The 57,671-nt window shown below is 68.9% G+C and carries 46 protein-coding genes and 2 pseudogenes (1 of these 48 running past the window's edge); 25 read left to right on the forward strand and 23 right to left on the reverse strand.

What is annotated here, in order from left to right:
* Positions 1-100 (forward strand): annotated as a pseudogene (locus tag ACFV6H_RS10535) (IS481 family transposase); the annotation flags it as partial.
* 244 nt (positions 101-344) lie between these two features.
* Positions 345-1,670, forward strand: a complete 1,326-nt coding sequence (locus tag ACFV6H_RS10540) for an NAD(P)/FAD-dependent oxidoreductase (protein ID WP_385540441.1) — start codon at positions 345-347, stop codon at positions 1,668-1,670.
* Positions 1,671-1,809: 139 nt separating this feature from the next.
* Here the strand turns inward: ACFV6H_RS10540 and ACFV6H_RS10545 are convergent, their stop codons facing one another.
* Positions 1,810-3,378 carry a regulator gene (locus ACFV6H_RS10545; protein WP_385540443.1) on the reverse strand — a complete coding sequence of 523 codons (1,569 nt, stop codon included), beginning with the start codon at positions 3,376-3,378 and terminating at the stop codon, positions 1,810-1,812.
* A gap of 319 nt (positions 3,379-3,697) precedes the next feature.
* Between ACFV6H_RS10545 and lipB the strand changes: the two genes are divergently transcribed.
* The 4 genes from lipB to ACFV6H_RS10565 all read left to right on the forward strand — a co-directional run bounded on the left by lipB (position 3,698) and on the right by ACFV6H_RS10565 (position 7,053).
* Entirely contained in the window at positions 3,698-4,495 is a 798-nt protein-coding gene (gene lipB, locus ACFV6H_RS10550; protein ID WP_385540445.1) for a lipoyl(octanoyl) transferase LipB, read from the forward strand.
* 155 nt (positions 4,496-4,650) lie between these two features.
* Entirely contained in the window at positions 4,651-5,646 is a 996-nt protein-coding gene (lipA, locus tag ACFV6H_RS10555; RefSeq protein ID WP_384980072.1) for a lipoyl synthase, read from the forward strand.
* A 489-nt stretch (positions 5,647-6,135) separates the two neighbouring features.
* Complete coding sequence (locus tag ACFV6H_RS10560; protein WP_385541015.1) at positions 6,136-6,345, forward strand: hypothetical protein; 210 nt, start codon at positions 6,136-6,138, stop codon at positions 6,343-6,345.
* A 9-nt stretch (positions 6,346-6,354) separates the two neighbouring features.
* Entirely contained in the window at positions 6,355-7,053 is a 699-nt protein-coding gene (locus ACFV6H_RS10565) for a DUF4191 domain-containing protein (protein WP_093604190.1), read from the forward strand.
* A 123-nt stretch (positions 7,054-7,176) separates the two neighbouring features.
* Here ACFV6H_RS10565 and ACFV6H_RS10570 read toward each other — a convergent pair whose 3' ends face one another.
* Positions 7,177-7,644 carry an RDD family protein gene (locus tag ACFV6H_RS10570; protein WP_384793855.1) on the reverse strand — a complete coding sequence of 156 codons (468 nt, stop codon included), beginning with the start codon at positions 7,642-7,644 and terminating at the stop codon, positions 7,177-7,179.
* A gap of 221 nt (positions 7,645-7,865) precedes the next feature.
* On the opposite strand from ACFV6H_RS10570, the gene glnA reads away from it, so the two are divergent.
* The gene (gene glnA / locus ACFV6H_RS10575; RefSeq protein ID WP_363081088.1) at positions 7,866-9,275 is read left to right on the forward strand and encodes a type I glutamate--ammonia ligase; all 1,410 of its coding nucleotides are present in this window, start codon (positions 7,866-7,868) and stop codon (positions 9,273-9,275) included.
* A gap of 401 nt (positions 9,276-9,676) precedes the next feature.
* On the opposite strand, the gene ACFV6H_RS10580 is transcribed toward glnA, so the two are convergent.
* Together ACFV6H_RS10580 and ACFV6H_RS10585 are read right to left on the reverse strand one after the other, a co-directional pair.
* Positions 9,677-10,024, reverse strand: coding sequence for a hypothetical protein (locus ACFV6H_RS10580; protein ID WP_385540448.1), 348 nt, complete (start codon positions 10,022-10,024; stop codon positions 9,677-9,679).
* A gap of 112 nt (positions 10,025-10,136) precedes the next feature.
* Complete coding sequence (locus tag ACFV6H_RS10585; protein ID WP_385540450.1) at positions 10,137-10,493, reverse strand: hypothetical protein; 357 nt, start codon at positions 10,491-10,493, stop codon at positions 10,137-10,139.
* Positions 10,494-10,974: 481 nt separating this feature from the next.
* Between ACFV6H_RS10585 and ACFV6H_RS10590 the strand changes: the two are divergent.
* A pseudogene (locus ACFV6H_RS10590) lies at positions 10,975-11,974 on the forward strand (tyrosine-type recombinase/integrase); the annotation flags it as partial.
* A gap of 167 nt (positions 11,975-12,141) precedes the next feature.
* On the opposite strand, the gene ACFV6H_RS10595 reads toward ACFV6H_RS10590, so the two are convergent.
* From ACFV6H_RS10595 to ACFV6H_RS10605, 3 genes are all read right to left on the reverse strand, one after another.
* On the reverse strand, positions 12,142-12,393 hold the full coding sequence (locus ACFV6H_RS10595; protein ID WP_384980091.1) for a hypothetical protein: 252 nt from the start codon (positions 12,391-12,393) through the stop codon (positions 12,142-12,144).
* A 934-nt stretch (positions 12,394-13,327) separates the two neighbouring features.
* Positions 13,328-14,083, reverse strand: a complete 756-nt coding sequence (locus ACFV6H_RS10600; protein ID WP_385540452.1) for a hypothetical protein — start codon at positions 14,081-14,083, stop codon at positions 13,328-13,330.
* Between the two features lie 69 nt (positions 14,084-14,152).
* Positions 14,153-18,100, reverse strand: a complete 3,948-nt coding sequence (locus tag ACFV6H_RS10605) for an RHS repeat-associated core domain-containing protein (protein ID WP_385540454.1) — start codon at positions 18,098-18,100, stop codon at positions 14,153-14,155.
* 44 nt (positions 18,101-18,144) lie between these two features.
* Between ACFV6H_RS10605 and ACFV6H_RS10610 the strand changes: the two genes are divergently transcribed.
* Positions 18,145-18,426, forward strand: a complete 282-nt coding sequence (locus tag ACFV6H_RS10610) for a hypothetical protein (RefSeq protein ID WP_385540456.1) — start codon at positions 18,145-18,147, stop codon at positions 18,424-18,426.
* Positions 18,427-18,779: 353 nt separating this feature from the next.
* On the forward strand, positions 18,780-20,420 hold the full coding sequence (locus ACFV6H_RS10615) for a hypothetical protein (RefSeq protein WP_385540458.1): 1,641 nt from the start codon (positions 18,780-18,782) through the stop codon (positions 20,418-20,420).
* A 73-nt stretch (positions 20,421-20,493) separates the two neighbouring features.
* On the opposite strand, the gene ACFV6H_RS10620 is transcribed toward ACFV6H_RS10615, so the two are convergent.
* Together ACFV6H_RS10620 and ACFV6H_RS10625 are read right to left on the reverse strand one after the other, a co-directional pair.
* On the reverse strand, positions 20,494-23,835 hold the full coding sequence (locus ACFV6H_RS10620; RefSeq protein WP_385540460.1) for an NACHT domain-containing protein: 3,342 nt from the start codon (positions 23,833-23,835) through the stop codon (positions 20,494-20,496).
* The gene (locus ACFV6H_RS10625) at positions 23,832-24,143 is read right to left on the reverse strand and encodes a trypco2 family protein (protein ID WP_384980108.1); all 312 of its coding nucleotides are present in this window, start codon (positions 24,141-24,143) and stop codon (positions 23,832-23,834) included. The genes ACFV6H_RS10620 and ACFV6H_RS10625 overlap by 4 nt, the downstream gene beginning before the upstream one ends.
* Positions 24,144-24,320: 177 nt before the next feature.
* On the opposite strand from ACFV6H_RS10625, the gene ACFV6H_RS10630 reads away from it, so the two are divergent.
* The 3 genes from ACFV6H_RS10630 (at position 24,321) to ACFV6H_RS10640 (ending at position 27,710) form a co-directional block, all read left to right on the forward strand.
* Positions 24,321-25,217 carry a prohibitin family protein gene (locus ACFV6H_RS10630; protein WP_385540462.1) on the forward strand — a complete coding sequence of 299 codons (897 nt, stop codon included), beginning with the start codon at positions 24,321-24,323 and terminating at the stop codon, positions 25,215-25,217.
* Positions 25,218-25,425: 208 nt separating this feature from the next.
* Positions 25,426-27,159 carry an SMI1/KNR4 family protein gene (locus ACFV6H_RS10635; RefSeq protein ID WP_385540464.1) on the forward strand — a complete coding sequence of 578 codons (1,734 nt, stop codon included), beginning with the start codon at positions 25,426-25,428 and terminating at the stop codon, positions 27,157-27,159.
* 20 nt (positions 27,160-27,179) lie between these two features.
* Entirely contained in the window at positions 27,180-27,710 is a 531-nt protein-coding gene (locus tag ACFV6H_RS10640) for a GNAT family N-acetyltransferase (protein ID WP_385540466.1), read from the forward strand.
* Positions 27,711-27,831: 121 nt separating this feature from the next.
* Here ACFV6H_RS10640 and ACFV6H_RS10645 read toward each other — a convergent pair whose 3' ends face one another.
* Complete coding sequence (locus ACFV6H_RS10645; protein ID WP_093604886.1) at positions 27,832-28,116, reverse strand: hypothetical protein; 285 nt, start codon at positions 28,114-28,116, stop codon at positions 27,832-27,834.
* A gap of 277 nt (positions 28,117-28,393) precedes the next feature.
* Between ACFV6H_RS10645 and ACFV6H_RS10650 the strand changes: the two genes are divergently transcribed.
* Complete coding sequence (locus tag ACFV6H_RS10650) at positions 28,394-29,077, forward strand: hypothetical protein (protein WP_385540468.1); 684 nt, start codon at positions 28,394-28,396, stop codon at positions 29,075-29,077.
* Here ACFV6H_RS10650 and ACFV6H_RS10655 read toward each other — a convergent pair.
* Entirely contained in the window at positions 29,074-30,003 is a 930-nt protein-coding gene (locus ACFV6H_RS10655) for a Gfo/Idh/MocA family protein (RefSeq protein WP_385540470.1), read from the reverse strand. The genes ACFV6H_RS10650 and ACFV6H_RS10655 overlap by 4 nt on opposite strands.
* Positions 30,004-30,331: 328 nt before the next feature.
* Here ACFV6H_RS10655 and ACFV6H_RS10660 point away from each other — a divergent pair, with 328 nt between their 5' ends.
* From ACFV6H_RS10660 to ACFV6H_RS10675, 4 genes are all read left to right on the forward strand, one after another.
* Positions 30,332-31,969, forward strand: a complete 1,638-nt coding sequence (locus ACFV6H_RS10660) for a hypothetical protein (RefSeq protein WP_385540472.1) — start codon at positions 30,332-30,334, stop codon at positions 31,967-31,969.
* Positions 31,966-33,261 (forward strand): hypothetical protein, encoded by a 1,296-nt coding sequence (locus tag ACFV6H_RS10665; RefSeq protein ID WP_385540474.1) that lies wholly within the window; start codon positions 31,966-31,968, stop codon positions 33,259-33,261. The genes ACFV6H_RS10660 and ACFV6H_RS10665 overlap by 4 nt, the downstream gene beginning before the upstream one ends.
* Before the next feature lie 92 nt (positions 33,262-33,353).
* Positions 33,354-34,373, forward strand: coding sequence for a glutamine synthetase (gene glnII / locus ACFV6H_RS10670; protein WP_384980133.1), 1,020 nt, complete (start codon positions 33,354-33,356; stop codon positions 34,371-34,373).
* Positions 34,374-34,824: 451 nt separating this feature from the next.
* Positions 34,825-35,475 carry a winged helix-turn-helix domain-containing protein gene (locus ACFV6H_RS10675; RefSeq protein WP_384980136.1) on the forward strand — a complete coding sequence of 217 codons (651 nt, stop codon included), beginning with the start codon at positions 34,825-34,827 and terminating at the stop codon, positions 35,473-35,475.
* 74 nt (positions 35,476-35,549) lie between these two features.
* Here ACFV6H_RS10675 and ACFV6H_RS10680 read toward each other — a convergent pair whose 3' ends face one another.
* Together ACFV6H_RS10680 and ACFV6H_RS10685 are read right to left on the reverse strand one after the other, a co-directional pair.
* Positions 35,550-37,052 (reverse strand): PepSY-associated TM helix domain-containing protein, encoded by a 1,503-nt coding sequence (locus tag ACFV6H_RS10680; RefSeq protein WP_385540477.1) that lies wholly within the window; start codon positions 37,050-37,052, stop codon positions 35,550-35,552.
* Between the two features lie 66 nt (positions 37,053-37,118).
* Complete coding sequence (locus ACFV6H_RS10685; RefSeq protein WP_384980142.1) at positions 37,119-37,943, reverse strand: hypothetical protein; 825 nt, start codon at positions 37,941-37,943, stop codon at positions 37,119-37,121.
* Between the two features lie 127 nt (positions 37,944-38,070).
* Between ACFV6H_RS10685 and ACFV6H_RS10690 the strand changes: the two genes are divergently transcribed.
* Positions 38,071-39,060: an NAD-dependent epimerase/dehydratase family protein gene (locus tag ACFV6H_RS10690; RefSeq protein ID WP_384980144.1), complete on the forward strand. Its 990-nt coding sequence runs from the start codon at positions 38,071-38,073 to the stop codon at positions 39,058-39,060.
* 80 nt (positions 39,061-39,140) lie between these two features.
* Here ACFV6H_RS10690 and ACFV6H_RS10695 read toward each other — a convergent pair whose 3' ends face one another.
* The gene (locus ACFV6H_RS10695; protein WP_385540479.1) at positions 39,141-39,563 is read right to left on the reverse strand and encodes a DUF4259 domain-containing protein; all 423 of its coding nucleotides are present in this window, start codon (positions 39,561-39,563) and stop codon (positions 39,141-39,143) included.
* A 176-nt stretch (positions 39,564-39,739) separates the two neighbouring features.
* On the reverse strand, positions 39,740-41,977 hold the full coding sequence (locus tag ACFV6H_RS10700) for an MMPL family transporter (protein ID WP_385540481.1): 2,238 nt from the start codon (positions 41,975-41,977) through the stop codon (positions 39,740-39,742).
* A 291-nt stretch (positions 41,978-42,268) separates the two neighbouring features.
* Between ACFV6H_RS10700 and ACFV6H_RS10705 the strand changes: the two genes are divergently transcribed.
* From ACFV6H_RS10705 to ACFV6H_RS10715, 3 genes are all read left to right on the forward strand, one after another.
* On the forward strand, positions 42,269-43,555 hold the full coding sequence (locus tag ACFV6H_RS10705) for a sensor domain-containing protein (RefSeq protein ID WP_385540482.1): 1,287 nt from the start codon (positions 42,269-42,271) through the stop codon (positions 43,553-43,555).
* Positions 43,540-44,190 (forward strand): response regulator transcription factor, encoded by a 651-nt coding sequence (locus ACFV6H_RS10710; protein ID WP_093590460.1) that lies wholly within the window; start codon positions 43,540-43,542, stop codon positions 44,188-44,190. The genes ACFV6H_RS10705 and ACFV6H_RS10710 overlap by 16 nt, the downstream gene beginning before the upstream one ends.
* A 261-nt stretch (positions 44,191-44,451) precedes the next feature.
* Complete coding sequence (locus tag ACFV6H_RS10715) at positions 44,452-45,993, forward strand: DUF1996 domain-containing protein (protein ID WP_385540484.1); 1,542 nt, start codon at positions 44,452-44,454, stop codon at positions 45,991-45,993.
* Positions 45,994-46,098: 105 nt separating this feature from the next.
* Here the strand turns inward: ACFV6H_RS10715 and ACFV6H_RS10720 are convergent, their stop codons facing one another.
* Positions 46,099-46,605, reverse strand: a complete 507-nt coding sequence (locus ACFV6H_RS10720; protein WP_385540486.1) for a hypothetical protein — start codon at positions 46,603-46,605, stop codon at positions 46,099-46,101.
* 214 nt (positions 46,606-46,819) lie between these two features.
* On the opposite strand from ACFV6H_RS10720, the gene ACFV6H_RS10725 reads away from it, so the two are divergent.
* A complete protein-coding gene (locus ACFV6H_RS10725; RefSeq protein ID WP_385540488.1) occupies positions 46,820-48,802 on the forward strand; it encodes a hypothetical protein in 1,983 nt (660 codons plus the stop codon).
* Positions 48,803-49,131: 329 nt separating this feature from the next.
* On the opposite strand, the gene ACFV6H_RS10730 is transcribed toward ACFV6H_RS10725, so the two are convergent.
* The gene (locus ACFV6H_RS10730; protein WP_385540490.1) at positions 49,132-49,368 is read right to left on the reverse strand and encodes a DUF397 domain-containing protein; all 237 of its coding nucleotides are present in this window, start codon (positions 49,366-49,368) and stop codon (positions 49,132-49,134) included.
* Between the two features lie 13 nt (positions 49,369-49,381).
* Positions 49,382-50,236, reverse strand: a complete 855-nt coding sequence (locus ACFV6H_RS10735) for a helix-turn-helix domain-containing protein (protein ID WP_385540492.1) — start codon at positions 50,234-50,236, stop codon at positions 49,382-49,384.
* 216 nt (positions 50,237-50,452) lie between these two features.
* On the opposite strand from ACFV6H_RS10735, the gene ACFV6H_RS10740 reads away from it, so the two are divergent.
* Positions 50,453-50,785, forward strand: a complete 333-nt coding sequence (locus ACFV6H_RS10740) for a hypothetical protein (RefSeq protein ID WP_385540494.1) — start codon at positions 50,453-50,455, stop codon at positions 50,783-50,785.
* Between the two features lie 79 nt (positions 50,786-50,864).
* On the opposite strand, the gene ACFV6H_RS10745 is transcribed toward ACFV6H_RS10740, so the two are convergent.
* The 4 genes from ACFV6H_RS10745 to ACFV6H_RS10760 form a co-directional block, all read right to left on the reverse strand.
* Entirely contained in the window at positions 50,865-52,811 is a 1,947-nt protein-coding gene (locus ACFV6H_RS10745) for an ABC transporter ATP-binding protein (RefSeq protein WP_385540496.1), read from the reverse strand.
* Between the two features lie 123 nt (positions 52,812-52,934).
* Entirely contained in the window at positions 52,935-53,645 is a 711-nt protein-coding gene (locus tag ACFV6H_RS10750; protein ID WP_385540498.1) for a lasso peptide biosynthesis B2 protein, read from the reverse strand.
* Complete coding sequence (locus ACFV6H_RS10755; RefSeq protein ID WP_385540500.1) at positions 53,642-55,501, reverse strand: asparagine synthase-related protein; 1,860 nt, start codon at positions 55,499-55,501, stop codon at positions 53,642-53,644. Before ACFV6H_RS10755 ends, ACFV6H_RS10750 begins: the two co-directional genes overlap by 4 nt.
* 108 nt (positions 55,502-55,609) lie before the next feature.
* Positions 55,610-55,747, reverse strand: a complete 138-nt coding sequence (locus tag ACFV6H_RS10760) for a hypothetical protein (protein WP_384987153.1) — start codon at positions 55,745-55,747, stop codon at positions 55,610-55,612.
* A 252-nt stretch (positions 55,748-55,999) separates the two neighbouring features.
* Between ACFV6H_RS10760 and ACFV6H_RS10765 the strand changes: the two genes are divergently transcribed.
* Positions 56,000-57,334, forward strand: coding sequence for an XRE family transcriptional regulator (locus ACFV6H_RS10765; protein ID WP_385540502.1), 1,335 nt, complete (start codon positions 56,000-56,002; stop codon positions 57,332-57,334).
* 161 nt (positions 57,335-57,495) lie between these two features.
* Here ACFV6H_RS10765 and ACFV6H_RS10770 read toward each other — a convergent pair whose 3' ends face one another.
* Positions 57,496-57,671, reverse strand: partial view of a hypothetical protein gene (locus tag ACFV6H_RS10770; protein ID WP_384987149.1) — the 3' portion only. It continues 136 nt past the right edge of the window; the window shows 176 of its 312 coding nt (coding positions 137-312); the start codon falls outside the window, past its right edge; it ends in the stop codon at positions 57,496-57,498.

A 57,671-nucleotide genomic window follows, 5' to 3' on the forward strand; every position in this document is an offset into this window, starting at 1 on the left:
AGACTTCCTCCACACCTACAACCACCACCGCACCCACACCGCACTCGGAGGCCACCCCCCGATCAGCCGCGTCAACAACCCTGCGGGTCAATACACCTAGCCGCCCGGAACGGGCGCGCACCCCCCATGCACCGGTGACCCCGGCCACGCGCGTCCGTCACACGGCCCTTCCCTTTCTAGGCTCGTCCGGACCCGACCGGACCGACCGGGAACCGACCGAGCCAATCGGACCCGACCGGGATCCGGCCGGGACTCAGGCACCACCTGGACACCGCTCGGGCATTCCGGGGCCTGATGACCGCATCAGCAGCCCCACCAGCCGCGCCGACCTCGGGGAGGGGCACGTGCTCAGCACCGCACACCGCTCGACCGCACAGCAGGCGGACGTCGTCATCATCGGAGCCGGAATCGCAGGTCTGTCGGCGGCCCGACATCTGACCAGCTCAGGTGTGGAGGTCAGGGTCCTGGAGGCCGCTCCGCGCATGGGCGGCCGGATGGCCACCGACGAGGTCGACGGCTTCCGGCTCGACCTCGGCGGACAGCTGCTCACCACCTCGTATCCGGAGCTGCTGCGCACTCCGGGCCTGGACGGTGTGGGGCTGCGGAAGTTCTCGCCGGGCGTGCTCGTGCACAGCGACGGACGGAATTACCGGACCGGAGCCATCGGGAGCGCGCGGAGCGCACTGACGGTGGCGCGCGCCCTTGCGAGCGCCCCCCGGCCACCGCTGGGCGGCACGGTCGACCAGGCCCGTCTCGGCGCCGCTCTGGGCCGTCTCGCGGCGACTCCGACGCGCCGGCTGCTGGCCCGTCCCGAACGTACCGCCCTGGAGGCCCTGTCGGGCCGCGGGCTGCCCGCCCGTACCGTCAACGGCTTTGTGCGCCCGCTGCTGTCCGCGCTGCTCTGCGATCCCGATCTCGGTACGTCCAGCCGCTGCGCCGATCTCGCGCTGCGCGCGTTCGCCCGTGGCCGGATGTTCGTCACGGCGGGCGGCGCCGCCGCGCTGCCCGAACTGCTGGCGCGGACGCTGCCGGAGGGCACCGTCCAGACGGACGTCTGTGTCACGGACGCGTCCATCAGCGGTGTCACCACCAAGGAGCACGGCGAGATCGGCTGCCGCGCGCTCGTCCTGGCGACGGGCGCGCGGGCCGCTGCCGAGCTGCTGCCCGGGCTGCGGGTGCCGGACTTCCATCCGGTGACGGTCCTGCACCACACCGCGCCCGTACCGCCGATGACCGATCCGGCGCTGCTGCTGGACGCGGACGGCGGCGGCCCGGTCGCGTACACCGCCGTGATGAGCACGGTCGATCCCTCGCGGGCTCCGGCCGGCCGCGCGCTGATCTCCTCGACGGTGCTCGGCACGCCTCCGCCGGCCGCCGAACTCGACCGCTCGGTCCGCGCGCATCTCACGAGGCTGTACAGGACGCCCACCGACGACTGGGAGTTGCTGGCTGTCCACCACGATCCGGAAGCAGTGCCCGCGATGCCGCCGCCGCACGATCTGCGCCGTCCGGTGCGGCTGTTGTCGGGGCTCTATGTGTGCGGCGACCACCGCGACACGAGCACGGTCCAGGGCGCGCTCTTCTCGGGCCGACGCGCCGCCCACGCGATCCTGCGCGATCTGGGCGTACGCCCGGAGTACGAGACGGCGCCACTGCCCGCGGTGGCGTAACGGCCGCTGCGGCGGCTCCAGCTCCGGTCCCGTCCGGCGCCGACCAACCCCGGACGGGACCGGCTTCATACTGTGTCGGGTTCAGGGCGTGCGTGGGCGCGGGCCGGGGCGTACGGGTACGGCGGCGCAGGGCCCGGCGTCAGCCGAGTGCCGCGATCCGGTCGCGGTAGTTCCGTACGGCCGCCGCGTCCCGGTAGGGCTCCAGGCGCCGTTCGAAGTCCCGTACGTACTCCACCGCCCGCGCCGACCGCATCTCGGTCGACTGCTTGGCCGCCTCCGCGCCCAGCAGACACGCCTGGTCCAGCTCACCGAGACCGAGCCGGGCGCAGGCCAGCACCACCCGACAGAAGAGCCGGCTGCGGGCGTACGCCGGAGCGCGCAGCTGGAGGGAGCGCTCGGCGTGCTGTACGGCGGCGCGGTACTGCTGGAGATCCCGGTAGCAGTGCCCGAACTCGTCCGCGAGCTGTGCCTCGTCGAAGAAACGGGCCCAGTGCGGTACCTCGTCGCCGGGCCGCGCCGACTCCAGCGCGCGCTCGGACCGTACGAGCGAGGCGGTGCACGCCCGTGCCTCGCCCAGCACACCGTGCCCGCGCGCCTCGGCGGCGTGCAGCAGCGCCTGGACGACCGGTGGCGCGGAGCCGCCGACGCCCTGCTGGGCCACGCGCGCGAGCTGGACCGCCTCCCGGCCGTGGCCGAGATAGACGGCCTGGCGGCTCATGGTGATCAGGACGTACGAGCCGTAGGCACGGTCCCCGGCCGCCTGGGAGAGCCGTAACGCCTGGACGAAGTAGCGCTGGGCGAGGCCATGGGCGGCAATGTCGTACGAGGTCCAGCCCGCCAGCCTGGTCAGATGAGCCGCCGCGGCGAACAGCCGGCGGCCGGTGGTCTCGCCGTACAGACCGCGCAGCATCGGCTCCGCCTCGTGCTCCAGATAGCGGACGAGCGCCTGCCGGGCATGGCCTCCGCCGTAGGTCTGGTCGAGGGCGCAGAAGAGATCGCCGACGGAGCGCAGGGCGGCCACATCGCCCAGGGAGACCCGCTGGCCCGCCGCGCGTTCGGTACGCGGTTTGGGAACGGTGGCGGGCCAGCCTTGCGCGGGCACGCGGGCGGCGGCTTCCTGGCCGCCGCTGTCGTGACCGCGGAACTCCTGGCTGCGGGCCTCATGGCTGCGGAGCTCTTGGCCGCGGGCCTCATGGCCGCCGCCGTTCTCGTGAGCACGGCCGACAGTATGCGTAGTGTGCGTTTCGAGGCCGGGATGGCCGACCCGTTCGTCCGCGCGTCCGATCAGCCAGTCGCGGCTGGGAACGACCAGTCCGGCCGGAGTGAACGCGATCTTGCGCAGCTCGGAGTGGCTGCCGGAGTCCTTGCGCCACAGCCCGCCGACGATGTCGACGGCCTCCTCGGGCGAGGACGCGAATTCGAGGCCCGCGTAGACCGGCGCACAGGCGTCCAGCCCCAGATCCTGCGCGGAGAGCCGACGGCCGAGACGGCGGGTGAACACCTCGGCGATCAGCGCGGGAGTGGTGCCACGGGGCTGCTGTCCGCGCAGCCAGCGCGTCACCGACGTCTTGTCGTACCGCAGATCCAGGCCGTGTTCGAGACCGAGCTGATCCACCCGGCGGGCGAGACCTGCATTGGAGAATCCGGCTTCCGCGATGAGCGCGGCGAGCTGGCGGTTGGGGATGCGCTGCGGAGGTCGTTCCGACATCAGCTCTACGGTCTCCTGCCTTCCGGGCCCGGGGAGCAGCCCACATGGAACGGCGCGAATTTAGCGGTAGTGAACGTCTCCACCACGACCTTCGCGCCACATTCATCCGATCGTGTGAGGATCAAGGGCCTCGCTGACGGGAGTACCTGTGGAGGGCGCCGGGGTGAGGGTCGGGGCGGAGATCGGGGTGGGGGCCGGGGCCGGGGTCGAGACGTCGCGTACGAGGGCCCGGAACCACCTGCCCGGCCGCACCGCCGGGAGCCGCCGTACAGTGGCGAGGGCGCGACACGTGCACCATGAAGGTTCTGAGGAGGCTGCCGTGAGTGAGCTGCGGTACGTCCGACTGGGATTCGGCGGGCAGGCCGTCGAGTACCGGGAGGCATGGCAGGAGCAGCGCCGGGTCCACGCGGCCCGGTTCGCGGACGAGATTCCCGACACCTGTCTGCTGCTGGAGCATCCGCCGGTCTATACGGCCGGACGGCGCACGGCCGACAGCGAGCGCCCGCTCGACGGCACTCCCGTCGTCGATGTGGACCGCGGCGGGAAGATCACCTGGCACGGTCCCGGCCAGCTCGTCGGCTATCCGATCCTCAAACTGCCGCGTCCCGTCGATGTGGTGGCGCATGTCCGCCGTCTCGAAGAGGCGCTGATCCGTACGGTCGCGGAGTTCGGCCTGGAGACCTCCCGCGTCGAGGGCCGCAGCGGCGTATGGGTGCTCGGCGATCCGGTGCACGAGCGTCCCGCGCTCGGCGGTCTGTCGCTGGACTTCGATCCGCGGCTGGCGGACGAGGAGTTCGATCCGCGGCTGAACGGTCCCGAGTACGCGCCGTCCAACGCCGGCCAGCGCCGGGAGGACCGGAAGCTGGCGGCGATCGGTATCCGGGTCGCCAAGGGCGTGACCATGCACGGCTTCGCGCTGAATGTGAATCCGGACAACACCTGGTTCGACCGGATCGTGCCGTGCGGGATCCGGGACGCGGGCGTCACCTCGCTCTCGAACGAGCTGGGCCGGGACATCACGATCGCGGAGGTCCTCCCGGTGGTGGAGAAACATCTGCGGGACGTGCTGGAGGGCGCGGAGCTCAAACCGCGCGAGATCGAGCGCGCGAGCGCGTAAGTGCTGTCTTGTGTAGGTGCCGCATGTGTAGGCGCCGCATGGGAATGCGCCCTTCTGGCCATGGGTTGGCCCTACGTAATGCCACGCAAATATCGGGCGTAACCTGGTGTTCGCCGAAGAATCGAATGCCGCGCCAGCAGAGAGAGGTGCCGGACGTGTCCGCTGTCGCACCCGACGGACGCAAGATGCTGCGTCTGGAGGTCCGGAACAGCCAGACTCCCATCGAGCGCAAGCCCGAGTGGATCAAGACCCGGGCGAAAATGGGACCCGAGTACCAGCAGCTCCAGAAGCTCGTGAAGAGCGAAGGGCTGCACACGGTCTGCCAGGAGGCGGGCTGTCCCAACATCTTCGAATGCTGGGAGGACCGCGAGGCGACCTTCCTCATCGGCGGCGACCAGTGCACACGGCGCTGTGACTTCTGCCAGATCGACACGGGCAAGCCGGCCGCCCTGGACCGCGACGAACCGCGCCGGGTGGGCGAGTCCGTCGTCACCATGGATCTGAACTACGCCACGATCACCGGTGTCGCCCGTGACGACCTGGCCGACGGCGGCGCCTGGCTGTACGCGGAGACCGTGCGCCAGATCCACGCCCGGACGGCGGAGCGCGAGGCGGGCCGTACGAAGGTCGAGCTGCTGATCCCGGACTTCAACGCGGTGCCCGAGCAGCTCGCCGAGGTCTTCTCGTCCCGTCCCGAGGTGCTGGCGCACAACGTCGAGACCGTGCCGCGCATCTTCAAGCGCATCAGGCCCGGCTTCCGTTACGAGCGTTCGCTGGAGGTGATCACGCGCGCCCGTGAGGCGGGTCTGGTCACCAAGTCGAATCTGATCCTGGGCATGGGCGAGGAGCGCGCGGAGGTCAGCGAGGCGCTGCGGCATCTGCACGAGGCGGGCTGCGAGCTGATCACGATCACGCAGTATCTGCGGCCGTCCGTACGGCACCACCCGGTCGAGCGCTGGGTGAAGCCGCACGAGTTCGTGGAGCTGAAGGAGGAGGCCGAGGAGATCGGCTTCTCCGGTGTGATGTCGGGGCCGCTGGTGCGCTCCTCGTACCGCGCGGGCCGGCTGTACCAGCAGGCGATCGAGCGGCGCGGCGAAGCGCCCGTGGGCGCGGCGGCGGCCGGTGCCGCGGCGGCCGGCCGGGCGGTGTGAGCCACAGCCGGACGGTGTGTCCGGCTGTCCTGTCGGCGTTGGGGACGGCGTCGTGGGCGGCGTCGGCCAACTGGCGTACGCGCGACCTCGATCGGCTCTTCGCGCGGGCTGTGTGAATCCGAGCACAAGTGGCTCTCGAGCGATCTGGCACACGACTACCGAGCAGTAGAGCCCGACCGTGCCGCGGCCCGTGCGCTCCCCGCAGGTCGGGGCCGCGCACGGGCCGCGTCGGCGTTTTCGGGCCGTGCGCGGACCTCGTATCCGGGCCGTATCCGGGCCTTGTCCGGCTCGTACCTGGCTCGTACCTGGGTTTCATTCGCGTTTGACCGGTCGGTCACGCCCTGGTAACACCAGTGAGTGACTCTGGTTCTACGCACCGCGCACGCTCGTGCACACCGCACCAGACCCGTTCGTGAGGGGATCGCCATCATGCAGGACGCGCCGGTTCGACCCGTCACCGAAGTGCCGGTACGACCCGTCACCAAGGCGATGGCCAGCACGCGCCGGACCGCTCCGGTGCGGCCCTCCGTGACCGGCGCGCTGCGCGCCGTCGAGTCCCTGCTCCTGAGCGGCGGCCAGCGCACGGCCCGTCGCAACGCCTGGACGGCCGTCCTGGAGGACCGCCGCAGGGCCAAGGACCGGGTCGAGGCGCAGCACGTAATGGAGGCCGTGTCGAAGGCCACTTCCCGCGCCACGTAAACTCTGGGCATGGCGAGGAAGGAAAACGCAGACACTGCTGCGAACCAGGGGCGACTGAAGCAGATCGCTCTTACCTACAAGATGACCCGACGGGCCGACTCCAAGGTCGGTCTTGTCGTCGCTGGTGTGGGAATCGTCACCTTCGGTGTCTTCCTCGCGATCGGCTTCTTGATCGGCCATCCCGTCTATCTGGGGATCCTGGGCTTCATCCTGGCGTTCCTCGCGATGGCGATCGTCTTCGGCCGCCGCGCCGAGAAGGCGGCCTTCGGACAGATGGAGGGCCAGCCGGGCGCGGCGGCGGCCGTCCTGGAGAACGTGGGCCGGGGCTGGACGACCACACCGGCGGTGGCGATGAACCGCAACCAGGACGTCGTCCACCGGGCCGTCGGCAAGGCGGGCATCGTGCTGGTGGGCGAGGGCAACCCGAACCGGGTGAAGACGCTGCTGGCGGCCGAGAAGAAGCGGATGGCGCGCATCGTGGTGGATGTACCGGTGCACGACATCATCGTCGGCGACGGCGAGGGCCAGGTGCCGCTGAAGAAGGTGCGTACGACCATGCTGAAGCTGCCGCGGGTGCTGGCGGGCCCGCAGGTGACGGCGGCCAACGACCGGCTGCGGGCGTTGGGCGACCTGATGAGCAACATGCCGCTGCCGAAGGGCCCGATGCCGAAGGGCATGAGGATGCCAAGAGGCGGAAAGATGCGCTGAGGCGGTACGGCGACGCAGCGAACGAGCGGACGGACAAACAGACGAGAGGGCGGCCCGGGAAAACGGGGCCGCCCTCTCACACGTATCGCGCCCTTGCCTGCGGAACGGCGCTTACGGAACGGCTCAGATCCGGACCTGCACGGAGCGGGAGAGCCGGTCGTGGAGCCCGCGCCCGTCGCGGTCCCAGATGAGGGCCGGGATGGCGAGGCAGAGCAGAATGCTGCGGATGAGTACGCGGCCGAGGCCGAGCCGGTCGCCGTTCTCGGCGACGACGCGCAGGCCGAAGAGCCGCTTGCCGGGAGTGAAGCCGACCGTACCGACGGTGAGAACGCTCAGGACGAGCAGGACGCCGAGGGCCCAGTTGCCGGCTGCCTGCCAGTCACGGCCGGCGAGCAACCCGTATGCGATCAGCATGCAGAGCGCCCAGTCGACGAAGATGGCTCCGAAGCGCCGTCCGAGCGGAGCCACCGAGCCCGGCCCGTGCTCCGGAAGACCGAGTCGCTCGCCTCGGTAACCGAAGTCGACGCCCATGTCCTCGGCGGCCGTACGGGGGCCGGAGAGCCACGATCCGATTGCTTGCCTGTTGTCCACCCGACCACGGTACTGCGAGGGCGTCCGGGCCCCGGGAGAGGGGGTGCGGGACCGTTCTACGCGCCGGCACGCACCCGGGCTGGTTAACTTGAGCGAAACAAATGGGTCATGCTTGAGAAATCCCGGAAACCTATGGTCGGGTCCAGCGTGTGCCACCGCACTGGCCGCACCACCGAGCGACAACCCCCGCCCCTCCCCGGGACGGGAGGAGGAGGAGCTGGATGTTCCAGAACGCCGACGAGGCCAAGAAGTTCATCGCGGACGAGGACGTCAAGTTCGTCGACGTCCGCTTCTGCGACCTGCCTGGCGTGATGCAGCACTTCACGATCCCGGCGAAGTCGTTCGACCCGACGGAAGAGCTGGCCTTCGACGGCTCGTCCATCCGTGGCTTCCAGGCCATCCACGAGTCGGACATGGCGCTGCGTGCCGACCTGTCGACCGCCCGTGTCGACTCGTTCCGCCGCGACAAGACGCTGAACATCAACTTCTTCATCCACGACCCGATCACGGGCGAGCAGTACAGCCGCGACCCGCGCAACATCGCCAAAAAGGCGGAGGCCTATCTCGCCTCCACCGGCGTCGCGGACACCGCGTACTTCGGCCCGGAGGCCGAGTTCTACGTCTTCGACAGCGTGCGTTTCAACACCACCGCGAACGAGGGCTTCTACCACATCGACTCCGAGGCCGGCGCCTGGAACACCGGAGCGATCGAGGACAACCGCGGCTACAAGGTCCGCTACAAGGGCGGCTATTTCCCGGCTCCGCCGGTCGACCACTTCGCCGACCTGCGCGCCGAGATCTCCCTGGAGCTGGAGGCGTCCGGCATCCAGGTCGAGCGCCAGCACCACGAGGTGGGCACCGCCGGCCAGGCGGAGATCAACTACAAGTTCAACACGCTGCTCGCCGCTGCCGACGATCTGATGCTCTTCAAGTACATCGTGAAGAACGTGGCCTGGCGCAACGGCAAGACCGCGACCTTCATGCCCAAGCCGATCTTCGGTGACAACGGCTCCGGTATGCATGTCCACCAGTCCCTGTGGCAGGGCGGCACTCCGCTCTTCTACGACGAGCAGGGCTACGCGGGCCTCTCGGACACCGCCCGCTACTACATCGGCGGCATCCTCAAGCACGCTCCGTCGCTGCTGGCGTTCACCAACCCGACCGTGAACTCGTACCACCGCCTGGTCCCCGGCTTCGAGGCCCCGGTCAACCTGGTCTACTCCCAGCGCAACCGCTCCGCGGCGATGCGTATCCCGATCACGGGCTCGAACCCGAAGGCCAAGCGCGTCGAATTCCGCGCCCCGGACCCGTCCTCGAACCCGTACCTGGCCTTCTCCGCCCTCCTCCTCGCGGGCCTCGACGGCATCAAGAACAAGATCGAGCCGGCCGAGCCGATCGACAAGGACCTCTACGAACTGGCCCCCGAAGAACACGCGGGCGTCCCCCAGGTCCCCACCTCCCTCCCGGACGTCCTCGACGCCCTGGAAGCGGACAACGAATACCTCCAGGCCGGCGGCGTCTTCACCTCGGACCTGATCGAAACCTGGATCGACTACAAGCGCACCAAGGAAATCGCCCCCATCCAACTCCGCCCCCACCCCCACGAGTTCGAGCTGTACTTCGACATCTAAAGAGCAGGGTCGGGCAACCTGGAACTAGGCTACTTGCGGAAACGCTGCCCAGCAGTTCCCACGGTTCCCGGCTGCTTCCCAGGGCCTTGTGCACCGGGTGTGCACCGGTCAGGCAGGAGCCTGACCAGCCGTCAGATGTGACAGTGAGGGTCGTCATCTTCAGGAAGAAGGTGACGGCCCTCATCTGTGCGGTGAGCTACTCGGCGTCCGCCCAGAGGACTCCTTGGTACGCGTCGTCGCCCTCCTCCTTCTCTCTCCCCCCCCCAGATCCGCCACCAGGGGCTTCCGAAGCCGAACAAAGGACGTGCTCGACAGGTAGACCACCGTAAGTCACCTGGCGAGGCTTCAACTTTGCCAGCACTATCGGCACTTCTTGGGGCCCGGATAGCACGGAGTGCGCACTACCCCAACATTCGATCCTCGTCGAACCCGAGTTCCTCTTCGATCACCGAACGTTCCGCAACCCGAAAGAGACAGGGAACTGCATCCAATGCGTGAATCTCCCCCAAGATCTCCACGAGATCTTCCTTGTTGAATCCCATGGCATCTGAATCAAGGATCTCCTGGAGAGCCCCACCAAGACCCGGCACCCGCAAGGGTGCGGCCAAGTTGGCAAACTTGTCGACCCTTGCCCAGTTCTCCGCCTGAGCGGCTTCACGAATCCAGGAGACAATGAACTGAGTGACCTCAGGACACTTGGCCGCAATAAACCTAGAATCCCGCCCCGTGCCGTGTGCGAATGACTCCACAGATCAGCCTGGGATCTTTCCCCCCTTGGGAATGTCACCAGTCCTCCACTCTCTCGAATCCGACGATTCTTGAACTAAACACTCCAACCGATCCGGGTCGAATAGTCACTCATCATCGCACAGGGCCTTCGCCAGCCGAGAATTCCTGAACCTTGTCAAGCTTGTGCTTGACCACCTGGCCACTCACGACCATCGACAAAGAGTCAGGATCAGCCGCCTTCATCGTTAGGCCCTCAAGCCAAAGATCCGCGCTGGTCCAGCCGAGAGGCAGCCGAGCCTCCGGCCACACCGCGCCGAGCTCGCCGGCAAGTCTCAGCCCATCTTCAACCAGGTCACCCCTCCTGGCCACCGCCGCAATGAGGATACTGTCCTCCATTTCCACCACAGCTGGAGGAAGCCCCATCTGCTGACGCGCCGAACAGACGGAATGGTATCCCCGCCACGACTTCTTCAAGCGATGGCGGCTCATCAAGCGAGAGTCTGCACTGCACCTTCAACGCGCTTGCCGCTTCGTGGAACTCACCTTCATGGCGGGAGAAGAGCACACGTTCCGGCTGACCCGACGAGCGTTCCAGGCGCTGGCCCAGAGCCAGGGAGACTACTGGAAAGTCCCGGGTCAGTGCGTGTACGTGCGCGGTCGGGGTGTACCCCTCTCCGGATGTCGACCGATCAAGGCAGATCCCCTGAAGGACTGGCCCGATCCGGCGCAGGAGATGCATGGGACGCCAGACGTCGAAATTGGGAAACTTTGCACCCCAGTCCGACGTCACACGTCGCGGCGTGGCGACACCTGGCTTGGTCATGGATTCACCTCGATCGTGAGCCACGCTCCGGGAACATGGTTGGCGTTGTCGGCGGCCATGACCTTGTCGCCGAGCCTGACGTCCGTAAATCGCCTTGGTGGAACCGTCGGCCATCAGGACGCGGGTGTCCGGCGTGAAACTGTTGGTCACACCGCCGTCGTCGAGCAGTACCTCATCCCCGGCCTCGGCAAGAAGAAGCCGGTCAGGCTCACCGCCAAGGACGTCCGCACCTGGCTCAACCAGCTCCGCACAACCTGCCAGTGCTGCACGCGCGGCATCGACGCGCGGCGCGACCAGCCCCGCTGCTGCGCCGCCGGCCAGTGCTGCTTCAAGCTCCTCTCTCCTCTGACGCTCACCTACATCCGCTGCGTACTCAAGTCCGCCCTGGAGCACGCCGTCCGCGAGGAAGAGATCCCGCGCAACGTCGCCCGCAACGTCCGCATGGGCACCCCGCATCCCCGCGGGCATAACCCCCTCACCACCGCCGAGGCCCGCCGCCTCCTCGACACCACCCAAGGACACCGGCTGCACGCCCTGTTCGAACTCGCCCTCCAACCGGCCTCCGCAAAGGTGAACTCCTCGGCCTGCACTGGAACGACCTCGCCCCCGACGCGGGCACCGCCGCCATCCGCCGAACCTTGCAGCGCACCAGCACGGGCGGACTCACCACATTGCCCACCAAGACCCGGGCCTCCGAACGCCGCATCGCCCTCCCCGCACGCTGTCTCCAGTCACTGAAGCACCACTACAAACAGCAGCAGCGCGAAAGTGACATGGCAGGCGCCGAGTAGCAGCACAACAGGTACGTGTTCACCACCCCGCAGGGCAAACGATCGACCCGACCAACCTCACCCGCGCCTCCACCACGCTCCTCCGCAAGGCCGGCCTCCGCCGCATCCGCTTCCACGACCTCCGCCACTCAGCCGCCACCCTCCTCCTGGAGCAGGGAGTCGAACTCGTCGTAATCAAGCAACTGCTGGGCCACACCCACATCGGCGTCACCGACACCGTCTACGCCCACGTCCGACTCCGCCTCCAACGCGACGCCATCGACCTCCTCGGCCACGCCCTCCGCAACCCCGCCGAGATCATCGGCAAGCCTGACGACGGCGACGAACCACCCCTCGTCGGAGCCGCCGTCCGCTGACGTTGCCGTCAACTACTGCCGTCAGACCACACTGAAGCCCTGTCAGGGGACACCTGGCAGGGCTTCAGATTTGCACCCATGGATTCACTTCGGGTGCCGTTAACTGGGCATTCTCACCGAGGCGTCGCAACGCATCCGGAGCCGCCCTCTTCTCTCACGGGAGAGGATCAGAGCGTATCAATTTCGTTCCCCTTTGAGTCAATGATCGCGTAGCCGCCGGGATAGGGGACCCAAACCCCAATTCCGTTAGGCCACGAGACAATCTCAAGCGAGGCCACGTTTGAGATTGCGGTCCGGAGAAAGACCGCCTCACCATCGCTCAGGGAGAAGGTGGTTCCTACCGGCTCGAAGCACACCTCGACACTCTCCCCTCGCGCCGCCACAAATTTCAGGTCTACGACCTGCTCTCCCTTGCTCACCCGACTATCTCCAAGCATCGATGATCTCCTGAGTCAGCACCACGCGCGCCAGTGCAGCCGTGGGAGATGAACATCGTCGGCGAAGTTCCCTCGTCCGCAGACCGACTTTCACGCCGTGGATCCAGGTTCATCCCGGGCTTCCAGGAGCTCCGCCGCCCCTTCGGTCGAATCGATTTCTTCCCCCCAGGCCACCAAAAGCCGCAACAGCTGCGACCTTATAGCTCTTGCGGGAACTTACCGCCAGCGTTCTACGGATGCTGGGAGACAGAATCGCGCGATACTGCTGAAGCTCCGGCGATTCAAGGAGATGCAAGGCGGCGAGAAGCGCGGCCTCCGCTACGCCGGAACTTTCGACGAAAGTCCAAGGGATAACCCCGCGAAAGAGAGTGGGCCGCATCGACTGCATTTTCCCGAAGAGAGGATCTCGGTCCATCACTCCAGGTCCGTACCAGTCCTCCAGCTGCTTCCGCTTCTCCTCGCCCACAGCATAGGAAGCCTCAGCCAACCATTCCAGCAACGCAATTAGATGGGATTCAGAAAGGAACTCACGACAGTCTGCACGCTCAAGGACGGCAGCGACGTACAGCGCACTCGGGGGCGTTGCCGAGTAGAGGGAACCCTGATGCAGGAGGTCGTCCCAGAGATGACTGCGGGCGGCACGCACCGCAGCCGGGTTCGCCCGACTCCAGTCCGGCCAGCATGGCGGGCGTCTCGGGCCCGGCCGGGCCACCCCCGTGGGCGAGAAAGAGGACTGGTCATTCCAAAACCCTCTCACATCCCACAGTAAGGCCCTCTCCGAGAAGGGTAGGGATCCCTCTAGGGGAACGTCCCTCCCGCGTAGAACCTTCTTCCGTGCTGGTATCTCACGGTCAACTCAACACCCTGGGGCAATATCTGGCGGAGCGTATCCGCGCAAGTCGAACAGACGCCCCTACTAAAAAGGCGGCTCGTCAACTGATCCCCGATTTTCCTGCGAATTATGAACCCTCCCATACTCCCCGGAGGGGAGCGGATCAGTATACGATTCAATCAACACGCGCCCTTGCCCCCAAGCATTCAATGCCTCGGAAGCCAAACTTCTATGCCATTCACTGGAGCTTCGCGCTAGAATATTCTCCACCAAAGGAGTCAATCTCCTGCGATGCATCGCCAATGCCGGGGACTCCAAAAATCGAACGGCGACAACAAGAGCCGCCTCCACTACTCTCGAATCAGAGTCATCAAAGTAGGAAGCAACACTCGGAAAAGCTTCCGGGTAAATACTCCTAATATCTACGAAATTGGGAAATGGCTCGGTCGGCGAATATTTTCCCCACTCTCGAATGCGCTGCTCCTGACCAACGCTGACATCAAAGGCCACGTTGGCTAGCCATGTAAGAAGTTTGCCTCGAAGTGGGAATTTTCCCCCTTCCCACGGAGGGGCAAGTGCGGCTCGACTTGGCCGGTCACCCAAAAGCGCGGCAACATACCTGAAAGCTGGCACGGTTGCAGAATACACCACCCCATCGTTCAGAAGAGTGTTATAAAGGTGATTGAGTGAACTCGTTACCGCCGAAAGGTCACCCGACGCCAAGTCACGAAGCTTGGCCGGAGTATCCGGGAAGGCCAAGCCATCGGCATTTTCGAGATTAGCCCAATCGGTGAGATTAACGATCGCGTATGGATTCAAATTATCGCCGTTCATATTCATAACGCCACCATAGTGGCCTACAGGAAAGCAGCCAAGGCGCGGCAACAGGGACCGCGCCTTGGCAAATCCTCAGAAGGGTACCTCGCTGAAAACTTGGCCACGCTGAGATCGAACCGCTAGCGATGAGTTCGCCGGCAGCATTCCTGCCACGTTTGGCATGCAGAAACCGCATGGCCCGCCAGGCTTTGAAACCATCAGCCGACCAAACAAACCCTCACTCCCGGATCCCGACTGTTTAGCCAGAATCCTCATTATAGTGGCAGCCTGAACTTCAACATGCGAGCCGAAAAACTTACCGTCGCCGGGGCTCGCCGCAGCAGGAATCTCGTTCATATTGGCTCTGATCAACGGATGGAGTCTATCGGAAGATAGGTCAAACTCTCCATGTCCCTTAATCCAAAGGTACCCACCGGTAGCAACGTCCGGTCTGCTGGAATGTGCGGCATTCTCCGATGCTCTGGCATGCGCCCGTTCATCCGCAGTGGTGCAGTTGTGAACGAGTACTGAAGTCCCGCCCGCCACCACATAGTACGTGTGCAGGTTGCTGACGGTGAGGTTGTGGACGGTGGCTTGCTGGGTCGTCCAGCGTTTGATGGCGGTGATCTGGACGTGGGTGCCGGCGCTGGTGCGGAGCCACTGGCCGGGGCGGAGGGCGGTGGCGGTGATCCACTCGCGCAGTTCGGGGACCCAGAAGGGATGGCCGTCGGTCGCGGTGACTTCAGCGGTCTTCGGGCCGGCCTTGCCATCGGTGTCGATGGTGACCTTCACCAGGTGCTTGACACCGTCGCCCTTGATCTCGGCGGTGACTGTCTCCACCCGGATCTCGCCCGTTTCCGGGTCGGTGGCCATGACCTTGTCGCCGAGCCTGACGTCCTTGATCGGCTTGGTGGAACCGTCGGCCATCAGGACGCGGGTGTCCGGCGTGAAGCTGTTGGTCAGACAGCCGTCACCCGAGTCGGACCCGCCGCCCGCGTCGTCGCGGCCCGAACCGCCCCGCGAGCCGCCCGACTTGGACTCCGCCCGGCCTCCGCCGGACGAGCCCTTGGACTGGGCGGTCTTGCGGGCCTGCACCTGCGGCGCATTGCCCCGGGCGCCCTTCGAGCCGGTATGGCTCTTCCTTTTCACAGCCTCGGCTGCCGCCTTGGCCGCCTCCCGCGCTTTGCGTTTCGCCTCGGCCGCAGCCGCCTCCGCCGCCTTCTTCGCCCTGATCAGCGCCGCCTTCGCGGCCTTCGCCGCCTTCAGTCCGGCCTCGGCGACGGCCTTCGCCGTACGCCATGCCTTGACCGCGCTCATCGTGGCCTCGAAGGCCCGCCACATCTTCTTCCCCTTGGAGAAGACGCTCGTCCACGGGATGGCGTCCATGAGCAGGCTGCCGCAGGCCCACAGATCACCCTGGGAGAAACAGCCCACCACGTCGTTCCAGCCGATGAACTCCTTGAACACCGCCCAGCCGGTCGACAGGATCACATCGCCTATCGAGATGGACAGAGTCCGCTGGTACTCGGCGATCTTTGCCTCCAGCGCCGCGATGGACGCGTCGAAGCTGGAGGCCGTCGAGGTCAGACCGCTGGGATCGGCATGGGTGACCGGGCTGTTGTTGGCGTACGAGTAGCCGTTTGCCTGGAGCGGATCACTCTCGTCCAGTACCGGGTCCGCGGAGATGAACCTGCCCGTGGCCGGGTCGTACTCCCGCGCCCCGAGGTGCACCAGGCCCGCCGCCGCGTCGTCCTGCCCCGTGGCGAAGGCCGTCCTCGAACGCTGCGAGATATTCGCGGCGCGGTCGTCACCCCATGGGTCCTTCTTGGTGATGCGCACGGACTGGCCGCCGTCGAGACGGACCTCGGCCAGTGGCGTGCCGTTGTGGTCGACCGCCTCGGCGAACACGTGCTCGCTGGTGCCGCCCGTGGAGTTCGTATCGCGGTAGCGCGTCACCGTCGGGGCACCGGCGTGCCCGTAGGAGCGCGCCGCGTAGCGGAGCTTACCGGCGGCCGTAAGGGCGACGCTGGTGTCGGGCAGGTGCAGCACCGCCCCGGCGCCGGAACGCTCCAGTAGACGGTTGCCCAGGGCGTCATACACGTACGTCGTCTTGGAAGCCGGCTTCCATATCTGGCCGGCCGCGGCCGAGTCGCAGGCCGCGAGAACCAGGTCGGTGCCCGTCGTGGTGGCCGGGGCGGCCAGGCACAGACGGCTGTCGGTGTGTTTGAGCTGACCGGTGCTCAAGGACTCCCAGCGCTGCGCGCCCACCGTGGTGTCACAGGCCTTGATCTGGACGGCCGCCCCGGCGACGGCACTCTTCGGCTGCGCGCAGCGGCCCGCGACGACAAGCTGTCCGACGGAGGCGTTCTCGGCCGTGCCGTCGTTGTCGGTGTCGGAGGCCTGGAGGCGGAAGTTCTGCGCCTTTGTACTGTTGCACACCCAGATCTGGAGGGGGGTGTCGGCGGTGGTGAGGGAGCCTTCGAGGTCCAGGCACATGTCCGCCGCCCCGATCCAGGCTCCGGAGCCGTCGGGGCCGAAGCCCGTGACGGACTCGACCTGCCCGTCCCAGTTCCAGGTCAGGCTCTGGCCCGCGTCACCACCCGAGGTACGGCTCTCCAGATTCCCCGCGACGTCGTAGGTCTGCGTGGAGCGGGACTTGACGGTGGCACCGGCCGCCGTGGTGGAGGTGGTGGTGTAGGAGGTCAGGGTGTGCGGCTGGTCGTTCTTGGCCGTGTCGCTGGTGCCGTAGTCGTACTCGCTGACGACATCACCCTTGGTGTCCCGTACTCCCGAGGTGAACGTCGGGTCGGCTTTGTGGGCCGTCTTCTTCTCGCGGTTGCCCAGGATGTCGTAGGTGTACGACTGCCAGTAGCCGTCGCTGTTGGAGGAGACGTTGACGGTCCCGTCGGAGTACACCGGCTCGGCCGTGCTCTTGCCCGGGGCGGTACAGGACTTGCCGCCGGGCGTCGTCCATGCCTGCGTCAGCTGTCCGAGCGTGTCGTACGTGAAGCACTGCTGGTCGGTGGCGCCTTTGCCGATCTTGTCGCCGATGGACAGGATGTTGCCCGAAGGGTCGTAGGCGTAGGAGCGCGTGCTCACCGTGTTTCCGGTGACGACGGCTGTGTCGGTGGCGTTCTCCCGGACGAGGGTGCTGGTCAGCAGCTCGCCGGTGGACTCGTTGAAGGTGTTGTCCTGCCACAGCCGGTGGCCCTGTTCGCCCACGGTGGAGCGCAGCACCTGCCCGTAGGGCGAGTAGGCAGTCTCGCCGACGTACCAGTCCTGGCCGGAGACGGTGACCGGGAGCCCGGCCTCGTTGTAGCGGGTGATCACGGATTCGGCGCTCAGGCCGCCCACCGCCGGAGTGGTGTACGACTCCTGCTGGCCGTCCGAGTTGTAGGTGTAGTTGTAGGTGTACTTGGTGGCGAAGCCGTCGGCGCTGGTGCCCGTGGTCGTGCCGTCGGGCAGCTTCAGGGTCATCGCCGTGGGCTGGTAGTCGGCCGTGTAGCCGTCGATGGAGGTGGTGTATGCCTTGCCGTCGGTGTAGCGGGTGGCAGAGGCGAGCTGGCCCTTGCCGCCGGGTGCGGAGTCGTAGACGTACGACTGCACGGCGGTGCCGGAGGTACCGCCCTTCGGTGTGACCTTGACCTCCGCCACACGGTTCAAGCGTTCGTAGCTGTAGGAAAGGGTCTGCCCGCGGGCGTCGACCGCCGTGTCCACACGGCCGTAGGCGTCGTATGTGGTGTGGGCGGCGCCGGCATCGGGGTCGGTGCTGTCGGTGACCCGGCCCAGGGCGTCGTAGGCCCGGGTACGGGTGTGGCCGGCGTTGTCCGTGGTGGTGACCATGTCACCGCGGAGGTCGTACGAGTAGCGGGTGCTGATCTCACCGGCGGCGCTCAGGGCCGTGTCGCTGAAGGTGTCCTGGCGCACGGTGCGGCCCAGTGCGTCGGTCCAGACCCGCGAGGCGGGCGTGCCCTTCGGCTGGCGAACGACGGTGTAGTCGAGGCCGTACTCGTAGCGGGTGCGGCGGTCCGTGGTCGCCACCGGGCAACCTCATCCTGCGCAAGGGCATCCTCGACAGCGACGGCGTGGGCACGGTCCTCAACAGCCTGGGCCAGTCCGGCTGGAGCCTGGACGGCGACGACCCCTACGCCACGGGAGCCATGCCGCCCGCCGACTACCCCCTGATCTACGGCAGCCCCGACACCCCCGGCAACGGCAACCCCGACACCACCAGCGACGGCATCCCCGACATCTGGGTGACCAACAGTGCCGGGGCACTACTGCGGTACAAGGGCGGCGCCACCACCCTCGGCCCCGCCACCACGGTGCGCTCCGGCGGCTGGAGCGCCGTAAAGCAGCTCGGCTGACAGCCGACGGCCGACAGCCGGGATTGCGGCTGGGGGCAACCGCTCGCACCTCGTAGCTTCGGCCACTGCCTGACCAGGCAGTGGCCGAAGCGCTATCGCGGTGGCGCGTCACCGTCGGGGCACCCGGCGTGCCCGTAGGAGCGCTCCAGCAGGCGTCGGATCGTGGTGTTCATCGTGCCGCGGTACCTGCTTCACCTGGGCTTTTGTGCTGGGACATCGCAGGGCCCAAAGGGCCCAGGGCGTAGGGGGAATTGGGCCTCCGGCGGGGTCCCCGGGCCTAGGCGGTTGTTGGTGTCCGCTCCGTAGCGTTCGGTCCGGATCTGGATCATCGGCTTGTGCGGAGAGGCTAAGACGTGAGGAAGAGCGGCTCGGCACGAGTCTTCTGGTCCTGGGATCGGGGGCAGGCGTCGGCGGAGTATCTCGGCGTGCTCGGGATCGTGGTGAGCCTGGTGCTGGGGCTCACGTTCACGTCGGTCGGAACGGACGTAGCCGTCGGACTCCGGGACGCGGTGTGCCGGATCCTGGGCGGATCCTGCGCGTCGGACCCTGGTTCGGGAAGCGGTGGAGACATGGCGCTGCCGGGTCCGGGGCCTTCGGGTCGCACCGTCCCGCCTGGGCCGGACGGAGAGGGCGGCATACCGGAATTCGACGATGCGTCGTTCGAGCCCGACAGATGCGTCCTGGCGACCGAGACCGACAAAGAGAAGACCGTGATGCGCATTCTCTTCATAAAGATCAGTTCCAGCAGTGAGCTGAAGGTCACGCAGTGGTCCGACGGATCGGTCACGCTCGATTCCACGGGAACGGTGCAGGGCGGTGTGGAGGGCGGTATCGACTTCCCCGGGCTCAAGCAGTGGGGCGGCAGTGCCTCGTTGAGCGGGAGTTACACCAAGGGCGGTGGTGGCGGCGGGCGATGGCTGTTCGACAGTCATCAGAGCGGCGATCCGCAGAAGGACCTGGAGGCCAACTACGGCGCCGCCAAGGAGTTCGCGGAGTATCTGAAGGGCGCGGCGAAGTGCAACAGTGGTCCGCCCCGGGCCTGGGGTACCGAGCTCGGCATGATCTGCCACAACGGGAACAAGGACAAGCTGCCGGAGCTGGAGCCCGAGAAGCAGCCGGACCTCGACATCACCAAGACCACCGACGAGAAGTCCGGTGACGTCAAGTTCGGCAAGAAACTCACCAAGGGCAAGGACAACAAGAGCGTCGGCCAGCTCACGGGCAAGGGCGCCCAGGGCACCTGGATGAACGACACCCTCGTCATGCGCGGCAACGGAGAGATCACCTTCGTCTACACGATGGAGATCAACGGCAGGGTCGGCAATGGCTATCAGGGTGAGGGCAGCCATATGCAGCAGTTCTACGTGACATACAACGCCGAGGACTACGACAGGGAGGAGGGCGAGGGCAGGGAGCACCGTCCGACCAAACTGCGGATCACGACGGCCGAGCGCGGCATGAGCGGCAATCCGGGCGTCGATGTGCGGGGATCGGTGCCCGCGGGGCCGTTCACCTTCCATGTCGAGGGAGGCGGCGGGAAGACCGACACGGAGGTGCACACCGAGGTGGCGGAGCTCGACCTCAAGGATCCCAAGGACAGCGAGACCGTTGAGAACTATCTGCGCAACGGGGAGGACGGCGACGACAGCGGGATCAAGCAGATCCACAACGCGGGCATCCCCTCCCCGCACTCCGCGTCCCAGCCACTGGCCCCCGACGCCACCTCCTTCGAGCGGCTCCTGCACGACAAGGGCAAACTCAGCAGCCTCGACTACAAGGTCAACATCGACTGGTGGAAGGCCGGGTTCGCGCTCAGCCTGGGCACCTCCCTCCACAAATGGAGCACAGGCTTCAAACTCTTCGGCCTGGAGACCAGCCACGAGCACGAGGAGCAGAAGCTGATCGGCGACCCGACCTACGCGGGCGCGCCGCGCGCCAACGGCGACCGCCCCTGGCTCCCGTTCAAGAAGTGCAGCGCGGTCACCCCGGTCTGAGCCCCGCCCGCCCCGGTTGAACGCCTACGCGCCCCTGTGTGTCCTGAGGCGCCGTCAGGTGTTGGGGTAGCCGTCAGGCCGCTGGGGCAGGGCAGATCGTTACCGCGACGCCCGGTAGTGCCGGTACCGGAGTGGCCCCTGGGACGCGCCAGAGGATGAGTCGTCGTAGCTCCCGCATTCCGGCGAGGGCGGCCAGTTCGGTGTCGTTCGGCGCCCAGTCGAGGAGTACGGAGCGGACTCCGCCCACCGCGGCGAAGCCTGTTCCGCGCGCGCCGGCCACCAGGCTGAGGTGGAGTACGTACAGTTCGGCCGGCAGCGTCCGCGCGCCGTTCGGCCGTGCGCTCAGCCGCAGGCTGTTCAGTTCGACTCCGGCGAGAGTCGTGAGGTCGACCGGTGTCGTGAGTCCGGAGACGACGAGTCTGCGCAGCCGAAGCCTGCCCAGAGGCGACAGGTCCAAGGGCCGGGTGGCGGCCCGCGTCGAGCACCGGTCCAGTATCAGCACTTCGAGCGACCGGACGTTCTCCAGCTGTGCCAACGAGGTCATCCCGTTGTCCCGCAAGGTGAGCCGGCGCAGTGCGGGCAGGCCGGCGAGCGGAGTCAGATCGGGTACGTCGTTGCGTATCAGCAGGTCCGTGATGGTCTTGAGGTGCCCGATACGTTCGATCCTGCGGGGGTTCTGCAAGTGGACGCTGAACCGGCTGAAGTCGATCTCACTGAGCACGTCACGCGCGTACACCTCGTAGTCACCGAACCGGCCCCAGGTCTCCAGCAGCTCGCTGATCGACCGGTTGTCCGGCTTCGCGGTGAACTGAAGGATCTTGTCTATGGCTCCCGGCGGGTTCCACTGCGCGGCGATCCGTGCCACCGCCCGCACCACCAGCGCGGCCCGTTCCGGAGGGAGGTCCTTCGGGTCGGGCAGCAGGTCGAGGACGAACTCGCCGGCCGCGGCGAGCTGGTCCGCGGCGGCCGTGGTCCGCGGCGGGATCAGTTCGGCCATCGCCTCTTCCACCAGGGCACGCACATCGGGTGAGTTCGGGTCCTGGAGTGGCAGTACGGCGCTCTGCTCCAGAACGGCGGCGGCGAGGAGGTACAGGGTGTCACGGTGCTCGGGTTCCGTTCTGCCGCGGTCGAGCAGGCTCAGCAGGACCTTCGTCCGCTCGCTGGGCCGTGCGTGCGCGCCGACCATCACCACCACATCGTGCCAGTGCGGTTTGTCCGCGTTGTCGAGCATCAGGTTGAGGTTTTCCTCCTCGACCACCTCCTTGGCCGCGAGATGGTCGCGGAAGGTGCGATGGACGAACTCGATCGAGCGATCGGGCAGCTCACGCAGCAGGCCGCTCTCATGGGCGAGGTACTCGAGCGTCCGCCGCGGGCTTTCACTGCCACCGCGCAGGCCGAAGAGGCTTGCCGCCACGCGGCGTTCGGCGACGTCGTGGTCCAGAATCAGCCGGCGATTGGTGACCAGCCAGAACGCGAGCCGCTGGAGCAGCTTCAGCAGCTCCTCGTCACGCAGCGGCGGATCGCCGCCGTCCGGTCCCATGCCGACCGCGTCGGCGGCCCGGCCGGTCCGCACCTCGGCGCGATGCCGACGGCGCAGATGGGGCCAGCGCACCAGGAGCAGGTCCACAGCCGCGTCGTAGATCTGCTTGCGGCTCTCCGGCAGATGCTCGCCGCGTTCCAGGTTCAGCGCACACAGCAGCCCGCACAGGAGCGGGTTCGCACTCATCCCCCGGAGTGCCGGCCGGTTGGACAGTGTGGACAGCAGCCCCTGCTCGCAGCGCTCCAGCTCTTTCCGGACCTCGGCGCCTCCCGGTGTGTCGGGCTGGTCGTCCCGTGCCTTCTTGTGCCATCCGTGCACATACCGCTCGACACTGTGCCGGCTCATCGGGAGCAGGTCGAACCTCTCGAAACCGCGGTCCACCCACCACTGTTCGGCCACGGTGGACGGGCGGGTGGTGACGATGCACCGGGTGTCGGGATAAGAGACGAGCTGCTCGTCCACCCACTCCTCGAGGTGTACCCGTTCGCGTGGGCGTACCTCGTCGAGCCCGTCGAGCAGGAGCAGCACCCTGCCCTCCGACAGCATGTTCCGGACCCAGCCGTCAGGCATCTCGGGGCGGAGCGTCTCCGCGACAAGCTCGTTCAGGGGAGGCGGGCGGCCATTGGCGAACCGTACGAGTTCCAGAAGGAACGGCGCGGCCGAGAACTCGTCCGCTCCGACGCTCCGCGCCGCGTCGTCGGGTCCGTACGCCTGGTCGGTACGGACGCCTCTCTCCGTACCGACACCGCCCGCCGCGACGGCGCCGAGCCAGCGCACGAGCGTGCTCTTGCCCGCCCCGGCCACACCGCGGATCAACGCACGCCGATGCGAGCGCAGCTCCCGGTCGGCCCGGGCGCCGACGCTGACCGTCCCGTCGTCCGCCCGGTCACGCCGCTTGAGCGTCAGCGGAACGTAGCCCATGGTGAACGGCTGTCTGCGCGGTATGCCACGGGGATCCACGGCGAAGAAATCGAAGCGGTCGAGGGTGCCCACCATGAACCGTCGGTATCTGGCCGTGAACGCCTCATCGGGATCGGGACCGGGATCGGACGTCCCGTTGCCCGACGCCTCGGGAAGCGGAAATGGAGGAGGAAGTGGAAGGGCAAGAGGAAGCTGATCGGCGTCCGCAGGCAGCGCGAGCAGTGCCCGCAGCCGGGACTTCTGGGCGGGCTCAAGGCCTCCGTCGAGAGCGCGATCGAGCCGTACGGCCGCCAGACGGGCCAGTCCGTCGCCGGGATGGTGCTTGCTGATGACGCCGACGATCCTGTCGCCGGCCCAAACGGCCGCGCCCGACATGCCTTCCCAGGGTGACGGACCGCCACGCGGGCCCTCGGCGGGCGCCACGGGGATCGTCACCTCCAGTGAACCCGCCCGCCAGTTCGACAGCACCGCCGCCGATCCCACGGCGTGATACGCGTCCCGGTACCGCGTACGGTTACGCGCCGGATCCGACGCCGTACGGTCGATGCGGCCGTCGTCTGCGGTGCGGCCGACGCGGCCAGCGGCCGCAGCCCGGTCGTCGTCCCGCAGCTTCCACCGCGGGAAGCCCACCGCCTGTACCTCCAGCACCTGAGGATGATCCGCGATCCGCGCGAACCGGGCGTCGGGCACCTGTCCGCCCGCCCGCGGCGCTATCGAGACCACCGCCAGATCCGAGCCGGAGTCGGACCACCATGTCGTCGCGGTCACCCTCCACTCCCCAGGGAGATCGGGCTCGAACCGGACGTCCACCGACCTCGCGCCCTCGACCACATGAGCCGCGGTCAGTACCGCCCCGGAGGAGACCAGATAACCCGAGCCGCGACGCTTCCGCTCCGCGCCGAGGTCCACGATCAGTTCGGCCACCCTGGGCCGGTCCAGCGCAGACGAGGTCACCGCTCGCCGTCCACCTCAGCGCCGGAGATCAGCGGCCGGCGGTCCGGTTCTCCGGCCCGCCGGGGATCCAGCGTCAAGGTGATCCGCTGAGTCGAGTTCTGCGCGATCTTGGCGTCGGCCCCCAGCTCCACCACCCAGAACCTGACCTTCGCGCCCGGCCCGGCCTCCTTGTCCACCGAGATGGTCAGCTCCAGCTCCACAGGGCCCAGTTCGAACCGCAGATCCGCGTTCTCGTTCTCCCCCTGACGCATCGCCTCGGTGAGCTCTGCCCGTAACTGCCCTATCATCTCGGCGAGTTCCACTGCCATGAGCTGTCCCCCTTCAGCACCACACAGACGTAACACATCATCACAGGGCACTTGTCCCGGGTGCAACGGAGATCTCGTGCGATACACCCGGCTACGATGCGCCCATCCGTGGCAGGGGGCATTTTTCGCACAGCAGCCGCGGAACAGTCGGCTTCACACCATCGGGGGGACCTCTACATGTTCGTGCTGTCCATATTGCTCATCATCGCGGCCGTCGTACTGGCCGTACTCGCCCGCAGCCGCTCCGGCGCCGGCGCCGACGGCTGGAAACTCGGCGCCGCGCTGGCCGGAGTGGCAGGGCTGGCCTTCGGCGTCATCAGCTGCGTGTACGTCGTAAGCGCCTACGAAGTCGGCGTCCCGGTTCTCTTCGGGAAGACCGGCACGCCGCTGAAGTCCGGAATGCATCTGAAGACGCCCTTCACCGATGTGACGACGTTCTCCACCCGCCCGGTGGACCTCAACCTCAACGACAAGGACGTGGTCGAGGTCCGTTCCTCGCAGGGCGGCGTGCTCTACGCGGACGTCACGGTCAAGTGGGCGGTCACGCCCGAGAACGCCGTGGAGCTGTACCGGCTCGCCGGCAGCCAGGGCGCGATCCAGGAGCGGCTGGTGCTGCCGGACAGCCGCGAGATCATCCGTGATGTCTTCGCCAAGCACAAGAGCGAGGAGGGCTATGCCTCGGGCCGGCAGGCCATCGCCTCGGAGATCGAGACATCGATCAAGGAGCGGCTGAAGCCGCGTGGTATCGACGTCACCAACGTCAATCTGCGCAACGTACGGCCGTCCGAGCAGCTCCAGACGCAGATAGACAAGAAGCTCCAGCAGGAGCAGGCCACCGAGCGCGCGGTCGAGGCGTCGCGCACGGCGAAGGCCGAGGCGGAGCGCAGGCGTATCGAGGCCGAGGGCGTGGCCAAGGCCAACGCGATCCTGGAGCAGTCACTCACCGACCGCGTCCTGCGCAACCAGTGCATCGAGGCCTTCAAGGAGGCCGCGAAGGCGAACCCGGTGTACGCGGTGCCGTGCGGTTCGGGCTCGAACGGTACGCCGGTCATCGTGGACGGCACCGGGAACTGACACGGTCGGGAACGCACGCCGTCGGGAACGGACGCGGTCCGGAACTGACGTAGTCCGGAACTGACGCCGCCATCGGCGCACCGACGGCGCATGAAGAGATGTACGGCGAACGCCACCTCGCGGTCCGCGAGGTGGCGTTCGCGCGTCCCTCCCGGGTTTGCGGGCCGTTGGGTGTCGGTTGTCAGTGGGCGCTGGCACGATGGTGGACATGAAGATCTACAACTGGCGGCCCTTCCTTGAGCGGTGGAGTGCGGACTGGGAGGACTCGGCCGGGACGGGGGAGCGGTGGCTGGGTTCCACGGCTGTGGAGGAAGAGCGGATCGAGGAGCTGGAGGAGCGGCTCGGCGTGGCGTTGCCGCTGACCTACCGGTCGTTCCTGGCGGTCACCGACGGCTGGCGGGCGGCCGGTACGGACATCGGGGTGCTCGGGACGGTGGAAGGGCTTCGCTGGTACGGGACGCCGGGCACGGAGTCCGACGGACAGGCGGAGACGCGGCTTGAGCCGGCTGCGCCGGGCGCACGGCTTGAACTGGCCGTCGCGTCGGACGCCGCGATCCTGCTCGACCCAGGCGAGGTAAATGCCGACGAGGAGTGGGCGGCGTATCTGTACCGTGGCCGGCCGGGCGAGTCGGGCGGGGCAAGTGAGGCGAGTGAGGAGCCGGAGCGGTACGAGTCGTTCCTGGAGCTGATGCAGGCGCTGTTCCGGGAGTTCCACCGCAATCACGCGAAGTCTCCCGGCTTCGAGAACGCGACGACGCGCGAGCTCGACGCCGATGTCGAGGAGGCGCGTACGGGCTGCCTGCGCGGGGACGACATCGAGGGCCGGCTCGAACGGCTCGTAGAGGCGGACAGGTGCGGCCGGAGCCGTGCCCGTGGGCTGCGCGTCCAGGTGGAGGCGATGCTGGGCGGCGGGCCGCTGTACGTACGGGAGTTGGCGCCGCTGGCCGGGCTGGAGGAGATGGACCCCGAGGAGGTCGCGGAGCGTACGTTCCGGTACGAGCCCTCCGGGGCCTTCGGCAAGGCGGTCGCCACCGCGCGGGAGCACGCGCGGTGGGGCGACACGGACGCAGCATGGGAGACGATCGCGGACGCCGTGGCCGAGTGGGAGCCGCGCGGCAGCGAGCACATAGCGCCCGTCGGACTGCTCGCCGATCCTCTTCTCGGACCGGTGATCACACCTGAGCGCGGCCGGTACATCCTGGAGACGCCCCGAGGCGAAGAGCGGGAGGAAGGCGTGATGGAGAGCGAGGAGCCGGGTGGGCCGGGAGAGCCGGCCTTCGACGGGCTCGCCTGGCTCGCCGACGACGGACAGGAGCGTGGCTCCTACCGGTTCCTTCTTGTCGAGGACATATCACCCGAGGATCTGGCCGTACGCATCGCACGGGAGCCGGGCCGACCGGTGACGTCGTCGGCGCCGGCCGACGAGCGGGAGGCCGGGCAAGCGGCCCGTATCGGATGGTGCGGAGGCGACAGCGGCTGGAGCTTCGCCTTCGTGAGCGACGACATGGGCCAGGTGGGCCCGGAGGGCCAGAGACGTTCGGAGGGCCTGGAGCCCTTCCCGGCCGTCGGACCGTCCGACACGGCACGCGAGTTGGGCGAGATCGCCTCCCTGGGCACGGCGTCCGTCATGGTGTGGGTCGAGAGAGGCAGCGAGTCGCAGGAGATACCGGGCACGTTCCACTTCTCCTACGCCGAGGACGGAGAGCGCCGGTACGGATTCACGGTGCACGGCGGAGACATCGACGAGTGGGGAACGCTTCCGGAGATCCTCGACCCGGAGGACCTCTTCCCGGGCTCCGAGGATGTCGCGCTGGATCCCGACGATGAGTACGAGGCACTGGACGCCATCGCGGAGGAGTACGAGGTGTCCCTGCCGCAGTTCGCTCTGACGCAAGGGCGGTTGCACACCGTGGAGACCAGGCCCTGGATCGCCGCTTCGTGACACCGGTCATGATTCCGGTCATGATTCCGGTCCATGCCGAGCCCATCGGCACGGAGCGGCTGGCGCTGCTGCCGCTCCGTGCCGAGGACGCCGACGCGATGGCCGTGGTCCTGTCCGATCCGGCGCTGCACACCTTCATCGGCGGATCGCCGGCGACGGTGGAGGAGTTGCGCGCGCGGTATCTCCGTATGGTCGCGGGCTCGCCCGATCCCGCCGTCTCCTGGTGCAACTGGATCATCAGCAGCGCCGGAAGCCCGGCGGGATACGTGCAGGCCACCGTCGTCAAGGATGGCGGTGGCGATCTCACCGCCGAGATCGCCTGGGTGGTGGGAACGCCATGGCAGGGCCGCGGGATCGCGAAGGAAGCCGCGCGAGGGCTCGTACGGTGGCTGGAAGGCCAGGGCGTACGGACCGTGCTGGCCCATGTCCACCCGGAGCATGGAGCATCGGCCGCCGTCGCCAGGGCTGCCGGGCTGACGCCGACCGATGAGCGGCACGACGGAGAAGTGCGGTGGCGGCGGCAGTGGCAGGGGCGGCGGAAGCGCGGATAACCGGCTCTCCGGTCCATGTCGGACTGGAGAGCCGGTGTGGGCACCGTGCCTCGGCGGATGCCGTGCCTCGGCGGGGATGCGCCTCACTCGCGGTTGAGGCTGGAGCGGCTGACGACGTCCGTCAGCGGCCGTAGCGGATCAGGGCTCGCACCATGCGGCAGGTGGTGTCGGACGGCGGGTGGATCCCGATCCGGGCCGCCATGCCGCGGATCCTGCGGTTGGTCGCGTTCGCCGGGTGGTACACGCCCGAGTCGAGCAGGGCGATGGCGAGACGCATGGCCTTGAGCCGGCGGTTGTGGCTCTCGTACCACTCCCGGGGCTGGCCCGCGGGCAGTGGTTTACGGACGATGGTGGGCGCGGTGGGCTGAGTCTCGAAGAGTTTCGTCGTGATTGTGGCAACGGCCATCGGCGACCTCCCGGCGCGGTGGTTGGACCCTCACGAACTACCTCTATTTTACTGCCCACCACTGACAATCGTCCCTGGCCAGAGGGCATTTGACGAGATCTGGAACAGGTACCCGGCACAGGGCCGCCCGGCACGGAACCGGGCGTGGTGAACACCGTCCACCGTGACGGAAGTTACCGCTGTGGCGGTTGAGCGGAACGGCCGGACCGTCCGTACCTAACGGCACACGGAACCAGTCGGCCCGCCCCCACGCGGCCGAGGACAGGAGCCCCCACACGTGTCCCGTAAGAAGACCTTCGGTCCCAGGAAGAAGTTCGCCCTGCTCGCCGCCTCGGCGGCGCTGGTGGGCGGTACGGCGGTGGTGATGACCGGCACCAGCCAGGCCTCGGTGGTCTGCGACGGGCTGGCCACGGCCCTGGGCAACAACGAGAACTTCATCGCCGGACAGCGGGCCGAGCCGGACGCGCAGTCCGAGGCACGGATCGCCAACCGCGTCGCCGTCATCGAGCAGATCAAGCTCCAGCAGGCGGCGTCCGGATGCGAGGTCGGCGAGGGAAGCGGCGGTGAGGACGCCGAGGCGGGAGGCGGCCAGGCGGAAGGCGGTGCGCAGCCACCGGCCGCGGAACAGCCCCCGGCGGAGGAACCGGCTCCCGGCGCCGAACCGCCCGCGGGTGACGGTGTGGGCGAGGGCGACGGCGAAGTCGTCTGCGCGGGCTCCACCGTCACCCTCTCCGGCGAGGCGGGCGCCCCGGCCGCGTCCAGCAATCAGTTCCCGGTCGGCACCACGCTCCGCGTGACCAATCTCGACAACGACAAGTCCACGACCGTACAGGTCACGTCACCTTCCGGAAGCTGCGCCCTGCTGAACGACGCCGCGTTCGAGCAGGTTCGCGAACCGGGCAAGTTCCTGATCCGCAACGCCCGGATCGAACGCGTCCGGAGCGCCGGCCAGACCGGCTAGTCCTTGGCCCGCGTCTCCTGGGCCTGGGCCTCCGTCGCCTGGGCCTCCGCCTCCGCCAGGATCTCGGTCAGCCGCAGCCCGAACCGTACGTCGCAGGCGTGCGGCTGACCCGTACGGACCGACTCCAGCAGTGCGTCGGTCGCCGCGCGGAACGAGTCGACCGGATCGCCCCACTCCGTCGGCAGCACCGCCGTACCATGCTCGCCGCGCACCTCGACGCCCGATCCCGATCCCGCCTCCGGCGCGCTCAGGGTCACCGCCACCGTACTGGCCGCGCCGGACACATGCCGGAGCACCAGATGGGTGAGGTCCCGCTCGCTCCGTACGGCCGTCACGTCCGTGACATCGCCGAGCAGCGGGATCAGGGCCGACAGCGCGTGCGGACCGACGTCCCACAGCCCGCCCTTCTCACGGCGCCAGGGAGACGCGGCGTACGGGCTGTCGGCGCCCGTTCCGTACAGGGCGTTGAGCCAGTACGCGTGGGCGGTGAACCAGCCGCCCTTCGCGGCCTGCTCGTCGATCCAGCCCGCGGTCCCGGGCGCGAAGCGCAAGGTGCAAAAGACGACCGACTGGACGCCCGTGGACGCCGCCGCGTCCACGACCTCGCGGGCGCCGGCCACGGTCGTCGCGACCGGCTTGTCCATCAGCAGATGGAGTCCGGCGGCTGCGGCCCGCGCCGCCAGCGGTGCCTGGATGTCCGGCGGCAGGGCGAAGGCGATGGCGTCGCTCTCGGCGAAGAGCGCGTCGATGCCCGCCTCGCCGGAGTGCGCGGTGGTGTCATGGGCGGCGGCGAGGGCTGCGGCGGCCTCGGGACGCCGCCCCCAAACACCGCTGAATTCGATTCCGGGATGGCCGGCGAGGGCAGGGGCGTGCGTACGCTCCGCCCAGGGGCCGGCGCCGAGGAGTCCGATACGTGGCTTGCTCATGCCGCTCAGTGTGCCCCGTCGCCCTGTGGCGCAGGAGGCGCGGGTGGACGTACGGGGCGTAAAGCCACGCGGTCGGTACGGGGCCGGCACAGGGCCGGTTACGAGGCCGGTACGGGCGTAAAACCGTGGGCTCCCGCGCCACCACCGGTGTTACGTTGCACGAGCCGGCCGCGGGCCTCCGGTGCGACTTCCGGGACTTGCCTTGTAAAGCAGTGATTTCGCTGTTCGCACCTCCATGCCCCGGCCGGCCACCGCCGATTCCGGCATACACGTGCGACACACGGGCCACGTGCGACACACGAAACTCGTGGGACACAAAGGACACACCATGGCGGAGGCATTCTCCGATCCGGCGGAGACCTTCTCCGATCTGATCGCGGCCGAGGATGTGCTGCTCTTCGTCAACGCGGCCGTCACGGCGACCGGGCAGCGCGAGTTCCACTCGGGCGCGCACGCGCAGCGGCTCTCGCTCGCCTTTCTGCATGAGTACGTACGGGTCAACTACCGCCCGGTGTACGCCGCTTCGCTCGCCCTCGACATCAACGACCACAACGCGGTCATGGTCATCGAGGAGCTGCTGCGCACACCGCGCGAGGCGAGCCGGGAGGAGAAGCGCGTGGAGGGACGGCTGATCGCCAGGCGGCTGACGATGCTGCCGCCGCAGCGTGTCTACCGGCTCTTCCGGGCGCTGCGGACCGCCGGAATCGGTAACCGCCGTACCCGCGCCATCCTGCGCGAGTGGCTGGCCACCCGGCCGGATCTCGGGCATGACGCGGTGAAGTACCGCAACGGACTCAAGTCGGCCGCGCGCCACTTCCATCTCCCGCTTGCCTCGGTTACCTCAGAGACCGCAGGTACCACGGATGCCTCAAAGACCTCGGACGCCTCGGATACCTCGGCGGCGACCGAACTCGGCGACTTCCTCTTCGCGCCCGGCCGCCGCAAGCGGTACGGCCACGGACTGCTGGACGCGTACCGCCGTGCCCACTTCGAGCAGGGCGCGCTCTACGAGCTGCCGTTCACCGTCGCCGAGGGCTTCGCCGCCAAGCACGGCATCCCGCGCGAGGCGGTCCTGGAACGGATGGAGCCCCGGATGACCAGGCTGGAGCGGCTCCGTACGCAGCGCTCGGCCCTGGCGCGGAGCGCTGCCGACACCGGCAATAACAACAGCGATCAAGAGGTGCGGACCGATCTGACCGTCATGCCGCTGACCAGGCTCGCCCTCTACGTCCTGTCCCTGGCCATCGACGAGCGCGTACGGCGCCGGGCGGAGCTGACGCGTGCCTTCCGTACGGCCGCGCGCCGGGCGGCCGGTCCGTACACCGGGACCTGGGGACGGGTCGCCGCCGTGCTGGACGACAGCTACTCCTCGTCCGGATCGGGCGAGAAGCGCCGCCGACCACTCGCCACCGCCCTGGCCTGCCACTTTCTGCTGGACGCGCTGGCGGCTCCCGGCGCGTACACACCGCTGTGGACCTCGGGGAGCACGGATCCGCTGCTGGTGCGCCCGTACGGACCGACTCCGCTCGGCACCCGGATCATCGACGCGCTGGACGGCGCGCCCGACCGGCTCGTCATCGTCTCGGACGGCTGGGACAACGCGCCTCCCGGACTGGCGGGCGAGGTGCTGCGGGTGTGGCGTACCAGGCTCGACCGGGAGGGCAGGACGAGCGCGGTTCATCTCAACCCCGTATACGACGCGGACGGCTTCGACGTACGCCGGCTGGCACCGAGCGTGCCGACGGCGGGCATACGGGACGCCGAGGATCTGCCGGCGCTGGTGGAGATCGCGCAGTTCGCGGAGGGCCGTACGGGCCTGGCCGAGCTGCGGGCGTATCTGGACCGGCGAGTACAGCGTTTCATAGACGACGATGCCGACGATGCCGACGATCCGTTCTGCCGATTCCCCGGCGGAATCCCGGGCCAGGGCACCGCACGCGGCGAGACCTCCTTGGAGGCGCGATGACCAGGCTCGATCTCACCGGTCTGATCACCCGCCCGGCACAGGTCTGGGGCGGTATCCGTCTCGTACCGCTGGTGCGCGCGGAGCCGCTGCCCGGTCTGCGGCTGCACCAGCAGATCTACGAAGGTTACGGCGAGGTCCAGGTGGGCCCGGACGCCAGCTATGTCTCGTACATCCCGCACGGTTTCGTCGCCGACTGGTCGGGCGACGGCGATCAGGGCGCCGCGTACGGCACGCAGCTCGGCGCCGGCACCGGGGCCGGCGCCAGCGCCGGGGCCGAGGACCAAGATCGCGACCGCGACCGCGCCCGGCGCGACTGGTCTCCGGAAGCCGTGCCCGTACGCCGTCACCACCGGATGGTGAAGCGTATGAAGGCGGGCAAGGGCGGCAGAGGCCGGTCCCGTACGGCCGCCGCCACGCGCTGCCGTTTCCTGCCGCTGCATCTCGCGCTGGAGGGCTATCTCTCGCTGCACTTCGGCGGACCGTCCATCGCCTGGGACGAGTGGTCGCAGCAAGCGGTACGGCAAGGGCTCTCGCCGCGCGCCGAGGACGCCTATCTCGGCCTCGGTGTCCGTGGTCTCGCCGACGCTCTCCGCGTCTTCGAGATCCATCCCGGGCAGTGCGGCGTGATGGTGTACACGGCGGACTCCCTCGCCGCCGCGTTTGTCGTACCGCATCCTGACGACTACCGCGCCCTGCACCCGAGCCTGGTGGAGGACCTGTACGGAGAGCTGGTCCACCAGTACGCGTTCTTCGGCGCGCCGGTGGCCGAGTTCGAGGCGCGTATCCGCGACGGCCGGCATCTGGAGACGCTCGCCGATCTGCGGGCCGCTGCGCATGCGCAGGAGCGCGTATGGAGCGAGACACATGAGGCGGTACTCGCCCGTCAACTTCTGTCCACGTCATACTCCTTCGAACGCGCATACAGGATGGGTTCGTACGAGTTGCACCGTTTTCTCCCGCCGTTCGACCGTGGCGCACAGGAGCAGCACATCGGCGAACTCATCAACGACCACAAGGGCCGCACCGCGTATCTCAAGACGTTCCGGCTCTCCGACGCGCAGATCAGACGCGGCCATCTGCTGACACGGCTCGCCGCCCACGACTGGCATCTCGGGCGTACGGCCGAGGCGTTGGGAGCGACGTACGACGAACTGGTGCGCCGGATCCGCGCCGCCGGATTCGAGTCGCTGCTGAACGCGCACGCGGTGGCCCGGCGGTCGGCCGGTCACGCGGCGGTCCAGCCGTCCGCGAGCGCTTCCCCACGAGACACCGCCGAAACAAAAGAAACCTGAGTAACACGTGGTTCACGGATGGGCAACAGACGGGAAATCACAGATTGCGAAGCTTCGGGTCAAAACTGCTGCACCGACAAGGATGAGGCCCCGTGACCTTCAAGGCTGAGTACATCTGGATCGACGGCACCGAGCCGACCGCGAAGCTGCGCTCGAAGACCAAGATCCTGGCGGACGGCGCCGAGCTGCCCATCTGGGGCTTCGACGGGTCGAGCACCAATCAGGCCGAGGGACACGCCTCCGACCGGGTGCTGAAGCCGGTCTTCTCGTGCCCCGACCCGATCCGCGGCGGGGACGACGTCCTCGTCATGTGCGAGGTCCTGAACATCGACATGACGCCGCACGAGTCCAACACCCGTGCGCGGCTCACCGAGGTCGCGGAGAAGTTCGCGGGCCAGGAGCCGATCTTCGGGATCGAGCAGGAGTACACGTTCTTCGAGGGCGCCCGTCCGCTGGGCTTCCCCGTGGGCGGCTTCCCGGCCGCGCAGGGCGGTTACTACTGCGGCGTCGGCTCGGACGAGATCTTCGGCCGTGACATCGTCGAGGCGCATCTGGACAACTGTCTCAAGGCGGGCCTCGGCATCTCCGGTATCAACGCCGAGGTCATGCCGGGCCAGTGGGAGTTCCAGGTCGGCCCGCTGGCACCGCTGGAGGTGGCGGACCAGCTCTGGGTCGCCCGCTGGCTGCTCTACCGCACCGCCGAGGACTTCAACGTCTCCGCGACGCTCGACCCGAAGCCGGTGAAGGGCGACTGGAACGGCGCGGGCGCGCACACCAACTTCTCGACGCGCGCGATGCGCGAGGGCTACGAGGCGATCATCACCGCGTGCGAGTCGCTGGGCGAGGGCTCCAAGCCGCTCGACCACGTCAAGAACTACGGCGCGGGCATCGACGACCGGCTGACCGGTCTGCACGAGACCGCTCCGTGGAACGAGTACAGCTACGGCGTCTCGAACCGCGGCGCCTCGGTCCGTATCCCGTGGCAGGTCGAGCAGGACGGCAAGGGCTATATCGAGGACCGCCGCCCGAACGCCAACGTCGACCCGTATGTGGTGACGCGGCTGATCGTGGACACCTGCTGCACGGCCCTCGAGAAGGCCGGCCAGATCTGACCCGACGGGTTCGCCCGCGCACAACGGGTTCGCCCGCGCACAGCTCCCGGAGAGGGCGGTCGCCGACACGGCGCCCGCCCTCTCCGCCGTTCTCGTGCCGTCTTCTGCCCGTCTGTCGTGTTCTGTCCGCCTGTCGTGCGGCGAGGGCGACCGCTGTGCTGACCGTCACGTCGCGGCAGCGCAGGGACAGCGGAAAGTGGCCTGCTGCGGCGCGCCGCTATCTGCTTCAATGGGGACATGGCCAGCCACCAGCACCCCGCGACAGGTCCCAGCGACCTGGAGCCGTTCTGGCCGTCCCGGCAGCACCACGACTTCGACCGCGTGTGTTGCCCCGCGAGGAACGCGTCGGCCCTCTAAAACCTCCTTCGAGGCCTTCGGCCGCCGCGCACGACGTACGTCCCGTCCGTCCTGTCGACTCGACGACTCCCTCGCGCGAAAGAGCTGACCCCTCATGGCGAACCCCCGTTCCTTCTCCGCCGCGGCGGCCTCGGCCGCCGCACACAACCAGAAACCGGCGACGCCCGGCCGCCACCGTCTCCGTGCCGTCGACCGTGACGAGACCGCTCCGGCGGCCCGCCCGGCCGCCGCTCCCACCGGACAGGTCGTGGACTTCCTGCCGCCCGGCGCGACGTGGCTGCCCGCGCCCCAGCACACACTGCCCTCGCTGCCGGGACAGCCGCCGATGATCGGCTATCTCGTACTCGTACCGGCCGACCAGCAGGCCGCCGTACTGGCCGCCTCCGCGCCGTACCGTCCCGCAGAGACGGACCCGGCCGGGACCGTCGGACCGGGCGACACAGCCGGTGGACGGGCCGCGGGCGGCGGTCCCGTCCGGATCGACAGTGCCCAGCGGATCGCCGTCGTGGACGGGAAGCCACTGGATCTGACATATCTCGAATTCGAGCTGCTGGCCCATCTTGTGGCGCATCCGCACCGGGTGCACACGCGCGACCAGTTGGTGACCACGGTGTGGGGCTACGGTCATGTGGGCGACGGGCGGACCGTCGATGTCCATGTGGCGCGGCTGCGCCGCAAGCTGGGCGCCGAGTACCGGCACACCATCCAGACCGTACGGCGCGTCGGGTACAAGTACACGCCCTGAGCCGCCGCCGAGCCTGACCGGTCCGGTTGTTGACCGGTCAGGCTCTGTGCGTGCGAGCGCCGGGCGCGGAGGTGTTACGTCCTGGCCCGGGCGCGTGCGCGGACGCGGGACGACAGCCCCAGCCCACCGTCCACGACCAGGAACACCAGCAGGCTGATGCCCAGCAGCGGCACGAACCAGCCGACCAGGACCACCACCGCCGCGAGCGGCAGCAGGACGGCGAGCGGCACCTTGCGCCAGGCACCGCGCGGTATCGGCCTGCCCATGGTCAGCCCGCGCTCCTTGGTGGGCCTGCGCTGCCACCACATCCGGTAGCCCCACACGATGAGCAGGATCAGCGCGAGCGCGAGAGCCGCGAGCACGAGCTGATTGACCAGCCCGAGGAAGACGCCCATGTGCGCGTCGATCCCGAAGCGGGTGAGCTGGGCCAGTACGGGATAGTCGGCGAAGCGCAGCTCGTCCATGATCATGCCGTTGGCGGGATCGACGGCGACCGAGTCGAGCCTGACCGGGACCTGGGTGTCCGTCTGGGCGATGACATAGCCGGTGCCCTCCTTCGGCAGCGTCACCGAGAGCGGTCCGTCGAGACCGGCCTGACGTGCGGCGACGACCGCCAGATCGACTCCGACGTCCATGGCGCCCGTGCCGTCCGTCCCTTCCATCCCGGGCATGCCCTCCATGCCCTCGTGGCCCTCATGGCCGCCGCCCGCTCCACCGGCGCCTGCTTCGAGAGTGGCCGAGACGGCCGGAGTGGCGCCGCCGAGCTGGTCCTGGACCGCGCCGATGTTCTCGCCCGCGTACCGCGACCAGGTCAGGCCCGTGGCCGAGAGCAGCACCAGCCCGGTCACGGCCCACAGCCCGACCGAACCGTGCAGCGAGAGCGTCCGGCGCCGGCCGGTGGTACCGCGCTCGGGTATCAGCAGCGCCCGCTTGGAGGCGCGTCTGCGGCCGGTCCAGAGCAGCACTCCGCCGAGGGCGACCACCCAGAGCCAGCTCGCGGCGAGTTCGCTGTAGATACGGCCCGGCTCGCCGAGATGGAGATGGCGGTGGAGCTCGGAGAGCCAGGTGCGCAGCGGCAGGGCGCCCGAACTGCCGTAACTGGTCAGCTCTCCTCGTATCTCCGCGGTATACGGATCGACGAAGACGGCGAGCGACTTGCCCTCCTCGACGCCGGGCGCGGTCATCAGGACCCGGGTGGTGGCGCCCTCCTCCGACGCGAGGCGTACGGAGGTGACCGTGCCGTCCGGACGTGCGGCACGGGCGGCGTCGAGCTGCTGCGAGAGCGGAACGGTACGGTCGCCGACCGGCGCGCGCAGCTCGTGGCGGTAGATCACCTTCTCCGCCTGGAAGGAGAGGGCGTAGAGAAAGCCGCTGGTGGCGGCGACCAGCAGAAGCGGAGCGATGAGCAGACCCGCGTAGAAGTGGAGACGGAGCACAAGAGGCCGCAGGGCGCTCCAGAGGGACGAAGTGCCCGCAGCGGATTCGGGTCCGGACTCGGGCGCCGACTCGGATGTGGGCCCGGACTCGGATGTGGTGCTGTGCGCGGCGGCGCCCTGTACAGGGTCGTCGATGGCCATGACTGTCCTCGGTGTTGGCGTTGGCATGGGGAAATCGGCCCCGGCCGCCGCCCGACGTCCGACAGTTCAGACAGTTCGGCCAGTGATGACGGCAACGGCTCCAGGGACCGTGATACGAGCGGTACGGAACGCGGGCGGGCCGCGCCGCGACAGCGTGTGCGCCGGTATGACGCCATGGACGCGGTCCGTCGCGGTGGCGGCCGGGCGAGGCCGTATCAGCCGTGGCGCGGCGGGCAGCCGTACGGCGGTGAGCAGCAGCCGGAGCGGCGAGAAGGCCAGGGCGCCGACGGCGTGCACCAGCCGGAAGAGAGCGGCCTCGCCGCGGGCCAGCCAGAGCGCGCAGACGGCGGCGGCGAGAAGATGGGCGGCGAGCATGCCGACGGAACCGTCGGTGAGCGCGTCCAGCACGGTCGGCGGCCCGTCGGCACCGGTGTCCGCGCCGCCCATCCGCATGGCCATGCCCATGTCGGTGCCCATGCCAGGGCCTATGCCGACGCCCATGCCGGGGCTGAGTCCCGAGCCGGGTCCCGGTCCGAGTCCTGAGCCCGGTCCGGGGCTCATCCCGAGGCCCGTGCCCAGTCCGGTACCGGCGACGGGATGCGCAGGTGATCCATAAGCGGGCGCGGACAGTCCGTACGGCAGCGCTCCGGCGAAGAGCAGATGCAGCACGCCCTGGACCGTGACCAGGGCGGCCCCGATCGAGCCGGTCCCGCGCCGCCGGCCGCCCGCGAGCCAGGCCAGACATCCGGTCACGCCGAACGCCGTCCACAGCGCCCCGGGAGGGATCCCATGCCCGGATGTGAACGAATGCCCCACCGCCGCCAGAGTCACGCAGACCGCCGCGAAGGCCGCGGCCCGCAAGGCGCGCAACGGCGACCGGGCTTCTGTCATGGTCCGCACATGCTGCCATCCCGGTGGGCCCGTGCGGCAGATCCCAAAGGCCCACGATTCTCCCGACGATTCCTCCGACGGCGAATTGTGCTGTCCTCGACGCCCTCTCACGGGCAGAGTCGTTGCCATGAGACTCCTGATCCTCGGTGGTACGGAATTCGTCGGCCGCGCTGTCACGGAGGCGGCGCTCGGGCGTGGTTGGCAGGTGACCGTCTTTCATCGCGGCCGTCATGAGGCACCGCCGGGCGCGGTCACCCTGCTCGGCGACCGCACCGCGCCGGACGGTCTGGCCGCGCTTGCCGAGGGCGAGTGGGACGCGGTCGTCGACACCTGGTCGGCGGCTCCGTCCGCGGTGCTCTCGGCGGCCCGGCTGCTGGCGGACCGGGCCGGCCGGTACGCGTATGTCTCCAGCCGCTCGGTGTACGGCCACCCGACTCCGCCCGGCCTGAACGAGAGCGGCCCGCTGGTGACGGGCGCCTCGGCGGAGGCCGGGCAGACCGCCTACGCCCAGGACAAGCGCGGCGGCGAACTGGCCGCCGAGGCGGCCTTCGGCGACCGGGCGCTGCTGGTGCGCGCCGGTCTGATCCTCGGGCCCTGGGAGAACATCGGCCGGCTGCCGTGGTGGCTGGGCAGGATCGCCAAGGGCGGTCCCGTACCGGCCCCGGGCCCCCGCGACAATCCGATCCAGTACATCGACGCGCGCGATCTCGCCGAGTGGACGCTCGACGCCGTACGGCAAGGGCTGGGCGGTCCGTACAACCTGGTGAGTCCGGCCGGGCACACCACCATGGGTGAACTCCTCGATGTCTGCGTACGGGTGACCGGCTCCGACGCCGAACTGCGCTGGACGGCACCGGAGTCGATCCTCGCGGCGGGCATCGAGCCCTGGACGGATCTGCCGATCTGGCTGCCGCCGGGCGAACTCCACGACTCGCTGCACCAGGGCGATGTCTCCAAGGCCCTGGCCACGGGCCTGCGCTGCCGTCCGGTGGCGGAGACGGTCGCGGACACCTGGTCCTGGCTGGTCTCGATCGGCGGCCGGGCACCACAGCGCCCGGACCGCGCCCCGGTGGGCCTGGCCCCCGAACTGGAGGCCAAGCTACTCACCACGGACTGACCTGGACCCCGGGCCCCGGCCGCCCGTACCCCGGCCCCGTACGCCGCCCGTGCCGGCCCCGCCTCGGCCCGTACCGGCCCTCAGGGCTGCACGGATATCGCCGCGGTCAACGTGCTCCTGAGCCCCCCTATCCCCCGGTGCCACTCGCCGTCCTCTCCGTCCGCGTCGACCCAGAGATCGCGCAGTTCGGATTTGTCGGCCAGCACCCGGTCCAGGGCCCGGAGCGCGAGGGCTCGCAACTCCTCGGGGAAGCGCGGCAGCGGCTCGTCCGGGCCGTACACCGTCTCCACGGGCGGTCCGCCCGGGCACTGCTCGGCGACCAGCGCGGCAGCGGCCACCGCCACCACTGCCTCGTCGCTGTCCAGACAGTCCGTGGCACCGATCGCGCGGAGGAGCGCCTCACGCACCAGATCCGTACGCCCTGCCTCTGTCGCGTCGTCCAGATCCGCGGCGAAGTCCGCCGCGATGTCGTTGTCGAAGTGGCCGGTGTCCCATGTGCCCATGGTCTGCCCCCTGGTCGTTCTTCATCCCGTTACAGAGATCGTGCCAGGCACCACTGACAATCCGCCTCACGCGCGGACATGGCCCGGACGCCCCCCGTAAGGCGTCCGGGCCATGAGCCCGTACAGGCCCGCTGACGGGCCGACGAGAAGTCGCCGGGACAGAAGTCGCCGAGACCTCAGCGCGTCGTCACCGGCGCCGCGTGCCTGGGCCCAGGAGCCTGCGGCTCCGCTCCCCCGGCCACGCCGCCGCCCGCGCCCGCGTCCCCGTCGCCGTGCCCCAGCTCCGGCAGCCACCGCAGCGCCCTCGGCGTACGCCAGTTCCGCTCCCCCAGCAGCGCCATCACCGACGGCAGCAGCACCATCCGTACCAGCGTCGCGTCCAGCAGTACCGCCACCGCCAGACCCACGCCCATCTGCTTCATGTCCTGCATCGACAGCGTCCCGAAGACCGCGAAGACGGCGACCATGATGGCCGCGGCGCCGGTCACAGCGCCCGCCGTGCGCCGGATGCCCTCGCGGATCGCCGCCGAGTTGTCCAGGCCTCGGTCGCGGGCCTCCCTGATCCGGGAGACCACGAACACGTGGTAGTCCATCGACAGCCCGAAGAGCACCACCAGTACGAACAGCGGCATCCAGCTCTCGATCGCGCCGGCCTTCTCCGTACCGAGCAGCTCCGCGCCCCAGCCGTGCTGGAAGACGGCGACCATCACGCCGTACGCGGCCACCACCGAGAGCAGATTGAGCACGATCGAGGTGACGGCGATGACATACGACCGGAAGCAGAACAGCATCAGCAGAAAGGTCACGGCGGTGATGAAGACGAAGACCGGGACGATGCCGCGCTTGAGCTGCGCGGTGAAGTCCATCGACCCGGCGAGATCACCGGTCACATGGACCTGCGCGCCGGTGCCCGCGAAGGCGGCGGGCAGCCGCTCGTCGCGCAGTTCGGCCAGGGCCGCCTTCGAGCGTCCGTCGCTGCCGTCGCCCGCCAGCGGAACCTCGATCTCCGCGACGTTCCGCTCCTCGTGCACGGTCACCGTCTCGCCCGTATCGCCGCCGAACCGCCCGAGCGCCTTCCGTACGCCGTCCGCGCCGATGTCGTCGGCCTTCACGACCACCAGCGCCGGTGCCGGACCGCCCGGGAACGTCTCGGTGATATGCCGGTACGCGACCGTCAGCGAGGCCTCGGAGCCGAACTGCTTCTCCAACCCCAGCGACTCCGTCTTCATACCGAGCGCCGGCACCGCCAGCGCCACCAGCACCGCGGCCGACGCCAGCGCGAAGAGCTTCGGCCTGGCCAGTACGGGCCTGAGCAGCGCGCCCGCCAGTGCGCCGCTCTCCTGCGCCGCGCCGCTCTCCTGCCCGCTCTTCTTCTTACGGTTCTTACGACGGTTGAGGAACGGCACGCGTCCGGCGTCGATACGGTCGCCGAGCCAGGCCAGCAACGCGGGCAGCACGGTCACGGAGCCGAGCATCGCGATGAAGACGACCAGGATCGTGGCGAGGGCGAAGCCCTTGAAGAGCATCAGCCCGGACAGGAACATCCCGGCCATCGCGACCATCACCGTCACTCCGGACACCAGGACGGCCCGGCCGCTGGTGGCCGCCGCGATCCGCAGCGCGGTCTCGGCGTCGCGCCCGGCGGCCCGCTCGTCGCGCTCGCGCCGCAGATAGAACAGGCAGTAGTCGACACCGACGGCGAGCCCCATCAGGAACATCACGGAGTAGGTCGTCTGGGAGAGATGGAGCTGATGGCTGGCGAGCGAGAGCAGTCCGAAGGCGGCCATGCACGCGGTGAGCGCGAGCCCGACGGGCAGCAGCGCGGCGACCACGGCGCCGAAGGCGACGAGCAGGATGCCGAGCGCCAGCGGTACGGCGGTGAACTCGGCCCGCTGGAAGTCGTCGGCGAGCAGATCACCGAGCCATTTGCCCGAGCTGGCCTCGCCGAACTGGTAGATCCGTACGTCCCGGTGCGCGTCCCCGGTCTTCCGTACGGCGTCCAGCACGGGCTGCACCCGGTCGGCCGCAGTCGTGGAGTCGCCCTTGATCTCGAAGCGGATCAGGGCGTCCTTGCCGTCCTTCGAGGGAAGGGCCGGTTCGATCCTGGCCACCTCGCCCGTTCCGCGTACGGCCTCGGTCAGCTCGCGGGCTGCCGCTTGCCAGCTGCCGTCGGCCCGGCTGCTGACCATGACCAGTTCACCGGCCGGATGGTCGATCCCGGCCTCGTCGAGGATGCGCTCGGCCTTGGCGGAATCGCCCGCGCCGTTCTCGGACGCGGTCATCTCGACCAGGCCCGAGGCGCCGCCGAGAGCCGTGGCCAGTACGACGAACAGCAGCCAGCCGATGATCGCCGTCTTGCGGTGGTGTGCGCTCCATACGCCGATACGCGCCGCGAGATTCTGCCTCGTGCTCATGGCGTTTCGCCTCCAGAGGTAGGAGCCCAGAAGAGCCCAGAAGTAAGAGCGGGGTAAGCGAGAACAAGACGTTGACGACGTTAGGAATCCGGCGCCGTCCGCCCCAGCCGCCCAGGGCCCCTGATCGAGGGTGGTGCTGGCAACACCTCTGGTCGGGGGGTGACCGGCTGCCGGGTGCCGCCGCGACCGTCCAGACTGGATGCCACGCCCGGAGGCCGGACGGGCCGCCGGTGGCCATGAGGGCCGCCTGCCGCGGCGAGGAAGCGTGCGGGAGAGAAGGAGAAGAGCGCCATGGACGGATGGAAGATCCGGAGGTCGCTGACGGCGAGCCGGCGAGGGCTGGCACTGTCGTTCATCACACTCGTCGGCTCGCTCACGCTCTTCGTGCTGACGGTGGTCTCGATCACCCTCATCCCGCTGGGAATCGGAGTTCTCACCACACCGGCGCTGGTGGCGACGGTCAGAAAGCACGCCAATCAGCGCCGGCTGCTGGCCGCCACCTGGTCGGACATACGGATCGCCGTGCCGTACCGGCCGTTCCCGCCGGATATACGCGGCGGGATCACCGGCCAGGTGGAGCGCTGCATTCTGCTGCTCAAGGACCCGGCGACCTGGCGCGATCTCCAATGGCTACTGATCGATATGACCATCGGCTTTGTCATCGCCCTGCTGACCGTCGCCATGCACATCTACGCGCTGGAGGGATTCGTCCTGGCCGCCGGCCTGTGGCGGGTGTTCAGGAACGATCCGTACTGGTACGGATTCGTACGGGTCGACAGCCAGCTCACCGGGCTGGCCGCCGCCGCTCTCGGTCTGGTGCTGCTCGCCCTCGGTCTGCGCTTTGCCGCCGATCTGCTGCGGCTCCACTTTCTGCTGACCAGGCCGCTGCTCGCGCCCACCCACGACGAGGCGCTGGCCCTGCGGATCGAGCGGCTGACCGAGTCCCGGCATGACGCGGTGGACACCTCGGCGGCCGAGCTGCGCAGGATCGAGCGCGATCTGCATGACGGCGCGCAGGCCAGGCTGGTCGCGATGGGCATGGATCTGGGCACCGTCGAGGCGCTGATCGAGAGGGATCCGGCGCGTGCCAAGGAGCTGATAGGCAAGGCCCGTCAGTCCTCGGCCGAAGCGCTCACCGAGCTGCGTGATCTCGTCCGTGGGATCCATCCGCCGGTGCTGGCCGAGCGCGGTCTCGGCGACGCCGTCAAGGCGCTGGCGCTGCGACTGCCGGTGCCGGCCGAGGTGAGTGTGGAGCTGCCGGGCCGTGCGGCGGCGCCGGTCGAGTCGGCCGCGTACTTCGCGGTGAGCGAGGCCCTGGCCAATGTGGTCAAGCACGCGGGCGCCGACCGGATCTGGGTCGATCTGTCGTACGGGGCTTCGTACGGGGAGCCGCACGGGGAAGGGATGCTGCGTATCGCGGTCACCGACAACGGCGGCGGAGGCGCGGTGATCGGGAAGGGCTCGGGACTGAGCGGGCTGGAGCGCAGGCTCGGTACATTCGACGGCGTACTGGCCGTCAGCAGCCCTGCGGGCGGTCCCACCATGGTGACCATGGAGATTCCTTGCGAGTTGTCCTAGCCGAAGATCTCTTCCTGCTGCGCGACGGTCTGGTCCGGATGCTGGAGGCGTACGGCTTCGAGATCCTGGCGGCGGTGGAGAGCGGGCCCGAACTGACCAGGGCGCTGGCGGAGTTGACACCGGACATCGCGGTCGTGGATGTCCGGCTGCCGCCGTCCCACACGGACGAGGGCCTCCAGTGCGCGCTCGCCGCGCGGCGAGCCCGTCCCGGCCTGCCCGTCCTCGTACTGTCCCAGCATGTCGAGCAGTTGTACGCGCGCGAGCTGCTGGCGGACGGCAACGGCGGCATCGGCTATCTGCTGAAGGACCGGGTCTTCGACGCGGACCAGTTCATCGACGCGGTACGGAGAGTCGCGGCGGGCGGTACGGCGATGGATCCGCAGGTCATCTCGCAGTTGCTGTCGCGGCGGGCGCAGGACAAGCCGATCGGCGGTCTGACACCGCGCGAGCGCGAAGTGATGGAGCTGATGGCCCAGGGACGCTCCAATGCGGCGATCGCCGCCCAACTCGTGATCACCGAGCGGTCGGTGGCCAAGCACACCTCGAACATCTTCGGGAAGCTGGACCTGCCGGTGTCGGACGACGACAACCGCCGGGTGCTGGCGGTGCTGGCGTATCTGGACCGGGACAGATGAGGCCGGGTCAGGCGATATGTCCCGGACCAGGGACAGGTGACGCCAGATCAGGCGGGCCTGGGAGGTGATGTGTGCGGCCATCGCCTTCTTCGTACGGCTCGGGCGCAATGAGGCGTATCCGCCCGGTTTGTTGATGGAGATTTCTATGAATTCGCGGGGCGGCTGAACACGCCGCGAATCACGTCCGTATGGAACGGAGCGCTTCGCTTCTCCCCCTGCCGAGATTTCCCTGTAACCGGCAAACGAAGCTTGAGGAGTTCCATGGGACGCACATCGAGAAAACGCTCCACACTGGCAAACCGGGCGATCGCCGCCTCGGCTGCCTTGCTCCTGGGCGGGGGTGGGCTGGTAGCGGTGAATGTCTACGCATCCGCGGGTGAGGGCAGGTCCCACCAGCGTCCGCCGCAGAGCGAGAATGCCGGGCAGGCGATGTCGACCATCGACTGTCCTGAGGTGGCGAACGAGCTCACGGACGTACCGCGAGGAGCACGCCGGCAGGTCGACCGTGAGCTGGCCGGGATGGACACCCAGATCACCCAGGCGTACAAGCGGTTCGCCGATCAGAAGGAACAGATCGAGCGGGATCCCGTGTTCGCCGAGAATGCCATTCTCAATCCGCTGAAGCAGAAGCGGCTGGCCTCGCTGAACCGTATCGCGAACGCGATCGAACGCGTCGGCGAGCGGCCTCAGGGGCTTGAGGCACTGGCGCCCTGCACGCTGCGGGCCGACGGCAACGCCGGTGGCAACGGACAGAACGGCGGCCAGACCGCCGGTCAGGGCCAGGACGGCGGCCAAGGTCAGGACGGCGGTCAAAGTCAAGATCCGAGCCAGGACCCGAGCCAGGATCCGGGCCAGGGCCAGGACGGCGGCCAGGGTGACGGACAGGACGGCGGTCAGAGCGGTGGCGGACAGGCCGGCAACGGCCCCGAGGCCTCCGACTTCGTCGACATCACGACCGTCCAGCCGAATGTCAGCCAGCCCCGTCAGCGCCGTGGCGCGTCGAAGGGCGCTTTCACCACCGATTGCGGTCGTAACGAGGCCGGAAAGTTCAATTCGGACAATGTCATCGTCGCGCCAGGTGTGAGCAATGGCGCTCACCATATGCACGATTACGTCGGCAATCAGTCCAATGACGCCTTCGCGACCGATGACATTCTCGCCGCCGCCGCGACCAGTTGCCGTAATCAGGGTGACAAGTCGACTTACTACTGGCCGGTCCTGCGCCTTCAGAACGGTACGGCGGAGGCCGACGCCAATGCCGACGGCGGTGGCAAGGAGGGCAATGTCGGAGAGATCCAGACTCCGGCGCAGGTGACACTGAAATTCGCGGGCAGCCCGGTGTCCAAGGTCACGGCCATGCCGAGGTTCCTGCGGATCATCACCGGTGACGCCAAGGCATTCGTCAATGGCAACGCCAACGCCAATGCCTCATGGAGCTGCACCGGATTCGAGAACCGCCAGCTCAAGGACAAATACCCGATCTGCCCCGAGGGCAGCAAGGTGGTCCGTACGTTCAAGTTCCAGAGCTGCTGGGACGGCCAGAACAGCGACAGCGCCAACCACCGCACGCATGTGGCGTTCGCCGACCAGAACGGCCGCTGCCAGAACGGCTTCAAGGCGATCCCGCAGCTCCAGCAGCGGATCGTGTACGACGTGCCGCCGGGGCCCGGATTCGCTCTGGACTCCTTCCCCGAGCAGCTCCACAAGCCCGTCACCGACCATGGTGACTTCATCAATGTCTTCGACGAGAACCTGATGAACCGGGTGGTGAGCTGCATCAACAGCGGGCGCAAGTGCCGCTGACGCACGCACCGCACCGCGAGGCGGGCGCGGGCGGCGGGTGCCTCTGAGCTGAGGCACCCGCCGCCCGTACGTACCGCCCGTCAACCCCCCACACACGCTGCGCGGTCAGCCCATGTCGTGACCTGACATGTCGTCACCTGAGTGCCCCTCGTGCTCCCCACCACCGCTTCCGGTGCCTCCGGTGCTCCCGGTGCCTCCGGAGTGGTGTGACGAGCCGGTCTCCACGGTCCCGCCGAGTCGGCCGCGCAGCGCCGCGACCACCTTCGCGTCACCGACCGCGACCCACTTCCTGCCGACGAGATACGAACCGCCGTAGTCCTTGGCCTCGTTGATCCACTCGCGCTGGCCGCGGTCGGTGGCGAAGGTGGCCAGTACATACTTTCCGTCGCCCGTGGCGCAGTTGGCCTGCCGCAGCTCGGCCGCGTCGGTCTGGATGTTCGGCTCGCACTCGGCCTGCGAGGCGAGCTGTTCGAGGCTCCCGGTCGCCGTCTTCGGCACATCGGGGGCCTTGTTGTCGTTCGAGTCGTGGTCCGCGCCGTCGTTCGCGCCGCAGCCGGCCGCCAGCACCAGGGCCAGGGCTGCCAGTACCACTCGGGATCGTTCCTTGCGCATGGGGCCATCGTGCCTTGTGGGGCCACCGCGGCGGGCGGGAACGGTGGGATGTGACGAACCGCAGGACGGACCACGAAACGGACCGGCGGCACGGTCCGGCCGCAGACCGGCAAAACGGACCGGCGGAACGGTCCGGCAGAACGGAATGTGGTGACCATCCGACGTATCGCTCGTTCTGCTGAACGTGCCCCAGGACAAAGCCGTCACCGCTTCCGTGACCACTTCCGAACCTCCGGCCGCCACCATCGGCGTCGAACAGGCCGAAGCGGCCCTCGTCGAGCACTACCCACGACTCGTCCGGATCGCCTATCTGGTACTGCCGCCGTCGCTCGGCCGCAACCGGCGTGTGCTGACCGCGCACGCTCTCGTACAGCGCTCGCTCCCACGCGGCCGTACGGCGCCGGACGAGGCCGAGATCCCGGCGCCGCGCCGTACGGACGGGAGCGCGCGGGACCTCGGCTACGCCTATGTACGCGCGCGGGTGGTGCGCCAGGCGCTGGACGCGGGACGTCCGCTGCGCCGGCTCGCCCGGCCCAGACGGGCCCAACTGCCGCCGCTGCTGCCGCACGTATGGGGACTGCGGCTGTTCCCGCACTCGGGCGGCGCGGACGAACTCGCCCTGGACCAGCGGCTGTCCGGCCTCTCCTCGGCGGCGCGCGCGGCGTTCGTCCTGCGCGGTCTGGAGAAGCTGCCGGATCCGGAGGTACGGCGGGTGCTCGGCGCGGCCGGAGTCCGGGACGTCGATACGGCGCTCGCGCAGGCGGCCGGACTGGGTACGGTCGGCGCGGTCGGCACGGTGGACGCCGCCGAGCTGCTGAACTCGCCTGAGTTCGACCCGTGTTCGCTCCAGGCACGGCCCACGGATCTGATGCGCCGCCGCCAGCGCGCACGGGCCGCGCTCGCCGCCGCGGCGGCCGTGGCCGTCTGCGGCGCGCTGTTCGGGCTGCCGGGCAAGGGATGGGGCCCGGACGGCGCGGCGGCGCCCGCGTACGCCCGTAATCCCGCGAGCGAGGCGGCCCTCGATCCGGCGAAGGTACGACGAGTCGCGCCGGCCGCGTGGGAGACCTCCGCCCGTACGGACTTCTCCGTCTGGCCCGCGCGCGGAACGCTGGCCGAGGACCGCGAACTGCTGCGCCGGGCGCTGGCGGTCTGGACACGGCCCGGCGCGACGGTGCAAGTCACGGCGACGCCCGCCACGCCGCCCGGGCCGCCGATGGGACCGCCGCAACTGCTCTACGCGGGACGGGTCGACGCGGCGCGGGTGGTGCTCTTCCACGACGGTCTGCGGGTGGTGCGGTACGCGGAGCCCGTACCGGGCGGAAGCGGAGGCGCCGGCCGGGCGGGCGGCGCGGCGGCCGACGGCACGGCCGTGGCGCTCGACTTCGCGCGGACCGACGGCGCGGACGCGACGGTCTCGGGCGCGCTGGTCCTCGGCCGCTCGGACGGCAACGTCCGCTATCTGACCGCGCCTTGGGTGCGGGAGACCTCCGTACGCGATCTGCTCGATCCCGACGGATCCGCGCGTCCGCTGCGCCGTGACGCGCACGGCGTGACGGAGCCGCTGGACAGCCCGGCGACAGCACGCGACTGCGCGTCCTGGGACACGCTGGAGGTACGCGCGGACGGTACGGAGCGGCTGCTCACCGACCTCGGCGAACTGATCCCGGCCCGGCTGACGTCCGGCCCGCCGTCCTCGCCGCAGGACGTCTCGGACGCGGCGGACCGGGCGTCCTGGGCGCGTACGGCCTGTCTGCTGCCGACGGTACGGTCGCACGGCGTGCGCTCCGTGAACTCCTGGGAGTACGCCCGTCAGCCCTTGCCCGAGTCCAACGGAACAGCCCGCTGGCTGTGCACCCGCGCGGAAACCTGGCACGGAACGGGCAGCCGCGTCCTGGCCCAGTTCCAGGCCCCCTCGGAACGCCAGGCGGCCCCGGCCGCGATCGCGGCCCGCGCGGAAGACACCCCGGCCTGCGGCCCCCGCGAGCCCCAGGTACTGGCCGGCGTGCTCTGGAAGTCCCGGAACGGCCACTGGTACGTACTGGCGGCCGGCAGCGACCAGCTCACCTCACTGGAAGTCTCCGGCGGAGCCAAGGCCCACACAAAGGGCCGCCTACTGGCCACCCGCGTAAAGGAGGGCACAGAGGCAGCACTGTACGGCCGCACCCCAAACGGCAAAAGGGTTGACGCGCTGCGGTGAGGCGACGCGTCGAGGCAGCGCGGCGGCGGGTGCCGGACCTCCACGGATCCCTACCCCGCCGGGATCAGGCACGGACCGACGGCTGGACGCATACTCGGCACCATGAACAAGCACGGGCACCTCGCCGACTTCCTGAGGAGCTCGCGATGCTCGCGGGCATCAGCGCGCCCTCCGCCGGTTCCTGCCGGACGTCCGGCAGGAACCGGCCCAGGAACCACGCACTCGTCATTTGGACCGCGAACCCGAGCCGCTATCCCTTCCGGCCGAGCTTGCCGGGCTTGCGCTTTCGCTGAACCTGCACCGCATCAGCCGGTTTGCGTGCCCGAGGGTTACTTGGGCGACACGGTGTCCGAGTCGGCGTCAGTGGCATCGTTGACGAAGTGGTCGAACTCGCCTGCTTTGACGCCGAGGATGAAGGCGCGGAGTTTTTCGGGTGTGGTGGTGACTATGGTGTCGGGGCTGTCGCTCTCGCGGAGCTTGATCGTGCCGTCGTCGGCTGCGGCAACGTCGATGCAGTTGCCGGCTGTTCCGCTATAGGAAGACTTCTGCCAGTAGTTGGTGGACATGCTCTCTACCTCATCACATGCTCTGCGCGATGTTATGAATCAGGTCCCGGGACTCCTCCGGCGTGAGAGCGGTTTCTTCCAACTGGTCCAGTACCGCCCGGTACGCGACCAGTTGAGGCTGAGCACCCACGAAGCCTGAGCCCATATCAGTGTCGAGCTGCGCAGTGTCAAGCTCGGGCACCTCGCCACCGAGATAGATGATGCCCGATCCCGAGCTTGGAAAGCTGCCGGTGCCGAACGGGATGACGCGGACGGTGATGTGCTCGCGCTCGCCCATGTCCAGCAGGTGCTCCAGTTGGGCTCGCGCCACCTTCCGACCGCCGAAACCCATGCGCAGGGCGGCCTCATGGATCACCGTCGACAGCGGCGTCGGCCGCTCTCCGTAGATCACCGCCTGCCGCTTGATGCGGAACGAGAGCAGATGCTCGATGACCGGCGGATCGAAGGGCGGTACAACGTCCTTGAAGAGGGCGCGGGCGTGGTCCGCGGTCTGGAGAAGTCCGGGCAGATGGATCGCGGAGGCGACGCGGATGGCCAGCGCGTGATGCTCAAGTTCCGCAAGGTCCAGGAACTCGGAGGTGAGAATCTCCCGGTAGTCGTCCCACCACCCACGCGCCCGTCCGCCGGTCATGCTCGTGAGCGCGTCGATGAACGATTGGTCCACACAGCCGTACAGCCGCGCCAGCGTCCGCACGCGCTCGGCGCTCACCGGATAGCCGCCGGATTCGATGTTGCTGATCCGCGACTGAGTTGTGCTGTGCAGCCGTCCCGCTTCGGTGGCGGACAGCTCCGCGAGTTCACGCAGACGCCGGAGTTCGGCGCCCAGGCGCCGTTGCCGGATCGTGGGCGGAAGTTTGCTCGGGGGCATCATTGCCGTCCTCTTCTGGTTCGTACCGCACAGGCGAGCGAGTACTCGTACGAGTGAGTGAGAGCGCTTATACCTTCTTGGTGACTGGACTGAATACTACCTCACTCGCTACCGTGTGAGTCAGGCCACTCCAACTGGCCGCGCCGCAAGGCGCCTTCACTTCGCCATGCCCGGCCTCGGCGGGCAGGCGCCGCCCTCTTCCGACAGGGGAATCCCATGACCGTATCGCCGCAGGACCCTGCCCTGGAGCCGTTCGACTTCGGGCGAGAGCTGTACAAATTGGTACGTGACACCGCACCCCGGCTCTTCGCCGTCGTCATCGAGTACTGCGTCGGCACGGACGACGCGGACGCGATCGTCGTCGCCTGGGGCCTGGCGTACGAGGACGGAAAAGCCGAGGTCACTCAGATCGAGAGCGGACGGCGATGGCAGCTCACGGCGCCGGATCACGCCACGCGGTACTTCCCGCGGTCGAAGGAGTGTTCCCCACGCCTGGTATGGCTCGCGCCGCCGGGAGTTGACGCACACGACCAGGCCCACGCGGCCTGACGTCACTCCGAAGGAACGGGGGACGCCCTCGGACAGCCCCCATCAGCCCTCTCACCGGTCCATCCGTCGCCCGCCCGCTCTATCGCTCGGCGGCGGCCCAGTCGTTGTAGGTCTGTGCTTGGGCGCGCCACATCGTTGCGTAGGTGCCGTTGTGCTGGAGGAGCATGTGGTGGGTGCCTTCTTCGGTGATCTCGCCTCCGTCGAGAACGATGATCCGGTCGGCGGTGCGGGTGGAGCCGAGGCGGTGCGTGATGAGAATGACGGTGCGGTTGGTGCTGAGGGTGCGGATGCGTTCATAGACGGCTTCCTCGGCGAGCGGGTCAAGGGCTGAGGTGGGTTCGTCGCAGATCAGGACAGGGGCGTTGCGGTAGAAGGCGCGGGCGGCGGCAAGGCGCTGCCATTGCCCGCCGGAGAGGTCGCGTCCTCCCCACCAGGAGGGCGCGAGGTTGGTGTCGAGGCCGTCGGGGAGGGTGGCCAGTACGGTGTCGGCTCCAGCGGCGTGGGCTGCTGCGGTGATGGCGGTGTCGTCCTGCGGGCCCTGCCCGAGGGTGATGTTCTCGCGGGCGGTGACGGGCCAGCGGCCGAAGTCCTGGGGAAGCATCGCGAGTTGGTTCCATACCTGTTCGGGGTCGGCGGCGGCCAGGTCGGTGCCGTCCCAGGTGACAGTGCCGCTGGTGGGTGTGTACAGGCCGGCGAGGAGTTTGGCGAGGGTGGATTTGCCGGATCCGTTGGCACCGACGATGGCCAGTACTTCGCCCTGGTGTACGCGTACGTTGATGCCCTTGAGGGCGGGAGGTCCACTGCCGGGGTAGTGGAAGGTGACGTTCCGGGCTTCGATCAGCTTCGGGTTGCGCGGGACGGGCCGGGGCTCGTCGGGGAGGGTGGTGCGGGCGGTGGTGTCGGTGAGGAATCGGTCCCAGTCGTCGAGGTAGAGGCCGGTCTTGTAGGAGGAGTTGGCGCCGTGGACGAGACCGGTCAGGAGGCGCCCGCTGGTCTGGACGGCGATGAAGGCGGTGCCGGCCGTGGCGGGAGGGATGTGGCCGTCGGCGGTGAGCCACAGGAGGGCGGCATAGACGCCTGCGGTGGCGGTTCCGGCGGCGGCATCGCCGAGGATCTGGTAGCGGGCGTGGGTACGGCCGACTTCGGCGGCTGCGTTTTCGAGACGGGAGGTGACGGTACGGAAGCGGTCGAGGAGCCAGCCACGCATGGTGTTGGCGCGGACTTCGAGGGCACTGTCCCGTCCGGCGGTGTGGAACATGAGGGAGTGCCGCAGACGGCGGTCGGCGAGCGTGTGACGGTCGGTGAGGTAGGCGGCGCGGGCTGCGCGGACGGCTGCCCAGCCGCGCGGCACGACAGCGACGAGCAGGAGCGGTAGCAGTACGGGGTGGAGGTGGGTGAGAACGCCGGCGGCGGCGAGGAGCCCGAGGAGTGCCGTGGTGACGGTGGCGAGAGCTTCGGTCATCAGGTGGGCGTCTTTGGCGGCGCGGGTGGCGGCTTCGCTGTGGTCGCACCAGGCGGGGTCGTCGTAGGCGGCCAATGGGGCGCGGGTGGCGGCTTCGAGGTAGCGGATCTCGGCGACGCCGTCGACGCGAGGGCCGATCCTGGCGGTGGTGGCGATGGTGAGCGCGGCCACAAGGGAGCGTACGGACGCTGCCGCGCCGACGACGATGAGTGAGGGCAGCGCCTCGCGCAGACGTTCGACGGTGGGGCCGGGCGCGAACAGTGGCGCCAGGGCGCCGGTGGTGGCGTACAGGCCGAGGGCGGTGACGGCTCCTGAAGTCAGTTGAAGCAGACAGAGCAGGATGCAAGCAGGGCGGTCGGCGGTCCACGCGAGCCGGATGACGATGGCGGACAGGCGGGGCAGGCGTCGGGCGATGGTCCACCAGGAGGTGTCGAGCGCACTGTCGTGGCGTTCGGCGCTGACGCTGTACTGCGGGATGGCCGTCTTCGGCGGCAGGGGACGTCGGCTGCGCGGACTTCGGGTGCGAGGTTTGCCGTTGGCGGTGTCCGCCTGAGTGGTCGTCACATCAGCGGCAACGATTCACTCATTTGGGTGGTCACGGTGGCGATGGGTGGTGAATGAGTGTTCTGGTTCTCCGGAACCTGTCCGGCTTCCCAGAACCTGTCCGGTCCCCGGAGCCCGTCTGCTTCAGATGCGCAGGGCCGGAGCGTAGGGCCAGAGGCGGTCTTCCAGGTCCTGTCCGATGACCTGTCCGTCCGTCTCTGTCCAGGCGTGTGCGCCGGCCGGAGCGGTGCGTGCTCCCAGTACCCAGGTGACGCGGCATCCGCGGAGCAGCGCGGTGAGATAGACGGCCAGTGATTCCTCAAGGCAGGCTGCTCGTCCTGGCCACAGCCGGGCGGAGTTGCGTACCGCGTGGACGAGGATGTCGGCGTGCTCGGCAGTGGCGTCCGGCCTGGGGACACGGGAGAGGACACAGGCGAGGGCGATGACAGTGCGGATGGGAGTGCAGCGCAGCAGAAGCAGGGCGGTGGCAAGGCCCAGCGCACCGGCAAGGCGTTCGACGGCCGACGGAACGCCGTCCGCGGGTATGGGCGGGCGGACGGTGGCAGCGGTCGGCTGCGGGGCGGGGCTGGTACGGGCGGTGAGCAGGCCGGTGTCACAAAGCCGGCGGACGAGGGTGGCCAGGTCGGCGCGGACGGTGTCACGGTCCGCACCGTGGCGGGTGAAGTGGTCGGTGAGTTCGTTGAGGGCCTGGTCGAGGGGCGTGCCGTCGGCGAGGTGGTTCCACAGACGGGCGGCGGTGGAGTTGAAGTGTCTCCAGCTGCCTTTGCCGGTACGGACGTCCATGACCGCGGCGGCGCCGCCGGGCAGGAGGGCGGTGTATGCCTGGGGCATCATGCTGCGCTCCGTCGGGTGTCGGGCTGCCACCAGGTGGCACGGGCGGTCCGCGTCTGAACCTGGTCGAGCCAGAGTTCGGTGACGATCAGGGTGTGGAGATCCGCCAGTGGCGCGGGTGCTCCGGCGATGGCGGATTCGAGAGCGGTAGCGGCGCGGTGGGCGTCGACCAGGCCCGCCTGCGCCAGTTTCGAGGTCGTGATGATGCGCCGCAGTACTGGCGCATTGGCGGCCAGTGCGGTGTAGAGACTGGTGGTGAAGGCGGTCTTGGTCTGTCGGTGGAGCAGAAAGTCGGGTACCAGACCGGTGAACGCGGCTCGGGCGAGCGGCTTGTAGACGCCTTCGCGGACCCGCTGGTAGCTGGGGATGCCCAGGCAGGCGTCGACCACCTGGGTGTCCAGGAACGGCGCGTGGATCGGGACGCCCCATTTCTGGTGGGCGATCGAGTCGAACATCGCATGGCTGTCGGCCATGAACTCCAGTGCCTGCCGGTCGTGCAGCGCCGCCGGAGTGGCATGCGGATCGGCCATGTGGGCGCGGGCTTCGATGAGTTCAGCCACGGCGCGGCGGCCCGTCCGGGTCAGCCAGCCGCCGGCGGAGCCCAGGGCGCACCAGGCCAGGTCCTGCCACCGGGCGGCGCGTTGCGCGATCAGCGGGGCCGGTCCGGCGACGGTACGAGCCAGGCGATCCAGCGCGCGGGGATAGCCGGTGGCCGCGGTGAGCCCCAACTGCCTCCACACCCGCCATGGAGCAACGTGCTGCGAACGGGCGTAGGAGGCGGCGCCGCGCAGTGCGGCACTACGGCGCCCGGCGAGGAACTGGTCGGCGTAGTGGCTGTGGTCCGTCGTCAGGACGTTGTCCCCGCCGCGCCCTGTCAGGTGGACCTGCGAGCCGTAGGCGGCTACGGAAGCCAACTGGGCCTCCTTGACGGCCAGTACACCGAGCGCCAGCGAGGGGATGTCCGTGAACGGCAGCGCGGCCGGGTCGGCCAGGCCGTCGAACTGTGCCACTCCCGTCTGCCGGGCGTCGACGACCTGGTGGGTGATGCCGCCGACCTCGGCGGCCACGCGCCGGGCGTAGCGGACGTCGTCGTCCTCGGCCAGATGGGCGTCGGTGTAGGTGACGGCCAGCACCGGCCGACTGCGGACGGCGATACAGGTGAGCGAACTGCTGTCCATACCTCCGGACAGATCGGCGGAGACCCGCCGGTAGACATGAGCACGGCGTTCGACTGCCGTGGTGAGGGCGTCACGAAGCCGCCGTACCCCCGCATCGAAGGTCAGCGCGACCGGTTCGCCTGCGGATACGGCATACGGTTCGGCACCTTCGCCCAGGACCAGAGCATGGCCGGGCGGAACACGCCGCACTCCTGCGTAGTGGGCCTGGTCGTGCTGGACATCGACACCGGTCACCGTCAGGTCGGCCAGCAAAACCGGCAGATTCGGCGTTGTGCCGACCAGGGCAGCCAGCGGCGCAGCCGCCGTGGCCCACCAGACGACGCCGTCGCACTTGAGCCAGTACACCGGAACCACGCCGGCCCGGTCCCCGGCCACCCGCAGCACGCCGCCGGACCATACAAGGGACAGATGCGAGCCCGGCAGACGCACCGTGGGCGCGAGGTCCCCGACACGTGCTGCTGCCAGAGCCGCCCGTCGTTCGGACGTGTCGGCCAGGCAGTGCCCGGCTGTCACCAACTGAATGTCGGGCGCGGCACAGAGCGCCGTTTCCCGGGCCTCGTGACCGATGGCCCAGGCGCGCGTTCCGGGCCAAGCCAGGATCTCCCGACCGGCGACCGGCCGGATGCCGGGTGTACCGGCCGTGGCTCCGACAGTGAACATCCCGGCGACGAAGCGCGCCATCACCGGCCTCCTTCCACTCGCGAATCCGACAGCGGAAGCGCCCGGGGCGACCGGATCCTCACGGTCGTCCCGGGCGCGGACCTCAGTCCCCGATCACCGCGTTACCGGTCAGTGCCAGTACTCGGTGTCGTCCTGGCCGTCCCTCTTGTTGCTGCCGAGGGTGGCGCCGGTGACCGTACCGATCTCGGTCACCACACCCGGCTGGTACTCCTCAGGGGCCACGGGAGCAGTGGTCTGCTGGTTCATCAGTGCCTCCACAGTGAGTTCCGCCGCTCAGAACCGCTCTCCGGCGTCCGGCCGGAGAAGTGCGCGGCGGGCTGTGCACCTCACGATGAGGCAGCTCCGCCGCCGCCGACAGGCATGAGGCGGGTGCTGTACCGGTGCGGTCACGAGCACCCTGAGAGCACCTTCACGTGGTGTTCCGCTCGGACGGGCGCCCCGGCTACCGTCTGTGTGTTCGGCACTACGCGGCCACCTTTCCTCAGGAGGCGCAGGCTGATGCATCCTCTGAAGCGGGCGCTGGAGGTCCGTGGCTGGAAACCACCGGAGTTCGCCCGCCGATTACGGGAACACGCCGCCCGGCGCGGTATCCCGGTCGGCACGGGGAAAGACGGCGTGTACCGGTGGGAGGCCGGCCGACGGCCGGACCAGAGAACCCAGCGCCTCATCGCCGAGCTGCTGGGAATCGCCGCCACCGCGGTGAAGCAGCATCCATGGCCGGGCTGGCTGGCCCTGGACCCGCTTCAGCAGCCCGCCGCACACAGTTGGGACGCACCGGGCGCCATCCAGGCGCTGCACGAGGTGTCCGGGAGGGAAACCGTCACCATGGACCGACGACTCTTCGTCCACTTGACCGGCGGGGCACTCACAGCCTCACTCTGGTCCTGGCTCACCGCAGATCCCGCCGCGGCCGGCCAGCTCACCCACAGCCGCCGCCTCGGCGAGACCTCCATCACCCACGTCGAGGAACGGGTACGTCAACTCCGCCACGCGGACGATGTCGACGGCGGCGGCCAGCTCCTCACCGAGACGGCGCTGAGCCTCCAGATGACCGTCCGGTTGCTGAAGGACCGCAGCTACACCGACGCCCACGGCGCCCGCCTCCACGCAGCCGCCGCCGATCTGGCCCGTATGCACGCCTGGGCCGCCTTCGACGTCCACGACACATGCGCCGACAGCATCTTCGAGGCGGCACTGCGCTCCGCACACGCGGCCTCCGATACCGCGCTCGGCAGCCATATCCTCGCCTTCTGGTCCATCGCCGCCAACAACTCCGGCCGACCGGCCGACGCCGAAGCCATGACCACCGCCGCGCTCTCAGCCGCTCGCGGACGCACCACACCCCGCGTCGAAGCGATGCTCCTGTCCCGCCGCGCCCGGGCCCGCGCCCACCAGAACAACCCAGCCTGCTTCGCGGACCTCGACCGGTCCGCCGTACTCCTGGACACCGGCAGAACGGACGACGACCCGGAGTGGGTGTACTGGTTCGACCAGAGCGAACTCCTCGGAGCCCTGGCCTCCACCCACCTCGACATGGGCCGCCCCGACCGCGCCGAAACGGCATTCATCCAGACCGCCGCGCTCTCTCCCGCTGACCGCGTACGGACACAGACACTCTTCCTCGCCCGCCGGGCGGACGCCCAGTGGCGACAAGGCGAATTCGAGAGCGCGTGCGCCACCGGCGGCCAGGCCCTCGACCTCACCGAGGAGATCAGCTCCCACCGTGCCGCAGGCCCTCTGCACGACCTCGCCCGCCGTATGCAGCCTCACGCATCGGTCCCCGCCGTCCGCGACTTCCGCGAACGCGTCACCACCACCCTCGCCGCCACTTGAGCGGCCCTCTTTTTGGGGCTCGGTTCGCCTCCGGGGCGCTTTATGTCGGTGCCGACAGTCGACCGTGCTCGACCCTTCGTTCCTCAGGGCCTCCGCGCGCTCTCCTTTTCGGCACCGACGCGCCCCTTCGGCTCACTCGCCGGCGAACCGAGCCCAACAAACTACGGCAGGAGCCAGTCCGCGCCCAGGGCCGCAACCAGGCCCGTGGCCAGTAGCCATAGGCCCAGGCGGGTGCGGCCGTGGCGGTTGAGTTCTATTACTACGCCGCACAGGATCATCGCCAGGCCGTAGACGCCGACCACCAGGACCGAGGTCCGTTGGGCCAGTCGGATCAGGA

The organism is Streptomyces sp. NPDC059743 (assembly GCF_042732975.1).
Lineage (GTDB): Bacteria > Actinomycetota > Actinomycetes > Streptomycetales > Streptomycetaceae > Streptomyces.

Excerpts from the sequence above, each read along its gene's own strand:
- ACFV6H_RS10750 (WP_385540498.1), bottom strand. The coding sequence starts at position 53,645 with ATGATGCCCCAGGCATACACCGCCCTCCTGCCCGGCGGCGCCGCCGCG.
- ACFV6H_RS10740 (WP_385540494.1), top strand. The coding sequence starts at position 50,453 with ATGACCGTATCGCCGCAGGACCCTGCCCTGGAGCCGTTCGACTTCGGG.
- ACFV6H_RS10685 (WP_384980142.1), bottom strand. The coding sequence starts at position 37,943 with ATGACAGAAGCCCGGTCGCCGTTGCGCGCCTTGCGGGCCGCGGCCTTC.
- ACFV6H_RS10730 (WP_385540490.1), bottom strand. The coding sequence starts at position 49,368 with ATGTCCACCAACTACTGGCAGAAGTCTTCCTATAGCGGAACAGCCGGC.
- ACFV6H_RS10705 (WP_385540482.1), top strand. The coding sequence starts at position 42,269 with ATGGACGGATGGAAGATCCGGAGGTCGCTGACGGCGAGCCGGCGAGGG.
- ACFV6H_RS10560 (WP_385541015.1), top strand. The coding sequence starts at position 6,136 with ATGGCCAGCACGCGCCGGACCGCTCCGGTGCGGCCCTCCGTGACCGGC.
- ACFV6H_RS10630 (WP_385540462.1), top strand. The coding sequence starts at position 24,321 with ATGTTCGTGCTGTCCATATTGCTCATCATCGCGGCCGTCGTACTGGCC.
- ACFV6H_RS10680 (WP_385540477.1), bottom strand. The coding sequence starts at position 37,052 with ATGGCCATCGACGACCCTGTACAGGGCGCCGCCGCGCACAGCACCACA.
- ACFV6H_RS10760 (WP_384987153.1), bottom strand. The coding sequence starts at position 55,747 with ATGAACCAGCAGACCACTGCTCCCGTGGCCCCTGAGGAGTACCAGCCG.
- ACFV6H_RS10645 (WP_093604886.1), bottom strand. The coding sequence starts at position 28,116 with ATGGCCGTTGCCACAATCACGACGAAACTCTTCGAGACTCAGCCCACC.
- ACFV6H_RS10585 (WP_385540450.1), bottom strand. The coding sequence starts at position 10,493 with ATGAGCCGCCATCGCTTGAAGAAGTCGTGGCGGGGATACCATTCCGTC.
- ACFV6H_RS10715 (WP_385540484.1), top strand. The coding sequence starts at position 44,452 with ATGGGACGCACATCGAGAAAACGCTCCACACTGGCAAACCGGGCGATC.
- ACFV6H_RS10755 (WP_385540500.1), bottom strand. The coding sequence starts at position 55,501 with ATGGCGCGCTTCGTCGCCGGGATGTTCACTGTCGGAGCCACGGCCGGT.
- ACFV6H_RS10700 (WP_385540481.1), bottom strand. The coding sequence starts at position 41,977 with ATGAGCACGAGGCAGAATCTCGCGGCGCGTATCGGCGTATGGAGCGCA.
- ACFV6H_RS10640 (WP_385540466.1), top strand. The coding sequence starts at position 27,180 with ATGATTCCGGTCCATGCCGAGCCCATCGGCACGGAGCGGCTGGCGCTG.
- ACFV6H_RS10545 (WP_385540443.1), bottom strand. The coding sequence starts at position 3,378 with ATGTCGGAACGACCTCCGCAGCGCATCCCCAACCGCCAGCTCGCCGCG.
- ACFV6H_RS10665 (WP_385540474.1), top strand. The coding sequence starts at position 31,966 with ATGACCAGGCTCGATCTCACCGGTCTGATCACCCGCCCGGCACAGGTC.
- ACFV6H_RS10635 (WP_385540464.1), top strand. The coding sequence starts at position 25,426 with ATGAAGATCTACAACTGGCGGCCCTTCCTTGAGCGGTGGAGTGCGGAC.
- ACFV6H_RS10675 (WP_384980136.1), top strand. The coding sequence starts at position 34,825 with ATGGCGAACCCCCGTTCCTTCTCCGCCGCGGCGGCCTCGGCCGCCGCA.
- ACFV6H_RS10690 (WP_384980144.1), top strand. The coding sequence starts at position 38,071 with ATGAGACTCCTGATCCTCGGTGGTACGGAATTCGTCGGCCGCGCTGTC.
- ACFV6H_RS10565 (WP_093604190.1), top strand. The coding sequence starts at position 6,355 with ATGGCGAGGAAGGAAAACGCAGACACTGCTGCGAACCAGGGGCGACTG.
- ACFV6H_RS10655 (WP_385540470.1), bottom strand. The coding sequence starts at position 30,003 with ATGAGCAAGCCACGTATCGGACTCCTCGGCGCCGGCCCCTGGGCGGAG.
- ACFV6H_RS10735 (WP_385540492.1), bottom strand. The coding sequence starts at position 50,236 with ATGCCCCCGAGCAAACTTCCGCCCACGATCCGGCAACGGCGCCTGGGC.
- glnA (WP_363081088.1), top strand. The coding sequence starts at position 7,866 with ATGTTCCAGAACGCCGACGAGGCCAAGAAGTTCATCGCGGACGAGGAC.
- ACFV6H_RS10625 (WP_384980108.1), bottom strand. The coding sequence starts at position 24,143 with ATGGCAGTGGAACTCGCCGAGATGATAGGGCAGTTACGGGCAGAGCTC.
- ACFV6H_RS10765 (WP_385540502.1), top strand. The coding sequence starts at position 56,000 with ATGCATCCTCTGAAGCGGGCGCTGGAGGTCCGTGGCTGGAAACCACCG.
- ACFV6H_RS10660 (WP_385540472.1), top strand. The coding sequence starts at position 30,332 with ATGGCGGAGGCATTCTCCGATCCGGCGGAGACCTTCTCCGATCTGATC.
- ACFV6H_RS10695 (WP_385540479.1), bottom strand. The coding sequence starts at position 39,563 with ATGGGCACATGGGACACCGGCCACTTCGACAACGACATCGCGGCGGAC.
- ACFV6H_RS10720 (WP_385540486.1), bottom strand. The coding sequence starts at position 46,605 with ATGCGCAAGGAACGATCCCGAGTGGTACTGGCAGCCCTGGCCCTGGTG.
- ACFV6H_RS10600 (WP_385540452.1), bottom strand. The coding sequence starts at position 14,083 with ATGAATATGAACGGCGATAATTTGAATCCATACGCGATCGTTAATCTC.